Genomic DNA, 56628 nt, shown 5'->3' on the forward strand with positions numbered 1-56628 from the left:
GCCAATACGGTGCACGTAGTCATCCGGTACTTCAGGCAGGGTGAAGTTGATCACGTGGCTGATGCCATCGATGTGAATCCCGCGCCCTGCCACGTCAGTGGCCACCAGCACGCGAATCTTGCCTTCGCGAAAGCCTTCCAGGGTCTTGATACGCTTGTGCTGCGGCACGTCACCCGACAGTTGCGCAGCGTTGATGCCGTCACGTACCAGGCGTTCTTCGATGCGGCGCACTTCGTCCTTGCGGTTGGCGAACACGATTACACGTTCCCAGCCGTTGTCATTGACCAGGTTGAACAACAACTTGTACTTGTCGGCCCCGGCGACGGCATACACATGCTGCTCGACCATATCGCTGGCGACGTTTAGCGCTTCGATTTCGACGATGGCAGGGTCGGTGGTCCATTGCTTGGCCAGGTTCATCACGTCCTCGGTAAAGGTCGCAGAGAACAGCAGGGTCTGACGCTCGGCTTTCGGCGGCGTCTGGCGAATGATCTGGCGTACTTGTGGGATAAAGCCCATGTCCAGCATACGGTCGGCTTCGTCGAGCACCATCACTTCGACCATGTCCAGATGCACTTCGCCGCGCTGGTTGAAGTCCAGCAGACGGCCCGGTGTGGCCACCAGAATGTCGCAATGACGGGCTTCCAGCTGCTTGAGCTGCTTGTCGAAGTCCATGCCGCCGACGAACGTCATGACGTTGAGGTCGGTGTACTTGGTCAGGTCGGCCGCATCCTTGGCGATTTGCACCACCAGTTCGCGGGTCGGCGCGATGATCAGTGCGCGCGGTTCGCCCATGTAACGCTCTTTGGGCGGCGGGGTCTGGGTCAGTTGGCTGATGATGGAAATCAGGAAGGCAGCGGTTTTACCGGTACCGGTCTGGGCGCGGCCAATGGCGTCGCGACCGCTCAGGGTATAGCCCAGCACGCCAGCCTGGATCGGCGTGCAGTACGGGAAGCCCAGGTCTTGAATGGCGTGCATCAGCTCAGGGGCGAGCTTGAAGTCATGAAAGCGGACTTTGCCTTCTTGTGGCTCAACGGCAAAGTCTTCGAGTTTCCAGGGAATGACCGGTGGCTTGGGCGCCACTTCACGCCGTGGTTTGGCAACTTTTGGTTTTTCGACGCGTGGTTGTTCAGCAGCAGGCTGTGCGTCAGGAGTGCTCACCGGCGCAGGGGCTGAAGCAGGAGCAGAACGGCCAGGCTGATGCGCGTCGGTTCGCGGGCTTGGGCTGCTCACAGGTGCGATGGATGCTGGCGCGAGCGGCTCAGCCTCGCTTTTACCGAATATTTTTTTGAGTGCTTTGAGCACGGTCATCTCATCAGTTGGTTAAGGAGTGTACGCCGGGCAGTGTAATGCAAGTCGGGTGCTCGGCGTAGTGAACGGCAGGATGTTTCGGTTTTATGTCAGACGTTTGGCCAGCCAGACGCCGATGTCACCAATCTCTTCAGGTAACACTTCGTGGCTCATTGGGTATTCCTGCCATGTAACCGCCACACCTGCAGCTTTCAGACGCTCATAAGCCGTACGTCCCATAGCGTTTTGGACTACATCGTCGTACTGCCCGTGCAGGCATAAGGCCGGGATTCTTTGCTGGCTGGCCGACAAGGGCAGCGTTTCGCTGAATGTTGGGGCATAAGTAGAGAGGGCAAGTACGCCACCCAATGGTCCCTGCCATTTCAGATAGGCGGTGTGCAACACCACGGCACCGCCCTGAGAGAAGCCGGCGAGGAAAATCCGGTTGGCGTCGATACCGCTCTGGCGCTGGGCTTCGATCAATTGAACGACCATGTCGGCCGACTCTTCCAGCTCTTCTTCGCTGATCGAGCGGGCAGGGCTCATGGCTTTGATGTCGTACCAGCTGGGCATGGCATAACCGCCATTGATGGTCACGGCGCGGGTCGGTGCCTGGGGTAATACAAAACGTGTGGTCAGCAGTGACTGTTGCAGTATCTCGGCCACCGGCATGAAATCATAACGGTCGGCACCCAGGCCATGAAGCCAGATAACACAGGCGTCTGCGGTCTTTTGGGGTTGGATGATCAGAGGTTGGGTCATGGCTGCTCCATCGTTGTGCGTGTGCGCAAATCGGGTGCGCTACAAATGTGCTTGAACGGTAAAAAGTTACAGAAAATGTCGCATGCTTGAACGTTTTTTCCTGCATTACCTACTGAACTTACTTAGGCAACAGGAGTGGTACGCGCTTTGCTATGTGGACAGAGACGTGAATGCGTCCACCTCAGGCGGTAACACTAACAGGCTACTGCCGATGGGGGGGCAGCAAAAATCCCGAGGTTGAAGTTAGACAAGGAATTCAACAGCTCAAGTGAGCGCTTCAGTTTGACGGTTCGTGCGATGTACCCATCGCTCAAGACTTATGCCGCTTGACCCAATAACAAGCCAACACGGGTCAACAGCGCCTCACAAGGGGGCGGCGGGTCTTGTTCAAACACAAAAAGCAGCACTGGAGGTTTGAATGAAGCAGTTGAAATCCACCCTGGCTTTGGCCACCGCAGCCATCGTGCTTAGTGTCAGTGGCTTTGCCCATGCAGGCGCCACCCTGGACAGCGTTAAAAAGAAAGGTTTTGTGCAGTGTGGCGTCAGTGATGGTTTGCCGGGTTTTTCGGTGCCTGACAAAGACGGCAAGATTATGGGTATCGATGCTGATATTTGCCGTGCAGTGGCCGCCGCCGTATTTGGCGATGCCACCAAGGTCAAGTTCAGCCAGTTGAACGCCAAGGAGCGTTTCACCGCGCTGCAATCGGGGGAAGTGGATGTGTTGTCGCGCAACACTACCTGGACCAGCTCCCGTGATGCGGGCATGGGCATGGTGTTTGCGGGCGTCACCTACTACGACGGCATTGGCTTTCTGGTCAACAACAAGCTGGGCGTGAAAAGTGCCAAGGAACTGGATGGTGCAACCATTTGTATCCAGGCCGGTACGACTACCGAGTTGAACGTGTCGGATTATTTCCGCGGCAACAACCTCAAGTACACCCCGATTACCTTCGATACTTCCGATGAAAGTGCCAAGTCGCTGGAAAGTGGCCGTTGCGACGTGTTGACCTCCGACAAATCGCAGCTGTACGCACAGCGCAGCAAGCTGGCCAACCCGAGCGAATATGTTGTGCTGCCTGAAACCATCTCCAAGGAGCCGCTGGGCCCTGTGGTGCGCAAAGGTGACGAAGACTGGTTCAGCATCGTGAAGTGGACCCTGTTCGCCATGCTCAATGCTGAAGAGGCGGGCATCACCTCGAAAAACGTTCTGGCTGAAGCCAAATCGACCAAAAACCCGGATGTCGCCCGTCTGTTGGGGGCTGATGGTGAATACGGTAAAGACCTGAAACTGCCCAAAGACTGGGTCGTGAAGATTGTCAGCCAGGTCGGGAACTACGGCGAAGTCTTCGAGAAGAACCTGGGCAAAAACACTCCTCTGGCCATCGACCGCGGACTCAACGCTCTGTGGAATAACGGCGGCATTCAATACGCACCCCCTGTGCGCTGATAGCCCTTTTCACCCGGTAGGCCAACTGCCGGGTGATGTTGTCTGATCCATTTTTAGGGGCACTTCATGCAAACTAAAGTCGGCGCACCCAAGCCCAGGCTCAGCCTCGGCGATCCACGTGTGCGTGCGTGGTTATTTCAGATCATCACCGTCGCACTGGTGGTGTTCATGGGCTGGTATCTGTTCAACAACACCCAGACCAACCTTCAACATCGCGGCATTACTTCGGGTTTTGACTTTCTGGAACGCAGTGCCGGGTTTGGCATCGCGCAGCATTTGATCGATTACACCGAATCCGACAGTTACGCCCGGGTCTTTCTGATCGGTTTGCTCAATACCCTGCTGGTGTCCGTGATCGGTATCGTCCTGGCCACGGTCCTGGGCTTTATCATCGGTATTGCGCGTCTGTCGTCAAACTGGATGATCAGCAAGCTGGCCACGGTGTATGTCGAGATCTTTCGCAATATCCCCCCCTTGCTGCAAATCCTGTTCTGGTATTTCGCGGTCTTTCTGACCATGCCGGGGCCACGCAACAGCCACAACTTTGCCGACACGTTCTTTATGAGCAGCCGTGGCCTGAACATGCCGGCTGCGGTGGGTACTGATGCCTTCTGGCCGTTTGTGGCCAGTGTGGTTCTGGCAATTGTGGCCGTGGTGCTGATGGTTCGCCGGGCCAACAAGCGCTTTGAAGAAACTGGCGAGCCGTTTCACAAGTTCTGGGTCGGGCTGTTCCTGATGCTGGCGATTCCGGGCTTGTGTGTGTTGCTGTTCGGTACTCCGGTGCACTGGGAAATGCCTCAGCTCAAGGGCTTCAACTTTGTCGGTGGCTGGGTGCTGATCCCTGAACTGCTGGCGCTGACCATCGCGTTGACGGTGTACACCGCGGCGTTTATTGCCGAAATCGTGCGATCGGGGATCAAGTCAGTCAGCCACGGCCAGACCGAAGCAGCCCGCTCGCTGGGCATGCGCCCGGGGCCGACGTTGCGCAAGGTGATCATCCCGCAAGCACTGCGCGTGATCATTCCGCCGCTGACCAGCCAATACCTGAACCTGGTGAAGAACTCGTCCCTGGCGGCGGGTATCGGCTATCCGGAAATGGTTTCACTGTTTGCCGGTACGGTACTCAACCAGACCGGGCAAGCGATTGAAGTCATTGCCATCACCATGAGCGTGTACCTGGCTATCAGTATCAGCATTTCGCTGCTGATGAATTGGTACAACACGCGTATTGCGCTGATCGAGCGATGAGGACGGGACTATGACAACTCATGTTTTCAAACCCGACATGCCGCCGCCGGGCAACCGCATCGGTATCGTCGCCTGGGCGCGGGCCAATCTGTTCTCCAATTGGCTCAACACCCTGCTGACCCTGTTTGCCTTTTACCTGGTCTGGTTGATCGTGCCGCCGCTGCTGAGCTGGACGATCTTCGATGCCAACTGGGTCGGTACCACGCAGGCCGATTGCACCAAGGAGGGCGCCTGCTGGGTGTTTATACAGCAGCGTTTTGGCCAGTTCATGTATGGCTATTACCCTACCGGGCTGCGCTGGCGGGTCGACCTGACCGTGTGGCTGGCCGTGATTGGCGCGGCACCGCTGTTTATCTCGCGCTTCAAGCACAAAGCCATCTACGGTCTGGGCTTTTTGGTGGTGTACCCGATCCTGGCGTTCACTTTGCTGCACGGCGGCTATCTGGGCCTGGCCAACGTGGCTACCAGCCAGTGGGGCGGTCTGATGCTGACCCTGGTCATTGCCACGGTGGGCATTGCCGGTGCCTTGCCATTGGGGATCATGCTGGCGTTGGGACGACGCTCGGACATGCCTGCCATTCGCGTGGTGTGCGTGACCTTTATCGAGTTCTGGCGCGGCGTGCCGCTGATTACCGTGTTGTTTATGTCCTCGGTAATGCTGCCGCTGTTCCTGCCTGAGGGCATGAACTTCGACAAGCTGTTGCGGGCCTTGATCGGGGTGATCCTGTTCCAGTCGGCCTATGTGGCCGAGGTGGTGCGTGGCGGTCTGCAAGCCATCCCCAAGGGGCAGTACGAAGCGGCTGCGGCCATGGGCCTGGGCTACTGGCGCAGCATGGGCCTGGTGATTTTGCCGCAAGCCCTGAAGCTGGTGATCCCCGGCATCGTCAACACCTTTATTGCCCTGTTCAAGGACACCAGCCTGGTGATCATCATCGGCCTGTTCGACCTGCTCAACAGCGTCAAGCAAGCCGCCGCCGACCCAAAATGGTTGGGCATGGCCACAGAAGGCTATGTGTTTGCTGCGTTGGTGTTCTGGATTTTCTGTTTTGGCATGTCCCGCTACTCCATGCATCTGGAGCACAAGCTGGACACTGGCCACAAGCGTTAGGTAGGAGTGCGACATGAGTGAAGCAATCAAAAAACCTGAGAGTTCTGAAGGCATTATTCAGATGCAGGGCGTCAACAAGTGGTACGGCCAGTTCCATGTACTCAAGGACATCAACCTTAACGTACAGCCGGGCGAACGTATTGTGCTGTGCGGGCCTTCAGGCTCGGGCAAATCGACGACCATCCGCTGCCTCAATCGCCTCGAAGAGCACCAGGCAGGACGTATCGTGGTCGATGGTGTCGAGCTGACCAATGACATCAAGCAGATCGAGTCGGTGCGCCGCGAAGTGGGCATGGTGTTTCAGCACTTCAACCTGTTCCCGCATTTGACCATCCTGCAGAACTGCACGCTGGCGCCGATGTGGGTGCGCAAGATGCCCAAGCGCAAGGCTGAAGAAATCGCCATGCATTATCTGGAGCGGGTACGCATTCCGGAGCAGGCGCACAAGTTTCCTGGGCAGTTGTCGGGTGGCCAGCAGCAGCGTGTGGCGATCGCCCGGGCGCTGTGCATGAAGCCAAAGATCATGCTGTTCGATGAACCGACTTCAGCGCTCGACCCGGAAATGGTCAAGGAGGTACTGGACACCATGATCGGCCTGGCTGACGACGGCATGACCATGCTCTGTGTGACTCATGAAATGGGTTTTGCCCGCACTGTGGCCAACCGGGTGATCTTTATGGACAAGGGCGAAATCGTTGAAGAGGCCGCCCCGAATGACTTTTTCGACAACCCGCAAAATGACCGGACCAAATTGTTTCTGAATCAGATTTTGCATTGATCTAAAAGTAATTGTGGGGGCGCGAAGATTTCTAGCTCTCGCGCTGCAGCTGTTTTTGCACCAGCAGCGTATTGATGTCTGAGCATTCGTTGATCGCTTGCAGTTCCCGAACCAGTTCAGGGTGGCGGTCCAGCAGGCGCATCAGCACAAACAAGGGTTTTGGTGGTTCCACCTCGGCCCGCTCATAACGGCTGAACGCATTGTGGCCACCCCCCGACAGCAACTGCACGGCACTTTTTTGAGTGAAGTGCAGTTTGCGTCGAATGCGTTTCATCTCATCTGCCATGACCCGTTTGGCATCTTCGATCAGTTCGTCACCGGCCTGCGCGTAACGCTCGGCGCTGGGAGCATCGAATTCGATTTCTGCGCATTCCTTACATTCGTGGCCGGCCAGGCTGTGCACCATCCGGTTCATTTGCTTAAAGTTCACATTGAAGCTGCGCCCTTTGAACGCTTGCATCGTATTGGGGGCACCGCAGGTGTAGCAGTCATGTTTGCTCATAGCTCTTTGTCCTTGAAAGCGATGACCGGGGGCCCGCCACTGGGGCGATAAGTCACCTTGATGTAAATGGCCGAACCGTAGGCCTGTGCGTGGTAGACGTCCTGCCAGACCTTATGGTCGGCGTGGGTCGACATCGACTTGTACAGCGCCCGGCGTTCTAAAGTGGCAATGACCCGCTGCATTTGTGCGAGGGTCAGGCCCATTGTTCGTCCGCCATCCAGGGCGCTTTTGGTAAAAGCCATTGCGCCCAGCCGTTGTACATCGGCCTGGATGCACTGGAGGTTGTAGTGAGGTGTTTTCTTTTCCATAAGAGGCTGCCTCGATCTGTTTAAAACTACCCTTAAAGGGTTTTAAGTTCAATGATTGATAATGGTTTTTTATGTGCTTTTAATCTGTAGCTGATTGCCCGCCTGGAAGGCTCTGGATACCATGTAAGAAAATTCATCCTATGATTGGATGAAAAGGCGAGCTCAATGACAGACGCTTCTCCACTGGTAAAACGTTCGCTGGTTGATCAAGCCCTTGAGCAACTCCGAGCGCGCATAAACAACGGCTCCTGGGAGGTCGGGCAGCGTTTGCCTACCGAGCCCGAGCTGGCGATGCAACTGAACATAAGTCGTAACACTGTGCGGGAAGCCATGCGCGTACTGGCATTTTCCGGGCTGATCGAAATCCGTCAGGGTGATGGCAGTTACCTGCGTGGCCGTGTCGATCCGATGGAAACGCTGCGAGCCTTGTCATCGTGCTCCCTGGAGCAGGGCCGGGAGATGCGCCACATTATCGAGGTCGAGGCAGTGGGCCTGGCGGCCTTGCGCCGCACCGATGCAGACTTGCAACTGTTGCATCAGGCGCTTGATGCAAGCAGCCAGCATTACCACGGCGAACTCGATACCTATATCTGCTGCGACCTGGTGTTTCACCAGCGGCTGATCGATGCCGCACACAACCCGGCCTTGAGCGAGTTGTATCGCTACACCTCAAGCGTTGTGAGCAACCATCTGCGCAAGACAATGGATGTTTATCCGCGTCGTCAACGAGTGTTCGACCTGCACGTCGAGCTGCTGCAAGCCGTAGAACAACAAAACCCGCAACGGGCCATGGCGCTGTGCCGGACGTTGATCAATGAACCTTGAGCCGGAGCAAGCCATGAGCCACCCCGCGTCAGTCGCCAACGCCAGTATCGAGCCAGTTCGTCATTTGGATGAGCTGGAAGAGTTGCTGATCGATGCCGAGATTGACGACCAACAAGTGCCGCACACGCCACCCGTGGTGTTGCGCCCCTGGTTACTGCTATTGGGCCTGGTGCTGGTAGCGCTGAACCTGCGTCCGGCGTTGTCGAGCATGGCGCCGCTGCTGGGTGAGGTATCGGACAGCCTGGGGCTGTCGGCCGCTCAGGCCGGTTTGTTGACCACATTACCGGTGCTTTGCCTGGGGCTGTTTGCGCCGTTGGCGCCGATCCTGGCCCGGCGCTTCGGGACTGAACGGGTGGTCCTGGGGATTCTGCTGACACTGGGTGGTGGCATTGTTTTGCGCAGTTATCTGGGTGAGGTCGGTCTGTTTGCCGGGAGCATTCTGGCGGGCGCCAGTATCGGCGTGATTGGCGTGCTGTTGCCGGGCATTATCAAGCGTGATTTTGCCGGGCATGCCGGGACCATGACCGGGGTCTACACCATGGCCTTGTGCCTGGGTGCGGCGCTGGCGGCGGGTGCCACGGTGCCGCTTAGCGAGTCGCTGGGCCAGAGCTGGGCAATGGGTTTGGGGTTCTGGGCCTTGCCAGCGGTGCTGGCAGCCATTTTCTGGTTGCCGCAAGTGGGCAAGCGTCAGGGCACGCACAACGTTGCTTACCGCGTGCGCGGCCTGCTGCGTGATCCGCTGGCCTGGCAAGTTACGCTGTATATGGGCTTGCAGTCTTCGTTGTCCTACATCGTTTTTGGCTGGTTGCCTTCAATCCTCATCGGTCGCGGCCTGACCCCGACCCAGGCGGGACTGGTGATGTCCGGTTCGGTCATCGTGCAACTGATCACGGCATTGAGCGCCCCCTGGCTGGCCACGCGGGGCAAGGACCAGCGGCTGGCCATCGTGGTGGTCATGGGCATGACCCTGGCTGGCCTGTTTGGCTGCCTGTACGCACCCATCGAAGGGCTGTGGGGGTGGGCCATTGTGCTGGGTCTGGGGCAGGGCGGCACGTTCAGCCTGGCGCTGACCATGATTGTGCTGCGCTCGCGGGACGCCCATGTGGCGGCCAACCTCTCAGGCATGGCCCAGGGCATCGGTTATACCGTGGCCTCAATGGGGCCGCTGGCGGTCGGCGTGGTGCATGAAATGACCGGCGGCTGGAGCGCTCTGGGCTGGATTTTTGCGGTGATTGGCCTGGGCGCCATTATTGCCGGGTTGGGTGCGGGCCGTTCACTGTATGTGAATGTGCAGAGCGAGAAAATCTGAGGACCATAGTGTTTCTGTTCATGGCAGATTATCGTGCTCGCATTACTGACCTGCACGGAGCCTGCCATGAGCCAGGACCATCAAGCCTTGATTACCCGTTTCTACCAGGCCTTCCAGCAACTCGATGCGCAAGGCATGGCCGCCTGCTACACCGATGACGTGGTGTTCAGCGACCCGGTGTTTGGCCAATTGCGCGGTAAAGACGCCGCAGATATGTGGCGCATGCTGACCTCGCGGGCCAAGGACTTCAGTCTGACTTTCGATCAGGTCCAGGCTGACGGGCAGCGCGGCAGTGCGCACTGGGTGGCGACCTATGTGTTCAGCCAGACCGGGGCCACGGTGGTCAATGATATACAGGCGCGGTTTGTGTTTCGTGACGGCAAGATCTGCGAGCACCACGACCACTTCGACTTGTGGCGCTGGTCGCGTCAGGCGCTAGGCACCAAGGGGCTGTTACTGGGGTGGACACCACTGGTGAAAAACGCCATTCGGGCGCAGGCCAAAAAAGGCCTCAAGGCCTTTCAGGGCAGTCACTGAAAGTGAGCGAAAAACCCTGGTTTGTGTACCTGGTGCGGGCCGCCAATGGCTCTTTGTATTGCGGTATCAGCGATGACCCGGTGCGCCGCTTTGCCAGGCATCAAACCGGCAAGGGCGCGCGTTTTTTTGCTTCAAGCCCGGCAGTGGCTCTGGTGTATGTCGAGTCCTGGCCGGACAAGGGCGAAGCCCTGCGCCAGGAACGGCTGATCAAAAAGCTCAGGAAGAGCGCCAAGGAGTGTTTGGTGCAAAGCCAGAAGCTGGAGTGATTTTTCTGTGGGAGTGGGCCTGCCCGCGATTCAGGCAACACGGTCACACAGAAAAATCGCAGTGATCCAATTGCGAGCAAGCCCGCTCCCACATGCACCTTCGATTATTTCAACGCTGCCAATATCGCATCCGGCTTGAAGTCCCGAAGCAACGTACCGTTCACATCCAAAATCGGAATCCCGCGACCGCCCAGGGCCTCATAGGCTTTGCGGGCAACAGGGTCTTTCTCGATATCGAATTCCTTGAACGGAATGCCTTTCTCATCCAGAAACCGTCGCGTGGCCTTGCAATAGCCACACCACTCGGTGGAATACAGCACCACCCGGGCGCTGGCCCGGGTTTGCTCGGCCACAACCCCTGAAGGGTTGAGTACGCGCTCGATCTTGCCCCAGTTCTGGAAAATGACCACCACCACCAGAACAAACAGGACTTTCTTCAGGATCCCGTTGAGCATTACTTGCTGCGCTTGAGCTGATCGAGCAGTTGCGTTGGCAAGCCCTTGATCACCAGTGTGCCGGCTTCTTCGTCGAATTCGATCTTGGAGCCCAGCAGGTGGGCCTCAAAGCTGATAGACAGGCCCTCAGCGCGTCCGGTGAAGCGGCGGAACTGGTTAAGGGTGCGCTTGTCGGCCGGAATCTCTGGTGACAGGCCGTAGTCCTTGTTGCGGATATGGTCGTAGAAGGCCTTGGGGCGCTCTTCGTCGATCAGCTCGGACAACTCTTCCAGGCCCATCGGTTCGCCGATTTTGGCCTGGCTGCTGGCATAGTCGACCAGGGTCTTGGTTTTCTCCCGGGCGGACTCTTCCGGCAGGTCTTCGCTTTCAACGAAGTCGCTGAAGGCTTTGAGCAGGGTGCGGGTTTCGCCCGGCCCGTCGACGCCTTCCTGGCAGCCGATAAAGTCGCGGAAGTATTCCGAAACCTTCTTGCCGTTTTTACCTTTGATAAACGAGATGTATTGCTTGGATTGCTTGTTGTTCTGCCACTCGGAAATATTGATCCGCGCAGCCAGGTGCAGTTGACCAAGGTCGAGATGGCGCGAGGGGGTCACGTCCAGCTCCGAGGTCACCGCCACGCCTTCGCTGTGGTGTAACAGGGCGATGGCCAGGTAGTCGGTCATGCCTTGCTGGTAATGGGCGAACAGCACGTGGCCGCCGACCGAGAGGTTGGACTCCTCCATCAGCTTTTGCAGATGCTCGACGGCCACGCGACTGAACGCGGTGAAGTCCTTGCCGCCATCGAGGTATTCCTTGAGCCAGCCGCTGAACGGATGCGCACCGGACTCGGCATGGAAAAAGCCCCAGGCTTTGCCTTGCTTGGCGTTATAGCTTTCGTTGAGGTCAGCGAGCATGTTCTCGATGGCTTGAGACTCGGCCAGTTCAGAGTCACGGGCGTGGAGAACTGCGGGCGTACCGTCGGGTTTTTTGTCAATCAAATGGACGATGCAATGACGGATCGGCATGGGCTTCTCGGTGTGTAATGAGAGGGCAGGGTGCACACCCCGCAAAGGCGCCAAGTGTACCGCACCTGAGCGTCAGGTCGGGGTTTGGGGGGCTTGAGACTGCTTCAGACGGTTTTTTTACGGTTTTAAGGCGATAAAGCTGACCAAAAGCCCAGGTAGAGGCGGATATTTGGCCGTCTCTGTGCTAGTTTTGCCCGGTCTTGCGCTCGGAAACGGCGTAAAGCGTGCATTCAGCATGTGTCAGGTCGAACCAAACCCCGTTTTAGCTATCTACATCCGCGATTCGTCGTGAAAGCTGGCGGGTGTGCCAGACCCTTGAGATCTGGCTCGATGGCTGACATTGCACTCTGCAAACCAAATGAATTTGATAGGGAAGGAACATCTCAATGGCTATTACTAAAGACCAACTGATTGCCGATATCGCTGAAGCTATCGACGCGCCAAAAACTACCGCGCGTAACGCTCTGGACCAACTGGCCCAGATCGTTGCTGATCAATTGGAAAATGGCGGCGAAATCACTCTGCCAGGTATTGGCAAACTGAAAGTGACCGAGCGTCCTGCCCGTACTGGCCGTAACCCTTCGACTGGCGCCGCCATCGAAATCGCAGCCAAAAAAGTTATCAAGCTCGTTGTGGCCAAAGGCCTGACTGACGCTGTTAACAAGTAAGACTGCTGTAAAAAAGCCGCGCTTCGGATCACTCCGAAGCGCGGCTTTTTTATGGGCATTCAATGCCCGCGAACTGCGCTGAACCTGTGGGAGCTGGCTTGCCTGCGATGCGGGCGGTCAGGTGCCCCTGAAACACCGCGCTGATGCCATCGCGGGCAAGTCGAATCGTCGCACCGCCGCTCCCATAGGTTTGGCCGAATTACTTCCAGTTCTTCTCGCGCCACATCTGCTGCTGCTCTTTGTCATGGAAGGTCCAGGCCACAAAGCGGCTTTGCTTGTTGCCCTGGGACATGTCCACGACCTGGCTTTCGCGGGCACCGGCTTTTTTCAGTGCGGTCTGGATGGCCGGCAAGTTGGACGCCTTGGACACCAAAACGCTGAACCACAGGATTTGGCGACCCACCTGAATGCTTTCGCGGATCAGTTGCGTGACAAAGCGCTGTTCGCCACCTTCGCACCACAATTCGGCCGCCTGGCCACCAAAGTTCAGCACCGGCAGTTTGCGCTTGGGGTCTGCCTTGCCCAGTGCACGCCATTTACGCTCGCTACCGCGTGTGGCTTCGTCCAGCGAGGCGTGGAACGGCGGGTTGCACATTGTCAGGTCGAAACGTTCAGTGCTTTCCAGCAGGTCCAGCAGGATCTTCTGCGGGTTTGGCTGCAAGCGCAGGCTGATGGCCTTGTTCAGGCCGTTGGACTGCACAATGGCTTTGGCCGCCTTTACTGCTGTCGGGTCGACTTCAGTGCCCAGGAACTGCCAGCGGTATTCGCTATGGCCGATCAGCGGGTAGACGCAGTTGGCGCCCATGCCGATGTCCAGCACGCGAACGTTTTGCCCGCGCGGGATTTCACCATCGTTGATGCTGGCCAGCAGGTCAGCCAGGAAGTGTACGTAGTCGGCGCGTCCCGGGACTGGCGGGCACAGGTAGTCAGCCGGGATATCCCAGTGCGCAATGCCGTAGAACGCCTTGAGCAGGGCACGGTTGAATACGCGCACAGCCGTTGGGTTGGCGAAGTCGATGCTCTCTTTGCCGTACGGGTTGGTGATCACGAACTCGGCCAGTTCCGGGCATACCGAAATCAGCTGAGGGAAGTCATAGCGGCCCTGGTGGCGGTTGCGCGGGTGCAGGCTGGGTTTGACCCGTGGCTCGACCGGTTTGGCATCGCTGGCAGCCTTGGGTTTGTGGCGTGTGGCTTTGGAAGTACGTGGGGTAGTCATGTTCAATTCATTCCACAAAAGCAATCGCGGGCAAGCCCGCTCCCACAGGGTTTAGTTCTGTGGGAGCGGCCTTGCCCGCGATCAGGTGCGCAGCGTGTTTACAGGCTGGAAATCCGCGCGTGCTGGTCTGCCAGTTTGCTCAAGGCCTGTTCGGCCTCGGCCAACTTGGCACGTTCTTTCTCGATGACTTCGGCCGGGGCCTTGTCAACGAACGCGGCATTCGACAGTTTGCCGCCTACTCGCGCCACTTCGCCGTTCAGGCGCTGGATTTCCTTGTCCAGACGCGCCAGCTCTGCATCCTTGTCGATCAGGCCGGCCATTGGCACCAGCACTTCCATCTCGCCTACCAAAGCAGTCGCGGACAGAGGAGCTTCGGCGCCGTCTTGCAGCACGGTGATCGATTCGAGTTTAGCCAGCTTTTTGAGCAAGGCATCGTTCTCGGTCAAACGGCGCTGATCTTCGCTGCTGACGTTTTTCAGGTACAGCTGCAACGGTTTGCCCGGGCCGATGTTCATTTCGCCACGGATGTTGCGCGTGCCGAGCATCAGGCCCTTGAGCCATTCGATATCGTCTTCGGCAGCCTGGTCGATGCGTGCTTCGTTCGGCACCGGCCAGGGTTGCAGCATGATGGTCTTGCCTTCGACACCGGCCAGCGGCGCGATACGCTGCCAGATTTCTTCGGTGATAAACGGCATGAACGGATGCGCCAGGCGCAAGGCCACTTCCAGTACCCGAACCAGGGTTCGGCGGGTGCCGCGCTGGCGCTCTACCGGAGCGTTCTCGTCCCACAGTACAGGCTTGGACAGTTCCAGGTACCAGTCGCAGTACTGGTTCCAGATGAACTCGTACAGTGCTTGTGCCGCGAGGTCGAAACGGAACTGGTCGAGGTGACGGGTCACTTCGGCTTCGGTGCGTTGCAACTGCGAGATGATCCAGCGGTCGGCCAGCGACAGTTCGTAGGCTTCGCCGTTCTGGCCGCAGTCTTCGCCCTTGTCCAGCACGTAGCGTGCGGCGTTCCAGATCTTGTTGCAGAAGTTGCGATAGCCTTCAACGCGGCCCATGTCGAACTTGATGTCACGACCGGTGGATGCCAGCGAGCAGAAGGTGAAACGCAGGGCGTCAGTGCCGTAGCTGGCGATGCCGTCGGCGAATTCTTCGCGGGTCTGCTTCTCGATCTTCTTCAGCAGTTTTGGCTGCATCAGGCCGGTGGTGCGTTTGGCCACCAGGTCTTCGAGCTCGATACCGTCGATGATATCCAGCGGGTCGAGGACGTTGCCCTTGGACTTGGACATCTTCTGGCCCTGACCGTCACGTACCAGGCCGTGTACATACACGGTCTTGAACGGAACTTGCGGGGTGCCGTCTTCGTTCTTCACCAAATGCATGGTGAGCATGATCATCCGGGCAACCCAGAAGAAAATGATGTCGAAGCCGGTGACCAGCACGTCAGTGGAGTGGAAGGTTTTCAGCGCGTCGGTTTTTTCCGGCCAGCCCAGGGTGGAGAACGTCCACAGACCCGAACTGAACCAGGTGTCGAGCACGTCGTTGTCCTGTTGCAGCGCAACGTCCGGGCCCAGGTTGTTCTTGGCGCGTACTTCGGCTTCGTCGCGGCCTACATAGACCTTGCCCGACTCGTCGTACCAGGCCGGGATGCGATGGCCCCACCACAGCTGACGGCTGATGCACCAGTCCTGGATGTCGCGCATCCACGAGAAGTACATGTTTTCGTACTGTTTTGGCACGAACGCGATGCGGCCGTCTTCAACGGCGGCAATGGCAGGCTCGGCCAAAGGCTTGGTCGATACGTACCACTGGTCGGTCAACCACGGCTCGATGATAGTGCCGGAGCGGTCGCCTTTCGGTACTTTCAAGGCGTGATCGTCGACGCTGACCAGCAGGCCGGCCTCGTCAAAGTCGGCCACGATTTGCTTGCGTGCTTCGAAACGGTCGAGACCTGCGTATTTGGCTGGCAGGGTGCCATCGACGCTTTCGTTCAGCTTGCCATCGAGGTTGAACACCTGAGCGGCAGGCAGCACCTTGGCGTTCTTGTCGAAAATGTTGAGCAGCGGCAGGTTGTGACGCTTGCCGACTTCATAGTCGTTGAAATCGTGGGCCGGGGTGATTTTCACACAGCCGGTGCCGAATTCAGGGTCGCAATAGTCGTCAGCAATGATCGGGATGCGGCGGCCAACCAGTGGCAGCTCAACAAACTTGCCGATCAGGGCCTTGTAGCGTTCGTCTTCCGGGTTAACGGCAACAGCGGCGTCACCGAGCATGGTTTCCGGACGGGTGGTAGCAACCACCAGGTAGCCCAGACCTTCAGCGGTCTTGGCGCCGTCAGCCAGCGGGTAGCGCAGGTTCCACAGGAAACCCTTCTCGTCGTGGTTTTCCACTTCAAGGTCGGAAATCGCGGTGTGCAGCTTGGTGTCCCAGTTGACCAGGCGCTTGCCACGGTAGATCAGGCCATCTTCGTGCAGGCGCACGAAGGCTTCCTTCACGGCTTCGGACAGGCCGTCGTCCATGGTGAAGCGCTCGCGGCTCCAGTCTACGGACGAGCCAAGGCGACGGATCTGACGGCTGATATTGCCGCCGGACTGCTCTTTCCATTCCCAGATCTTGTCGAGGAATTTCTCGCGGCCCAGATCGTGGCGGTTCAGACCCTGTGCTTCGATCTGACGCTCAACCAGCATCTGGGTGGCGATACCGGCGTGGTCGGTACCTGGCTGCCACAGGGTGTTGCGACCCTGCATGCGACGGAAACGGATCAGGGCGTCCATGATCGCGTTGTTGAAACCGTGGCCCATATGCAGGCTGCCGGTGACGTTCGGCGGCGGAATCATGATGGTGTACGGGTCGCCCGCGCCTTGCGGGGCAAAATAATTCTCTTCTTCCCAGGTTTTGTACCAGGAAGATTCAATGGCGTGCGGCTGGTAGGTCTTATCCATGCGCGGCGGGACCCTATTGGCATTAATTCAGGAAAGCCGACAAGTATAGCGGGGTGGGAGGCGCAGGGCGAGGTGTACGGGGATAAGCTTTTACTGTTGTGGGAGCGGGCTTGCTCGCGATTCAGGCGACGCGGTCTGTCAGGCCAGTCGAGGTGATGCCATCGCGAGCAAGCCCGCTGCCACAGGGTGAGCGATCAGCTCTGGTGTTGGGCGAGCAACCGCTCCATATGCGCATCGAGGCGGCGTTTGATCTCGGTTTCGATATGCGGGGCGAAGTCGTTGATCACGTCCTGCATGATGGTCTGGGCCGCAGTGCGCAGTTCTTTGTCCAGATGCACCAGCAGGGCGTCGGGGGCTTTTTCTGCCGCAGGTGCCGGCGCAATCCCGACCAGCGGTATTTGCTCGGGCTCGGGTTCTTCATTGATGACGTCAGACAGCAGCGGGATTTGCGCCTCCTCGCCGCCTACCATGTCAGTCAGCAGCGGCGGTTGCAGGCCCTCATCGCCGAGCAGCTTGCGAATGGACTCAAGGTCATCGAGCAGATGTGCAGCTTTTTGCGGCGAATTGGTAGTGTCCATCGTGTGCTCAGAGTCGTTGCAGCTTGTGGTCTTGCAGAGGATAGCCCTGTTCACGGTAGAAACGGAAACTCTCCCGTGCGGCCAGTCGGACGGCGGGGTCTTCGACCACTACTTCGGCCACGCGGGCGAAGCGTTTGAAGAATTCGGGGACATTCAGGTCCAGATTGATCAACAGATCCTGGTGGCTGGCAGGCGCGTCTGCACAACCCATGACCACGACACCGTCGGGCTGGTCTTCGCTGTTGCTGTGGGGCACAAAGCTTTCGCCCTTGAAGCGCCACAGGCGTTCATCCAGGTCCTGGCGTTGTGCAGCATCCGTGCAATGCAGGTACACACGATGGCCAAGGCGCCAGGCCTTTTCGGTCAGTTTGCAGGCAAAATCCAGCCGCGCGGAAGGTTCGGCGCTGGGCAGGATGTAAAAGTCGATTTTGGTCGGCTCTTTGTTCAATTCTGGGGTCATTGCGGTTCCTGAATCGGGGCTGCGCCGCCCTCAGGCGACGCAGCCATCGATTGTCAGTGTCAAGCGTTGGCGCGATCCAGCAGGTACTGGGTCAGCAGGGGAACCGGACGGCCACTGGCGCCCTTGTCCTTGCCGCCACTGACCCATGCCGTACCGGCGATGTCCAGGTGCGCCCAGTTGTAAGCCTTGGCGAAGCGCGACAGGAAGCAGCCAGCAGTGATCGCGCCGGCTTTAGGGCCGCCGATGTTGGCCATGTCGGCAAACGGGCTATCCAGTTGCTCCTGGTACTCGTCGAACAACGGCAGTTGCCAGGCGCGGTCGTCGGCTTGCTTGCCGGCTTCCAGCAGTTGACCGATCAATTCGTCGTTGTTGCCCATCAGGCCCGAGGTGTGGGCGCCCAGGGCAACCATGCAGGCGCCGGTCAGGGTGGCGATATCGATCACGGCCTGGGGTTTGAAGCGCTCGGCGTAGGTCAGGGCATCACACAGCACCAGACGGCCTTCGGCGTCGGTGTTGAGGATTTCCACGGTCTGGCCACTCATGGTGGTCACGATATCGCCGGGGCGCGCAGCGCCACCGCTTGGCATGTTTTCGGCGCAGGCCAGAATGCATACCAGGTTGATCGGCAGTTTCAGCTCGAGTACGGCGCGCAGGGTGCCAAATACGCTGGCAGCACCGCCCATGTCGTACTTCATTTCATCCATGCCGGCGCCCGGCTTGAGGCTGATACCGCCGGTGTCGAAAGTGATGCCCTTGCCGACCAGTACGTACGGTTTTTCGGATTTCTTGCCGCCTGCGTAGTTCATCACGATCAGGCGTGGAGGCTGGTCGCTGCCCTGGCCCACGGCGTAGAACGCGCCCATGCCCAGATCCTTGATCTTTTTCTCGTCAAGAATCTCGACCTTCAGGCCTTTGTATTCCTTGCCCAGATCCTTGGCCTGTTCGGCCAGGAAGCTCGGGTGGCAGATATTTGGCGGCAGGTTGCCCAGGTCGCGGGTAAACGACATGCCCGCAGCAATCGCCTGGGCGTGGGTCACGGCACGCTGAACTTCAGCCTGCGCAGCCTTGATGGTCAGCAGGGTGATTTTTTTCAGGGCGCGGGGTTCGGCCTTCTGGCTCTTGAAACGATCGAAAGTGTATTCGCCGTCCACCAGGGTTTCAGCCAGCAGGCGGGTCTTGCTGTAGCTGTCGCGACCTTTGACTACCAGTTCGTCCAGTGCGAACACCGCATCGCTGCCGCCCAGGCCCTTGAGGACACCCAGAGCGCCGCTGATGATTTTACGGAACGGGCGGTCGCCCAGTTCTTCATCCTTGCCAGTGCCCAGCAACAGCACACGCTCGGCCTTGAGGTTGGGCAGGCTGTGCAGCAGCAAGCTTTGACCGGTTTTACCGGCCAGGTCGCCACGCTTGAGGACTGCGCTGATGGCGCCGCCGGTGAGTTCGTCGATGGCTTTGGCGGTTGGGCCGAGCTTGCGGCCTTCGCCGATGGCGACCACCAGAGTGGCCGTTTTCAACGTTTCTGGGCTAACGCTTTTTACAACCAGTTCCATGTCCGGGTCCCTGAGTCAAATGGTCGATATGCGCACAAACGGTACTGTTTGTTTGCTTATATAAAGGCGGGCAGTTTGAACCCCGGCGGAGGAGCCTGACAACCCCGGTTTAGGGCCAAGTTGCCACTTTCAAGACTGCGCAGTGACAGGGAAGGGCATTCACAGGATAATGCGCCATCTTTTTAGACGGCCCGTCTCATCTATGATGGGGTATGGGCCGACTCGTTATGCTGCTTGTTTGGCCGCCTTAGCCTGACGACCCTGGAGTGTCTGGTTTGATCGTCTTCCGTTATCTATCCCGCGAAGTCCTGCTTACATTGAGCGCTGTCAGCGCTGTGCTGCTGGTCATCATCATGAGCGGTCGTTTCATCAAATATCTGGCCCAGGCTGCCTCTGGCGCCCTGGATCCGGGCTCATTGTTCCTGATCATGGGCTTTCGCCTGCCGGGCTTCATGCAACTGATCCTGCCGTTGGGGCTGTTTCTGGGCATTCTTCTGTCTTACGGTCGTTTGTACCTTGAGAGCGAGATGACTGTGCTGTCGGCCACCGGCATGAGCCGTCAGCGTTTGTTGGCCATGACCATGGCGCCTGCTGCGCTGGTGGCCCTGATCGTCGCCTGGCTCAGCCTGAGCCTGGCACCGCAAGGCGCCAACGAGTTTCAGCTGCTGCTTAATAAACAGGACGCCCTGACCGAGTTCGACACTCTGGAAGCAGGTCGCTTCCAGTCGTTGAGTGATGGCACCCGGGTGACTTATACCGAAGAGCTGAGCAACGATCGCTCCCTCCTGTCTGGTGTCTTCATTACTCAGAAAAAGTTGGGTGAAGAGGCCAAGGACCGTAGTGTTTCAGTGTTGCTGGCTGAAAAAGGCCGCCAGGAAATACGCCCTGATGGCAGCCGCTGGCTGGTGCTGGACAACGGCTATCGCTATGACGGCAACCCGGGTCAGGCTGACTATCGCGCCATCAAATACGACACCTATGGCGTTTTACTGCCCAAGCCGGAAATCAGTAACGATGTGACGGACCGCGATGCGATCCCTACCCGCGACCTTGTTGGTAACCCGGAGCCCCGTGCGGTTGCCGAGTTGCAATGGCGTATTGCCTTTCCAATACTGGTGTTTATCGTGACCCTGATTGCGGTACCGCTGTCGCGAGTCAACCCGCGGCAGGGACGTTTCCTCAAGCTGTTGCCAGCCATTCTTCTTTATATGGGCTACCTGAGCATGCTGACCTGGGGTCGAGGCCTGCTTGAGGGCGGCAAGATCCCGCTGGCGCTGGGCTTGTGGTGGGTGCACGGGCTGTTTTTGGTCATTGGCCTGGGGCTGATGTACTGGGAGCCGCTGCGCTTGAAGCTGGCAAGTCGTCGTAGTGCCGAGGAGATGGCCCGTGGTTAAGCTCGATCGCTACATTGGTAGCAGTGTGTTGTTGGCGATTCTGGCTGTATTGGGGATTATTCTGGGTCTGGCTTTGCTGTTCGCGTTGATTGACGAGATGCGCAGCATCAGCAGCAGCTACACCATTTTTGATGTCTTCAGTTTTGTCATGCTGACTGCTCCGCGTCGCTTGTACGAAATGCTGCCGATGGCCGCGCTGATTGGCTGCCTGATTGGTTTGGGTGGTCTGGCCAGTAACAGTGAATTGACCATCATGCGTGCTGCGGGTGTGTCCTTGGGGCGCATTGTCTGGGCCGTGATGAAACCGATGCTGGTGCTGATGCTGGCCGGTGTGCTGATTGGCGAGTATGTGGTGCCTGCCACTGAAAACATCGCTCAGGCCAACCGGGCGCTGGCACAGGGCGGTGGCGACTCGCAAAGCTCCAAGCATGGCCTGTGGCATCGCCAGGGGGATGAATTCATCCATATCAACGCAGTTCAGCCCAATGGCCTGCTCTATGGTGTGACCCGCTATCGCTTTGACAAAGACCACCAGATGCAGTCGGCGAGCTTTGCCAAAAAGGCCCAGTTCGATCAGGGCAACTGGCAGTTGAGCGATGTAAGTACCACCCTTTTCCATGGCGATCGCACCGAAGTGGTCAAGGCTCCGGAAGAGAAGTGGGACGTGGCGTTGAGCCCGCAACTGCTCAGTACTGTGGTTATGGCCCCTGAGTCGCTGTCGATCGCCGGCTTGTGGAACTATATCCACTACCTCAAGGATCAGGGCCTGAACAATGGCCGCTACTGGCTGGCTTTCTGGGTCAAGGTGTTGCAGCCGCTGGTTACTGCTGCGCTGGTGTTGATGGCGATATCTTTCATCTTCGGCCCGTTGCGCTCTGTTACTCTCGGTCAGCGCGTGTTTACCGGGGTCTTGGTGGGTTTCACCTTCAAGATCGCTCAGGACCTGCTTGGGCCATTAAGTCTGGTGTTCGGCTTCTCGCCGCTGTTTGCGGTGCTGCTGCCGGCCTCCATCTGTGCAGTTGCCGGTCTCTGGCTCTTGCGCCGGGCGGGTTGATAAGCGGTCATTGAGTCACTCAAGAGCCTCTATCTCGCGATAGGGGCTTTTTTGTAGGTGCCCATTGGCCTGTGAACGTGACGCTTGGCGCGATGTTCAGGTACAATTCCCGGCTATTTTTCGGCGGGCAGTCTGCCTGCGACTTTTTTGAGTGTTGACCCGTGAGTGATCTGAGTCATATCCGCAATTTCTCCATCATCGCCCACATTGACCATGGCAAGTCGACGCTGGCCGATCGTTTTATCCAGATGTGCGGTGGCCTGACTGCCCGCGAAATGGAAGCCCAGGTACTGGACTCCATGGACCTCGAGCGTGAGCGCGGGATCACTATCAAGGCCCACAGCGTAACTCTGTATTACACGGCCAAAGACGGCAAGACCTACCAACTGAACTTCATTGACACCCCGGGCCACGTCGACTTCACCTATGAAGTCAGCCGTTCCCTGGCGGCCTGTGAAGGTGCCTTGCTGGTGGTCGATGCGGGGCAGGGCGTGGAAGCCCAGTCCGTAGCCAACTGCTACACCGCGATCGAGCAGGGCCTTGAGGTCATGCCGGTATTGAACAAGATCGACCTGCCCCAGGCTGATCCTGACCGGGTGAAGGAAGAGATCGAAAAGATCATTGGTATCGATGCCACCGACGCCGTGACCTGCAGCGCCAAGACCGGTCTGGGCGTGGACGAGGTGCTTGAGCGCCTGGTGCATACCATTCCGGCGCCGACCGGCAATATCGAAGATCCGCTGCAAGCGTTGATCATCGACTCCTGGTTCGACAACTATCTGGGCGTTGTGTCCCTGGTTCGCGTGCGCCACGGCCGCGTGAAAAAGGGCGACAAGATTCTGGTCAAATCCACCGGCAAGATGCATCTGGTAGACAGCGTGGGTGTGTTCAACCCCAAGCACACGGCTACCACTGATCTGAAAGCCGGTGAAGTAGGCTTTATCATCGCCGGTATCAAGGACATTCACGGTGCGCCAGTGGGTGATACCCTGACCTTGAGCAGCACCCCGGACGTTGACGTGTTGCCTGGTTTCAAACGCATTCAGCCACAGGTTTACGCGGGCCTGTTCCCGGTCAGCTCCGATGACTTCGAAGACTTCCGCGATGCGCTGCAAAAGCTCACGCTCAACGACTCGTCGCTGCAATACACCCCGGAAAGCTCCGACGCACTGGGCTTCGGCTTCCGTTGCGGGTTCCTGGGCATGCTGCACATGGAGATCATTCAGGAGCGCCTGGAGCGCGAGTACGACCTGGACCTGATCACCACGGCGCCAACCGTAATCTTTGAACTGGTGCTCAAGACCGGCGAAACGATTTACGTCGATAACCCGTCCAAGCTGCCAGACCTGTCCATGATTGAAGACATGCGCGAGCCAATCGTGCGTGCCAACATTCTTGTGCCTCAGGAGCACCTGGGTAACGTCATTACCCTGTGCATTGAAAAGCGTGGCGTACAGCACGACATGCTATTCCTGGGCAGCCAGGTGCAAGTGACCTACGATTTGCCGATGAACGAAGTGGTTCTGGACTTCTTCGATCGTCTCAAATCCACCAGTCGCGGCTATGCTTCGCTCGATTACCACTTCGATCGCTACCAGTCGGCTAATCTGGTCAAACTCGATGTGCTGATCAACGGTGACAAGGTTGATGCCCTGGCCTTGATCGTGCACAAGGAAAACGCGCACTACAAAGGTCGCCAGTTGACCGAGAAGATGAAAGAACTGATTCCGCGCCAGATGTTCGACGTCGCGATCCAGGCCGCCATTGGCGGGCAGATCATTGCACGGACCTCCGTCAAGGCACTCAGAAAGAACGTACTGGCCAAATGCTACGGTGGTGACGTTAGCCGTAAGCGCAAGCTGTTGGAAAAGCAAAAGGCCGGTAAAAAACGCATGAAGCAAGTGGGCAACGTGGAAATTCCACAAGAAGCCTTCCTTGCAGTGCTCCGTTTGGATAGCTAGGTCCTATGTCACTAAATTTCCCGCTGTTGCTGGTCATTGCTGTTGCCGTGTGCGGTTTGCTGGCGCTGCTCGATTTGGTCTTCCTGGCTCCGCGCCGGCGCAAGGCCATTGCCCACTATCAAGCCAGCGTTACGCCGGTTGATATGCAGGTGGTCGAAAAGCTCAACAAAGAACCGCTGCTGGTTGAATACGGCAAGTCGTTTTTCCCGGTGTTGTTTATCGTGCTGGTGCTGCGTTCGTTTCTGGTTGAGCCGTTCCAGATTCCGTCCGGCTCGATGAAGCCGACCCTGGATGTAGGCGACTTCATTTTGGTGAACAAGTTTTCGTACGGGATCCGCTTGCCGGTTCTCGACACGAAAGTCATTGAAGTGGGTGATCCGAAGCGGGGCGATGTGATGGTGTTTCGCTACCCAAGCGATCCGGCAGTCAACTACATCAAGCGTGTAGTCGGCCTGCCGGGCGACAAGATTCGCTACACCAGCGACAAGAAACTGTACGTCAACGATCAACTGGTTGCCGAGCAGCTGGTGGGTGTCGAGCCTGGTACTTTGGGCAGCGCCGAGCTGTACAAAGAGAAGCTGGGTGAAACCGAGCACATGATCCGCAAGGAAATGAGCCGCTATCGTGCACCACCCGGCAAAGAGTGGACGGTTCCGGCCGGGCACTACTTCATGATGGGTGACAACCGCGACAATTCGAACGACAGCCGTTACTGGGATGATCCGAACATTCCCAAAGACGAGCTGGGCATGGTTCCCGACAAGAACATCGTCGGCAAGGCCTTTGCTGTTTGGATGAGCTGGCCGGAACCCAAAGCGAGCAACCTGCCGAACTTCTCGCGGGTTGGTCTGATCAAGTAGCCAAAAACGGCGCTGTTAATAACAGCGCCGAATGCTTTTCAGGTGTGCGAAATAAATCGTGCGTCTGAGTATTCAGGATGTGGATTTGAACAAAGCGTTAAGTGTGACGGCGGCGAACAGCCCGTTCCCTGATTTGCTATGCGATAAACGAGCATCACTGATCCCTTATACCGGTCCGGTGGTGACATTCGGCCACGAACTCAGCGTGGGTAAATCGTGAGTTTTTCTTTAGAACGTTTAGAGCGTCAGCTCGGCTACACCTTCAAAGACCAGGAACTGATGATTCTGGCCCTGACACACCGCAGTTTCGCGGGGCGCAATAACGAGCGCCTTGAGTTCCTGGGGGATGCCATCCTCAATTTTGTTGCCGGTGAAGCATTGTTTGACCGCTTCCCGTTAGCCCGTGAAGGCCAGCTGTCGCGTCTGCGCGCCCGCCTGGTAAAAGGCGAAACCCTGGCCGTACTGGCCCGGGGTTTCGAACTGGGCGAGTACCTGCGCCTGGGCTCGGGTGAGCTGAAAAGCGGTGGTTTTCGCCGTGAATCGATCCTGGCAGATGCTCTTGAAGCGCTGATCGGCGCCATTTACCTGGATGCGGGCATGGAAGTGGCTCGTGACCGAGTATTGGCCTGGCTGGCCAGCGAGTTCGAGACCCTGACCCTGGTCGACACCAATAAAGATCCAAAGACCCGTCTGCAAGAGTTCCTGCAGTCGCGTGCCTGCGATCTGCCACGTTACGAAGTGGTAGATATCCAGGGCGAACCGCATTGCCGCACTTTCTTTGTTGAGTGCGAGATTGCCTTATTGAATGAAAAAAGCCGGGGACAGGGCGTGAGCCGTCGCATTGCCGAACAGGTAGCGGCCGCCGCAGCACTGATAGCCCTTGGCGTGGAGAATGGCCATGACTGATACAACCGCAACTCGCTGTGGCTACGTTGCCATTGTTGGTCGACCAAACGTGGGTAAATCCACGCTGCTGAATCACATTTTGGGTCAAAAGCTGGCGATCACCTCGCGCAAGCCCCAGACCACCCGCCACAACATGCTGGGCATCAAGACCGAAGGCAACGTGCAAGCGGTCTACGTGGATACCCCGGGCATGCACAAGGGCGGCGAAAAGGCCCTGAACCGTTACATGAATAAAACCGCTTCGGCGGCGTTGAAAGACGTCGACGTGGTGATCTTCGTTGTCGACCGCACCAAGTGGACCGACGAAGACCAGATGGTGCTGGAGCGCGTGCAGTACGTGACCGGCCCGTTGATCGTGGCGCTGAACAAGACCGACCGCATCGAAGACAAGGCCGAGTTGATGCCGCACCTGAGCTGGCTTCAGGAGCAACTGCCGAACGCCCAGATCATTCCGATCTCCGCTCAGCATGGTCACAACCTGGAAGCGTTGGAGCGGGTAATTGCCGATCACCTGCCGGAGAACGATCACTTCTTCCCGGAAGACCAGATCACCGACCGCAGCAGCCGTTTCCTGGCCGCTGAACTGGTACGCGAAAAGATCATGCGCCAGATGGGTGCCGAGCTGCCGTACCAGATCACCGTTGAGATCGAAGAATTCAAGCAGCAGGGCAAAACCCTGCATATCCATGCCCTGATTCTGGTTGAGCGTGACGGTCAGAAAAAAATCATCATTGGCGACAAGGGCGAGCGCATCAAGCGCATCGGCACCGAAGCGCGCAAGGATATGGAGCTGTTGTTCGACTCCAAAGTCATGCTTAACCTGTGGGTGAAAGTGAAAGGCGGCTGGTCCGACGACGAGCGCGCCCTGCGTTCCCTGGGCTACGGCGACCTGTAAAAGAAGCCCTCACCCCAACCCTCTCCCGGAGGGAGAGGGGGCTGATCCGGGTTGGCTGGGAATGCTGTTTTTAAATCCAGAGTCGACTCGGTATTTCAGGTCGATGCATCTCTAAAAGCAACTCGATCAGTTCCCTCTCCCTCGGGAGAGGGCCAGGGTGAGGGTGCTTTTAGTTTCCAGAGATACCTGACACCCATGTCCAGCAAAGCCCCAGCCCCCCAACTCGCCTACGTCCTGCACAGTCGCCCGTATCGTGAAACCAGCGCCCTGGTGGACTTCATCACGCCTCAGGGGCGGCTGCGGGCGGTGCTGCGCAGTGCGCGGGGCAAGGCGGGTACGCTGGCGCGGCCTTTCGTGCCGCTGGAAATCGAGTTTCGTGGTCGTGGCGAACTGAAAAACGTCGGGCGAATGGAAAGTGCCGGAATTGCCAGCTGGCTCAGTGGCGAAGCGTTGTTCAGCGGCCTCTACCTCAACGAACTGCTGATCCGCTTGCTGCCCGCCGAAGATCCCCATCCGGCGGTTTTCGACCACTATGCCGCGACCCTGGTTGCGTTAGCTGAAGGTCGGCCTCTGGAGCCTCTGCTGCGGGCGTTCGAATGGCGCCTGCTGGATGATCTGGGTTATAGCTTCTCCCTGACCCATGATATCCACGGAGAACCGGTAGCTGGCGATGGTATGTACCGTTTGCAGGTGGATGCCGGGCTTGAGCGGATTTACCTGGTGCAACCCGGCCTGTTCCACGGCGCCGAGCTACACGGCATGGCTGAGGCCGACTGGACCGTCCCAGGTGCACTGTCCGCCGCCAAGCGCCTGATGCGTCAGGCATTGGCGGTGCATTTGGCCGGCAAGCCGCTGGCCAGTCGTGAGTTGTTTCGCAAGCCCTGAATAGACCGGTATGCTGTGCGCCGAATCTTCAACTCTTCAGGAGAGCCCTCGTGACCCAAAGCAATCGCATTCTTCTCGGCGTGAATATCGACCACGTAGCCACGCTGCGTCAGGCTCGCGGCACCCGTTACCCTGATCCGGTCAAGGCAGCCCTGGACGCAGAAGAGGCGGGCGCCGACGGTATTACCGTGCATCTGCGCGAAGACCGTCGACACATTCAGGAGCGCGACGTATTGCTGCTCAAGGACGTGCTGCAAACGCGCATGAACTTCGAAATGGGTGTGACCGAAGAGATGATGGTGTTTGCCGAACGCATTCGCCCGGCGCATATCTGCCTGGTGCCTGAAACCCGTCAGGAACTGACCACCGAAGGCGGCCTGGATGTGGCTGGGCAGGAAGCGCGGATCAAGGCGGCGGTTGATCGTCTGGCGAAAATCGGCTGCGAAGTGTCGTTGTTTATCGATGCCGATGAGCGTCAGATCGAAGCGTCCAGGCGTGTCGGCGCGCCTGCTATCGAACTGCACACCGGGCGTTATGCCGATGCGCAAACCCCGACTGAAGTGGCTGAGGAACTGCAGCGCGTGGCCGATGGCGTGGCGTTTGGTCTGGGGCAGGGGCTGATCGTCAACGCCGGTCACGGCTTGCATTACCACAACGTGGAGGCAGTGGCTGCGATCAAGGGCATCAATGAATTGAATATTGGCCATGCGCTGGTGGCACATGCCTTGTTCGTGGGCTTCAAATCGGCTGTGGCCGAGATGAAGGCGCTGATTCTGGCTGCGGCGAAGGTTTAAGTAGGTTTGACACGGAGTATGAGCCGCTCTACAGCTGCGGCTCTTCCTTGGGCTTGGTCTTGTCGATGCCCGGGATATGCAGCTTGCTGTCGGCAGCCTGGTCACCTTCGAGCTGCGGCTGCGTGGCCCATGTCAGGATGTCGTAGTAACGGCGGATGTTGGCCACAAAGTGCACCGGTTCGCCACCACGGGCGTAGCCATAGCGGGTTTTGCTGTACCACTGCTTCTGCGCAAGGCGAGGCAGCATTTTCTTCACGTCCAGCCACTTGTTCGGGTTCAGGCCTTCTTTTTTGGCCAGCTTGCGCGCGTCCTCAAGATGACCACCGCCAACGTTGTAGGCCGCCAGGGCAAACCAGGTGCGATCAGGTTCCTGGATATCGTCGTCCAGTTCGCTCTTGATCAGTGCAAGGTACTTGGCGCCGCCCATGATGCTTTGCTTGGCATCCAGGCGGTTGGACACACCCATGGCCCGTGCTGTGTTTTGGGTCAGCATCATCAGGCCGCGAACGCCAGTTTTGGAGGTCACGGCGGGTTGCCACAGGGATTCCTGATAGCCCATGGCCGCCAGCAGGCGCCAGTCGATCTGTTCTTTCTTGGCTGCTTCCTTAAAGAACTTTTCGTACTTGGGCAGGCGCTGTTGCAGGTGCTGGGCGAAGGTGTAGGCACCCACGTAGCCCAGTACATCCACATGGCCGTAGTAGCGGTCTTTAAGGCGCTGCAGGGTGCCGTTCTTTTCGACCTTGTCCAGGTAGGCGTTGATCTCGTTGAGCAGGCTGTTGTCTTCACCGGCCATGACTGCCCAGCGCTGGCTGCGGGCATCGCCCAGGTCAAAGGCCACGCGCACATTGGGGAAGTACACCTGGTTCATCGCCACTTCGTTAGAGTCGACCAGAGTCAGGTCGGTCTGGCCCTCATCGACCATGCGCAGCAAGTCGACCACTTCAACGGCGTCAGATTCGTCGTATTCGATCCCCGGGTACTGTTTTTTCAGTTCGGCCAGCTGTTCGGCGTGGGAACTGCCTTTCATGACGGTGATGCGCTTGCCCACCAGATCAGCGGCAGAGGTGGGGCGTGACTGGCCGTTGCGATAGATGATCTGCGGTGTGACTTCGAGGTACGGGTGAGAGAACTTGGCTTGTTGCAGGCGTTTCTCGCTGCTGACCAGGCCGGCAGCAGCTAGAACAGGGCCGTCAGGCTGGCCCAGTTGATTGAACATTTCGTCCAGGTTGTCAGCTGTTTCGATCTTCAGCTCAACCCCCAGATCGTCGGCAAAGCGCTTCACCAGCTCGTATTCAAAGCCGGTTTCGCCATTGCGATCCTCGAAATAGGTCGCGGGGCTGTTACGGGTAATCACCCGCAGTACCCCATCCTCCTTTACGCGCTCAAGCGTGCTGGGTTTTTCAACGCAGGCACCGAGCATCAGGAAGAGTCCGGTTGCGAGCAGCCATTTGGCGCAGCGCGGGCGGATATCAGTTATGGAAAACATCCGCGCAGTATACGCAAAGCAGCGCAGGTGCCATATCTCGACAATTTTCAGTCATTCTGATATTGGATGTGAAAAAGGCTGAAACCCTTGTGGATTGGGGGGTAGATAGGTGTTTAAAGATCATAAACGACCATCCATCAGGCGGCTGATAGCCATAAAGAATAAGGCTTTGGTCGATTAGCGACGTTTGGTGTGCGTCAGGTGTGCCGTTTCGGGTGCCGTGGCGAACGGTTTAGGCTAGAATGCCGGGCCTCAAAGCATACCCCTCCCGAGGCTGTCCCGAAGATGTTGATCCTGCGCGGCGCTCCTGCCCTTTCTGCCTTTCGCCACAGCAAACTCCTTGCACAACTGAGCCTCAAGGTTCCGGCTGTCACTGGTTTGTATGCTGAATTCGCCCACTTTGCCGATACCACCGGTGAGCTGACCAGCGATGAACAGCAGGTACTGGCTCGTCTCCTGAAGTACGGCCCAAGTGTGCCGGTCCAAGAGCCGAGTGGCCGACTGTTCCTGGTGTTGCCGCGGTTTGGCACCATTTCCCCCTGGTCGAGCAAGGCCAGCGACATTGCCCGTAACTGTGGCCTGGCGAAAATCCAGCGCCTGGAACGCGGCATTGCATTCTATGTAGCTGGCCAGTTCAGCGACGCGGATGCCGAGCTGATCGCTGCTGCTTTGCATGACCGCATGACGCAAATCGTGCTGGACACCCTTGAGCAGGCCGCTGGCCTGTTCAGTCACGCCCAGCCCAAGCCGCTGACGGCGATTGACGTGCTGGGTGGCGGTCGCGCCGCGCTGGAAAAAGCCAACGTCGAGTTGGGCCTGGCACTGGCCGAGGACGAAATCGACTATCTGGTCAATGCCTTCAACGGTCTGGGGCGCAACCCGCACGACATCGAACTGATGATGTTTGCCCAGGCCAACTCCGAGCATTGCCGGCACAAGATTTTCAACGCCAGTTGGGACATTGACGGCCAGAGCCAGGACAAGAGCCTGTTCGGCATGATCAAGAACACCTACGTGATGCACAGCGAAGGCGTTCTGTCTGCTTATAAGGACAACGCTTCCGTGATCGTCGGCAGCGTGGCGGGGCGTTTCTTCCCGGACCCTGAAACCCGCCAGTACGGCGCGGTGCAGGAGCCGGTGCACATCCTGATGAAGGTCGAGACGCACAACCACCCGACTGCCATCGCCCCGTTCCCGGGTGCAGCGACCGGTTCCGGTGGCGAGATCCGTGACGAAGGCGCAACCGGCCGTGGTGCCAAGCCAAAGGCTGGCCTGACCGGTTTCACCGTCTCCAACCTGCAGATCCCGGGTTTTGAACAACCGTGGGAAGTGCCATACGGCAAGCCTGAGCGCATCGTCACCGCGCTGGACATCATGATCGAAGGCCCGCTGGGCGGCGCTGCGTTCAACAACGAATTTGGTCGTCCGGCCCTGACCGGTTACTTCCGTACTTTCGAGCAGTCCATCACCACACCGCGTGGCGAAGAAGTGCGTGGTTACCACAAGCCGATCATGTTGGCTGGTGGCATGGGCAACATCCGCGCCGAACACGTACAGAAAGCCGAAATCACCGTTGGCTCCAAGCTGATCGTGCTGGGTGGCCCGGCGATGCTGATCGGCCTGGGCGGCGGTGCTGCGTCCTCGATGGCGACCGGCGCAAGCTCGGCAGACCTGGACTTCGCTTCGGTACAGCGCGAAAACCCGGAAATGGAACGCCGTTGCCAGGAAGTTATCGACCGTTGCTGGCAGTTGGGTGACAAGAACCCGATCAGCTTTATCCACGACGTGGGTGCCGGTGGTCTGTCCAACGCCTTCCCTGAGCTGGTGAACGACGGCGACCGTGGTGGCCGCTTCGAGCTGCGTAATATTCCAAACGACGAGCCGGGCATGGCCCCGCACGAGATCTGGAGCAACGAATCCCAGGAACGTTACGTTCTGGCCGTAGGCGTCGAAGACTTCGACCGCTTCCAGGCGATCTGCGAGCGTGAGCGTTGCCCGTTTGCCGTGGTCGGTGAAGCGACTGCCGAACCGCAGCTGACCGTCACCGACAGCCACTTCGGCAACAACCCGGTGGATATGCCACTGGAAGTGTTGCTGGGCAAGGCGCCGCGCATGCACCGTTCGGCAGTGCGTGAAGCCGAGCTGGGCGATGATTTCGACCCGGCTGCACTGAGCATTGGCGAGTGTGTCGAGCGCGTTCTGCATCACCCGGCGGTTGCCAGCAAAAGCTTCCTGATCACCATTGGCGACCGCACCATCACCGGTCTGGTTGCCCGTGACCAGATGGTTGGCCCGTGGCAAGTGCCGGTGGCTGATGTTGCCGTTACTGCGACCAGCTTCGATGTGTACACCGGTGAAGCCATGGCCATGGGCGAGCGTACTCCGCTGGCACTGCTGGATGCTCCGGCATCGGGCCGCATGGCTATCGGTGAAACCCTGACCAACATCGCCGCTTCGCGCATTGGCAAGATCAGCGACATCAAGCTGTCGGCCAACTGGATGTCCGCAGCCGGTCACCCGGGTGAAGATGCCCGTCTGTACGACACCGTAAAAGCGGTGGGCATGGAGCTGTGTCCTGAGCTGGGCATCACCATTCCCGTGGGCAAAGACTCTATGTCGATGCAAACCCGCTGGAACGAAGACGGTACCGACAAGACGGTGACCTCGCCGCTGTCGCTGGTTGTCACCGGTTTTGCCCCGGTGCTCGACGTTCGCCAGACCATGACCCCGGTATTGCGCATGGACAAGGGCCTGACCGATCTGATCCTGATCGACCTGGGCCGTGGCCAGAACCGCATGGGTGCCTCGATCCTGGCACAAACCTACGGCAAACTGGGCAAGCAGGCGCCGGACGTGGATGACGCGGAAGACCTCAAGGCCTTCTTCGCCGTGATCCAGGGCTTGAACGCCGATGGTCACCTGCTGGCTTACCATGACCGTTCCGACGGCGGTTTGCTCACCAGCGTGATGGAAATGGCCTTTGCCGGTCACTGCGGCCTGAACCTGGTGCTTGATTGCCTGACCCAGAACGCCAGCGAAATCCCGGCCATTCTGTTCAACGAAGAACTGGGTGCCGTGATCCAGGTCCGTCAGGACTCCACCGCCGAAGTACTGGCGCAGTTCAGCGTTGCCGGTCTGGGCGAGTGTGTGGCGGTGGTTGGTCAGCCACTGAACAATGGCGAAGTCAGCATCAGCTTCAACGGCGAGACCGTGTTTACCGGCGAGCGTCGCCTGTTGCAGCGCCAGTGGGCTGAAACCAGCTTCCAGATCCAGCGTATGCGTGACAACGTTGAATGCGCCGAGCAAGAGTTCGACGTGCTGCTGGAAGAAGACAACCCGGGCCTTAGCGTCAAGCTGAGCTTCGACGTCAACAACAACATCAGCGCGCCGTACATCAAGAAAGGCATTCGCCCGCAAGTGGCGGTACTGCGTGAGCAGGGCGTCAACGGTCAGGTGGAGATGGCGGCGGCGTTTGACCGTGCTGGTTTCAACGCGATCGACGTGCATATGAGCGACATTCTGGCCGGCCGTGTCGACCTGAACGAGTTCAAGGGCCTGGTTGCCTGCGGTGGTTTCTCTTACGGCGACGTACTGGGTGCCGGTGAAGGCTGGGCCAAGTCGGCCTTGTTCAACGCCCGTGCCCGAGACGCGTTCCAGAGCTTCTTCGAGCGCTCCGACAGCTTCTCCCTGGGTGTGTGCAACGGTTGCCAGATGATGTCCAACCTGAGCGAACTGATCCCGGGCAGCGAGCTGTGGCCGCACTTTGTGCGTAACCGCTCCGAGCAGTTCGAAGCCCGTGTGGCAATGGTTCAGGTTCAGGAGTCGAACTCGATCTTCCTGCAGGGCATGGCCGGTTCGCGCATGCCGATCGCTATTGCCCACGGTGAAGGCCATGCCGAGTTCGCCAGCGAAGAAGCCATGCTGCAAGCGGATCTGTCCGGTGCTGTAGCCCTGCGTTTCGTCGACAACCACGGCAAGGTCACGGAAAACTACCCGGCCAACCCTAACGGTTCGCCGCGCGGGATTACCGGCCTGACCAGCCGTGACGGCCGGGTGACCATCATGATGCCGCACCCGGAACGTGTATTCCGCGCTGTGCAAAACTCGTGGCGCCCTGAAGAGTGGAATGAAGATGCACCGTGGTTGCGCATGTTCCGTAACGCTCGTGCTTGGGTAGATTAAACGCGATGTACAAGCTCAGCTTCTTCGTTCCCCCAAGCCATGTTGAAGTGGTCAAGGATGCCGTATTCGCTGCCGGTGGCGGTCGAATCGGCACCTACGACCATTGCGCCTGGCAGACCCTGGGCCAGGGCCAGTTTCGTGCGCTGGACGGCAGTCAGCCGTTTATCGGGCAAACCGGTCAGGTCGAGTATGTCGGGGAATGGAAGGTTGAGCTGGTTGTTGCCGATGATCTGATTCACGCCGTGGTGGCTGCGCTCAAACTCAGCCACCCGTATGAAACGCCTGCTTATGAAGTATGGCGTTTGGCGGATTTGTGAGTGCTGGCATGCTCTAATGTGGGAGCGGGCTTGCTCGCGATGGTATCAACCAGGTCTGCCTGCATGACCGCGTAGATACCATCGCGAGCAAGCCCGCTCCCACAGGATCTCCCACAAGATCTATGCTGGCTTGATCAAACGTCCCAACACCTCGCTCAACCCGCCTGCCTGTTCCCCTACCAACACATGCCAAATGCCATCGGCGTGCTGGCTCATGCCCTGGCTACCCAAAGCCTTGAGCTGACTTTCTGATAGCAAATGCTCTTCCCCCAGCTTGACCCGCAAGCGGGTAATAGCCACGCATTCAACGTGCAATACATTGCTGCTGCCGCCCAGTGCGTTCAGCCATTTTTGTGCGTGCCCGGATTCGACTTCTTGCACGGGCTCAAGCGCAGCGGTCGGCGTTGTACTGATGGCATGCGACCGGTTGTCTTGCGATAGCGCCAGGCGAATATCATCGGCAATGCTGTCAGCCATTGGCCCGACCACGACTTGCAGGCTGCCCGCACGACCGGGGCGCATCACGCCCATGGCGCCCAGGGCCTTGAGTTCGCTGTCCACGGCCTTGTTGCGATCGGCCAGCTCCAGGCGCAGGCGGGTGGTGCAGGCGCCGACGCTGATCAGATTGTCCGGGCCGCCCAGTGCCTGAATATAGGTATTGGCGCGCTGGTTCTCGGTGAGATCGACGGTTTCGGTTACAGGGTTGTCTTCACGCCCCGGGGTTTTCAGATTGAAGCGGCGAATGCAGTAATCGAACACCAGATAATAAAGGGCGAAATACGCCAGTCCGATGGGGAAAATCATCCAGCCATTGGTCGACTTGCCCCAGCCCAGCAGCATATCGATGGCACCACCGGAAAAGGTGAAGCCCAAGTGGATATTCAGCAGATTGGTGATGGCCATCGACAGACCGGTCAGCAGCGCGTGCAGCAAGTAGAGCAAAGGCGCGAGAAACATGAAGGCGAATTCGATGGGTTCGGTGACGCCGGTTAAAAATGCCGTCAGTGCCAGCGACAGGAAAATCCCGCCCATCAATTTGCGCCGTTCTGGCAGTGCATTGCGGTACATCGCCAGGCAGGCAGCGGGCAGGCCGAACATCATCATCGGGAACATGCCCGTCATGAATTGCCCGCCCTTGGGGTCGCCTGCAAAGTAGCGGGTCAGATCGCCGGTCACCACTTGCCCGGCTTCGTTGGTAAAACTGCCGAACACAAACCACGCCATATTGTTGAGGATATGGTGCAACCCGGTCACGATCAGCAGTCGATTCAGCACACCAAATATAAACGCGCCCAGGCTGCCGCTTTCGAGCAGCAACACGCCGAGGCTGTTGATGCCTTCCTGGATAGGTGGCCAGATCACACCGAACAAGGCCCCCAGGGCTACGGCCGCAAATCCGGTGACGATCGGTACAAAGCGACGACCGCCAAAAAACGCCAGGTACTCCGGTAGCTTGATATCTTTGAAGCGGTTATACAGCGCCCCGGCCATCAGGCCGCTGACAATCCCGGCGAGCATGCCCATATTGATATTGGGGTCCAGCGCCTTGAGGGTTGAAACCAGCACAAGGTAGCCGATTGCACCCGCCAATCCGGCAGTACCGTTATTGTCGCGAGCAAAGCCCACGGCAATGCCGATGGCAAAGATCAACGCCAGATTGGCAAAAATGGTTCCGCCCGCGTCGTGGATGATCGCAATGTCGAGCAGGTCGGTGTCGCCCAGGCGCAGTAACAGTCCGGCAATGGGCAGGATCGCAATCGGCAGCATCAGCGCCCGGCCAAGCCGTTGCAATCCTTCGATAAAGTATTGGTACATGAGAGATTCTCCGTCGTTGTTATTGTTGTCAGTCGCACAGTGGCCAGTACTGACGACAGGCCTCGCGTACAGATGCGGCATTGCTCATGTTCAGCAGGGTCTGGCTTAACGTCTGGCACATCCCGGCATCCAGTTGACGGACCCGGGCCTTGATTTCACCGATTTGCAGCGGGCTGACCGACAGCTCGCGAACCCCCAGGCCGATCAACACCGGCGTGGCCAACGGGTCACTGGCCAGTGCACCGCACACACCGACCCAGCGCTGATGCCTGGCAGCCCCGCTGCAGGTGTGGGCGATCAGGCGCAGCAACGCCGGGTGCAGGGCATCGACGCGGGCGGCCAGCCCGGCATGGTCGCGGTCCATCGCCAGGGTGTACTGGGACAGGTCGTTGGTGCCGATGGAGAGAAAATCCGCATGTTCGGCCAATTGCTCAGCCATTAGGGCGGCGGCCGGGACTTCAATCATGACGCCCAGTTGCGGGCGTTGGCTCAGGCCCATTTCGACGCGCAAGGCATCCAGGCGCCGACGGATATGCAGCAGCTCATCGACCTCGGTAATCATCGGCAACAGGATGCGGCAACGCTGCGTCGGGCTGACTTGCAGCAAGGCGCGCAATTGCCGGTCGAGCACGTCGGGATGCAGTTGCGCCAGGCGGATACCGCGCAGGCCCAGTACCGGGTTGGCTTCGGCGGGTAGTGGCAGGTAGTCGAGTTGCTTGTCGCCGCCCACATCAATGGTGCGGATGATTACCGGCTTGTCACCCATGGCATTGAGCACGCTCTGGTAGGCCGCAATCTGTTCTTGCTCGTTGGGAGCCGTGCTGCGGTCGACAAACAGGAATTCAGTGCGCAGCAAACCCACGCCGTCTGCACCGTTGGCGTTGGCGCTGGCAGCTTCATGGCTGGAGGCAACGTTGGCGGCAATTTCAATGTGCTGGCCGTCGCAGGTGATGGCGGGTTCATGGGCGTGCAGTTGTTGCCGGGCAAAACGTTGCTGGCGGGCCAGAGTGGTTTGACGCACCTGTTCGATGCGCTCATCGCTCGGCGTCAGTTCAAGACGAGCGTTGTCGGCGTCGAGTATCACTGGCTGGCCGACAGGTAAGTCGAGGGCATCGGGGCCCAGGGCAACCAGGCAAGGCAGGCCTTTGCCGCGTGCCAGAATCGCCACATGGGAAGTAGCACCGCCTGCCGCCATGCACAGCCCGGCGACGTTCTGCGCGCTGAGCATCAGCAAGTCGGAAGGGGTCAGTTCATGGGCTGCGACGATGGCCCCCGGCGGCAGCTGGCAATGCCCGCTCTCGCCCAGCAGGGCACGCAGAACCCGTTGTTGCAGGTCGTGCAAATCGTTGCTGCGCTCAGCCAGCAGGGTGTTGCCCAGACTCTTCAAAATCGTGCATTGCTGCTCGATGGCCGCGCTCCAGGCATGGGCCGCGCCCTGGCCTTGGGCGATGGCCAAATGGCTGTCCTGGAGCAGTGCGCTGTCATCAAGCAGGTCCAGGTGAGTGGCAAAAATCGCTTCCTCATCGCCATTGTTTTGCTCGCGCGCGGCGATCAGGGTTAGCCGGATTTCGCCGCGTACCTGCTCCAGCGCGGTATTGAGTGCCCGCAATTGTTGCTCGGGCACATGGTTGCCAGGGTCGGCGGGCAGTTGCACGCCGGTCAAATAAAACAGCGGGCCGCTCGCCAGTCCCGGCGCTGCGCATACTCCGTTGAGTTGCCCTGGTGGATTGATGGCGCGGAGCGGTGTCGGTGTCGGTGTCGGTGTTGGCCTGGCAGGTGCCGGTGCGGATTGTGCCTTGCCCAGCGCGGCCAAAATAGCCTGGAGCGCAGCTTCGGCATCTTCGCCCTCGCAGCTGACCTTTACCTCATCCTGCTCGCAGATGCCCAGCGCCAACAACCGCACAATGCTGTCGCAGGGGGCTGAATTGGCGCCCATATGCAGGCGCGACACGCTCTTGAATCCGAGGGCGGTCTGGCGCACCAGCGCAGCCGGTCGCGCGTGCAGGCCACCGTGATGGGTAATGCGCACACTGCCTTGGGCCTGCTGGCTGGTGTTGTCAGCGACGGCCGAGGGCGCACCACTCTGGCGTGCAACGATATGCAGCAACGCCTCGCCCGCCAGAACCGTGCCCTGTTGCGCCGGGTGCAGTTCGAAATGCTCACCATTGGTCAGCACCAGCAAGCTGATCAGGCTTTTGCAGCGTTGCGCGATGTGATCGGGGTTGAAGCGCAGCAGCGGTTGCCCATTGCTGACCTGTGCGCCGTTCTCCACCAGTAACTGGAAACCCTCACCCTGCAGATCAAAGGTGTCCAGCCCCACATGCAACAGCAGCTCGGCGCCGTTTTCGGCGCGGATGGTCAGGGCGTGGGCTGTTTTGGCGACATGCACGACAACACCGTCACAGGGCGCATACAAACAATCGTTCAGAGGGTCGATACCAATACCGTCGCCCATCATGCCGCTGGAAAATACGTCATCCGGGACCAGGGCCAGCTTGATGATCGGACCGCTAAGCGGCGCGCTGAGGGTGAGACCTTTATTATTGTGCATGGCGCGATACTCATTAAACCTGCAGGGGAGGGCAACTCAGTGGGTACGGGTCACTTTGCTTAAAAAACGCGGCTGGTCGGGGTTCAACCCTCTGGCCTCGGCCAGGCCTGCGGCCATTACGTAGAAACTTTGAATCGCCAGAATCGGGTCCAGGTCAGGGTGCGCTGCCTGGCTCAAGGTCAGGTCGCGTTCGGCCACGTCATCAGGTGCCGCCAGCAACACTCGGGCGCCGCGTTGGCGCATGTCACTGGCCAGGGTCAGCAAGCCCGCCTGCTCCACGCCGCGCGGGGCGAAAATCAGCAGCGGGTAGTTTTCGTCGATCAAGGCCATGGGGCCGTGGCGCACTTCTGCACTGCTGAAGGCTTCGGCCTGCAGCGTTGAGGTCTCCTTGAACTTGAGTGCGGCCTCCTGGGCGATGGCAAAGCCTGCGCCCCGGCCAATGACCAGCAGTCGCTGGGCGTCGCGCAAGGTGTCGATGGCTTTGCTCCAGTCCTGTGTGCAGGCATCGCGCAGGCCTGCGGGCAGAAGGTGCCCGGCTTCGAGCAAGGCTTTGTCGTTGGCCCAGTGGGCAACCAGTCGGGCGCTGGCGCTCAGGGTGGCGATAAAGCTCTTGGTTGCGGCAACACTGTGTTCGGCACCTGCACACAGGGGCAGGGTGTAAGCGCTGGCAGCTTGCAGCGGCGTGTGTTCGGCATTCACCAGTGCTACCGTCACGGCGCCGCGCTCACGCAGCAAACTCAGGCTGTCGATGATGTCGGGGCTTTGCCCGGACTGGGAAAAGGCAAACACCGCCTGGCCTTTTACCCGCAGCGGAGACTGGCGCAAGGTCACGACTGACATCGGCAACGATGCCACGGGTACGCCCACATACTGCATGGCCAGGTAGGAAAAAAAACTGGCGGCATGGTCCGAGCTGCCGCGGGCCAGGGTCATGGCCACGTCGGGCGGGCTAGCCCGCAGGTCGCTGGCGAGGTCAATCAGGCTCGGTTCGAGATTGAGCAGTTGGCGTTCAACGGCATCACATGAGGCCTGGGCCTCTTCAAGCATTTTGGACGGCTTTTTATAAGACAAGAGCTTCCCCTTCGACCATGACAGCGGTGAGATTCAGTGAACGGTCCAGGCGCACGCAGTCAGCCCAGCTACCGGGCTGCAAGCGCCCGCGATCCTCAATGCCGAGGTAGTCGGCCGGGAACTGCGACAGGCGCTGCGAGGCTTCGGCCAGTGGCAGGCCGATTTTCACCAGATTGCGCAGCGCCTGATCCATTGTTAGGGTGCTGCCTGCCAGCGTGCCATCCGCCAGACGCACGCCGCCCAGGCATTTGGTCACGGTGTGGCTGCCCAGTTGGTATTCGCCATCGGGCATACCGGTGGCGGCCGTCGAGTCGGTGACGCAGTACAGGCAAGGGATCGCTCGCAAGGCCGCGCGAATGGCGCCGGGATGCACATGCAACAGGTCGGGAATCAACTCGGCAAAGTGTGCATGAGCCAGGGCAGCGCCAAGAATTCCGGGTTCGCGGTGATGCAGCGGGCTCATGGCGTTATACAGATGGGTAAAGCTGCTGGCGCCCGCATCCAGTGCGGCCACGCCCTCTTCATAACTGCCCAGGGTGTGGCCCAGTTGCATGCGAATGCCGCGGGCGCTGAGTGCGCCAATCAGTTCAATATGGCCGGCAATTTCAGGTGCGATGGTGATGACCTTTATCGGCGCCAGGTTCAGGTAATCCTCTACTTCGGCCATCAGTGCGGTGTGTGCGAAGTTGGGCTGAGCGCCAAGTTTGCCGGGGTTGATATACGGGCCTTCGAGATGCACGCCGAGTACGCGGGCGCAGCCGCTCGGGCGTGTCTGGCAAAAGTCACCGAGGGCCCCCAGCACGCGGCTGATATCGTGATTCGGCGCGGTCATGGTGGTGGCCAGTAATGCCGTAGTGCCAAAGCGCAGATGGGTGCGGGTGATGGTGTCGAAGGCCTGCGCCCCTTGCATGATGTCTTTGCCGCCGCCGCCGTGTACGTGCAAGTCGATAAAGCCCGGCAGCAGGTAGGGCAAGTCGTTATCGGCCGGGTTGCAAGGGCTGCCTTCGATGCCGGTCACTTTGCCGTTTTCATGGCGCAGGTGGCCGCGAACCCAACCTTGGGCCGTGAGGATGTTGTCTTCGAGCATGAGCGGCCCTCTGGGCGTTGAATCGAATAAGGGTTAGCGGCGCAGTTCCGCCACGAAGTCGTAGTAATCGTTGCGGCAATAGGTGTCAGTGACTTCGATGGGGGTGTTGTCTTCGAGGTAGCCAACCCGGGTCATCAGCAGCATGGCGGTGCCAGGCTCAATCCCGACCAGGGCTGCGAACTCGACCGGGGCGTTGATTGCCTGAATATGTTGCAGGGCACGGACCACCGGTTTGCCGATGTTGTCCAGGTACTCATAGAGTGAGTCGCCAATGCTCTGTGGCTGCGGGATCAGCGAGGCGGGCAGGGCGCTCATTTCGATTGCCATCACGGTCTCATCGGCTTTGCGCAGGCGCTTGAGTCGCGCGACTTTATCGGTAGGCGACAGCGCCAGGCGGATCAGCTCTTCGTGGGTTGGCGCGGTGATTTGCCGCTCCAGCCAATGTGAGCTGGGAACGAAGCCTTTGAGCCTGAGCATTTCGCTGAAACTTGAAAGCCGTGACAGCGGCTGTTCCAGGCGTGGCGTGATAAAGGTCCCCGAGCCCTGGCTGCGGCGGATCAGGCCTTGCTCGAACAGCACTTCCAGCGCTTTGCGGGCGGTCACGCGGGACAGGCCCAGTTGTTCACTCAGGCTGCGCTCTGAAGGCAAAGCCTGCTCGGCTTTCCAGACGCCGGCGTGAATCGCGGCTTCCAGATTTCGCGCCAGTTGCAGGTACAGCGGCGTGGCCAGGGTGTCGTCCGGGCGTAGTGCCAGAAGAGTGTTCATGGGCGGTGTTTCCGACGCGGTTGTTGGGTTTTTGTCGCTCGGTAATGGGGCGAAAGTAATACCACTTTAATACCAAGTCAACGCGAATATGGGCGAGTAATCCCGCATTAACAGGGTTGTTAGCGTATGTTTTGTTGTTTGGTTTTGAAGTGGTATTAGCGTTGTGCAGAGGGCGTCAAGAAGTTGCGGGCCCGATCGGGCCCTGCAAGGTGTAAAGGTATTAGGGGGCAGCGGGGAGAGTGACAGGCGGGGGGCTGGAAATTATTTTTGCTTAAGGACGGATTTCAACCATGGTGCCGTCTTGCACCAGGTTCCAGACTTCGCGCATTTCGTGGTTTTTCATCGCGATGCAGCCATCGGTCCAGTCCAGGGTATGGAACAGTTCCTCGGGATTCTCTTCGCTGTCCGGGGTGCCATGGATCATGATCATTGAACCAGGGTTTACGCCTTCACGCCGGGCTGTGGCCGCGTCGCTGATATTGGGGTAGTTGATATGCATCGACAGGTTGAACTTGTCGCTTTTTTTGCGCCAGTCGACCCAGTACAGCCCCTCGGGCGTGCGTTTGTCGCCCTCGCGCATTTTTGGCCCCTTGGGCTGTTTGCCCAATGAAATGCGGTAGGTCTTGATTGGCTTGCCGTCACTGATCAGTTCCAGCTTGCGAGCAGATTTGAGTACCAGAACCTTGTCGATCTTTTGTCCGGGGCGCACTGGCTGGGCTGACGGGACAGATTTGAGAACCTGGCTTTTATCGACGGGTTTGCCGTTAACGGTGATGACAACAGAGGCCTGGGACGCAAGGGTAAACGACAGGCAGAGGGCAGCTAGCAACCAACGCATTAGAGGAGAATTCCTGAGGTACAAGGCAAACAACATTATTCTTGGGGTTTGTTCAGGCTGGCCAAAGGCGCTACAGCCTCGCTGCGCACCGGGTAGGTATCGCCCTGACGGTCAGCAAAAAAGCATTCTAAGGTACGGCTGACCGTGCGAAAAGCCAGCTCTGACCAAGGGATGTCGGCTTCTTCAAAGAGCCGCACTTCAAGGCTCTCTTCGCCTGCGGCAAAGTCGGGGCTGTGCAGTTCGGCGCGATAGAAAATATGCACCTGATTAATGTGCGGCACATCGATCAGAGTATAGATGGCCAGGTTTTCAACGATCGCGCAGGCCTCTTCGAGGGTTTCGCGGCGGGCCGCGTTTTCTACCGTCTCGCCGTTTTCCATAAAGCCTGCGGGCAGTGTCCAGTAGCCTTTGCGCGGCTCAATGGCGCGACGGCACAGCAGTACCTGAGTGCCCCATACGGGCACGCAGCCGGCAACAATATTGGGGTTCTGATAATGAACGGTCTGGCAATGGTCGCAGACATAGCGCAGGCGCGAATCGCCTTGCGGAATATGCTGGCTGACGGAATGGCCGCACTGGCTACAAAATTTCATGCTGTGGTCTCTGGCTCTGGCGCCTATCTTGGGGCTGCGGCGGGCTGGCGGCAAGTGCGGCATGGCAGGCTGCGACACTGTAGGGCTTGGGTGCCCGGTGCGATTTGGTGCATGATGCCCGATAAGTGACGGATCGAGATGACCTATGCTGGACGAGCTGCTTGGCCGTGTAAGCCGCTATACCCCACGCACGCTGGAAACAGAGCGCAATTATCCTGAGGCTGCCGTGTTGTTGCCGGTGACGCGCAGTGATGAACCTGAACTGATTCTGACCCTGCGTGCCAGCGGGTTGTCGACCCACGGCGGTGAAGTGGCTTTTCCGGGCGGGCGCCGCGACCCTGAAGACCCGGACCTGGTTTTCACCGCCCTGCGTGAAGCCGAAGAAGAAATCGGCCTGCCGCCGGGGCTGGTCGAGGTTATCGGGCCGCTCAGCCCCCTGATCTCATTGCACGGTATCCGTGTAACACCTTATGTAGGCCTGGTACCGGATTATGTTGAGTACCTGGCCAACGATGCGGAGATCGCCGCCGTGTTCAGTGTGCCGCTGGAGTTCTTCCGCCAGGACCCGCGCGAGCACACCCATCGCATCGATTACCAGGGGCGCAGCTGGTATGTGCCGAGCTACCGGTTTGGCGTGTACAAAATCTGGGGGCTTACGGCAATCATGATCGTTGAGCTGATGAACCTGCTCTACGACGACGTCAATATCAACCTGCATATCCCGCCTGAACGTTCGATCCCAATTTAGAGCCGTCTGCAGACGGCCACGCCTGCCTTGAGGACCTTTTCATGAAATACAGCCTGGGCGACTCGCTCGTCGAAACCCATCCCGAGAGCTGGACTGCACCCAATGCCACCCTGATCGGCAAGGTGCGGCTGGAGGAGGGCGCCAGTGTCTGGTTTAACGCCGTATTGCGTGGCGATAACGAGCTGATCCTGATTGGCAAGCACAGCAATGTCCAAGATGGTGCCGTGATGCACACCGATATGGGCTACCCGCTGACCTTGGGCACGGGCGTCACCATTGGCCATAACGCCATGCTGCATGGTTGTACTGTGGGCGATTACAGCCTGATCGGGATCAATGCGGTGATCCTCAATGGCGCAAAAATCGGCAAGCACTGCATCATTGGCGCCAATGCGCTGATTGGCGAAGGCAAGGAAATCCCTGACGGTTCGCTGGTCATGGGTTCGCCGGGCAAGGTGGTGCGCGACCTTACGGATGAGCAGAAAAAACTGCTGGAGGCCAGCGCCGCCCACTATGTAAAGAACGGCCAGCGTTATGCCCGTGACCTTAAGGTGCAAGAACAATGAGTAACACCGAACGCCCGGTCGCCTCGCCCTGCGTGAATATTTGCGCGCTGGACGACGATGACGTGTGCAGCGGCTGTCAGCGCACGGTGGCAGAAATCACCCGCTGGAGTCGCATGACCAATCCCGAGCGGCGGGAGGTGCTGCTGTTGTGCCATGAGCGGGCGAAGGCCAGTGGGATGTGGATGCCGAACTCTCGGTAGGTTTTTTGTGCGAGCGGGCTTGCTCGCGATGCAGGCAACTCGGTGCATCTGAAAATACCGAGGTGATGCTATCGCGAGCAAGCCCGCTCCCACAGGGGTATGTGGCGGGTACAAAATTGGGCACGACTCAAGTACCCTGTGCGCCTTCTTCAGAGGTGTCGCCCGCTGCCATGCTGTTTCTTGTCGCTTATATCGCCAGCGTCGTGCTGATCAACTACGCCTTCTCTACCGCGCCGCACCTGGACATCATCTGGTCAGCCTGGGGCGGTCTGGTATTTGTGCTGCGCGATATGGTGCAGACCCGCTTCGGTCACGGTGCGCTGCTGGCCATGCTGGCGGCACTGGTGCTGTCGTATGTCACCTCCGACCCTTCGATTGCCCTGGCCAGTGCCACTGCCTTCGCCGTGTCCGAGTGCATCGACTGGCTGGTGTTCAGTATCACCAAGCGCCCTTTGCACGACCGTTTGTGGATCAGTTCGGCACTGAGCATCCCCATCGATACCTTTATCTTCTTCGGCATGATCGATGCGTTTACCCCCGGCGTGATCATTACCGCCATGGCCTCGAAATTCGCCGGCGTCACCTGTGTATGGCTGGCAATGGCCTGGCGCTTGCGCAAAGCCGCCGCCTAGTCATGTAAAATGCCAGCCTTTGTATCCCCCTGCAGGCGCTGGCTTGGTCAGTGCCTTCGATGATTTTGTTTCCTTGAGGACCTGAAATGACCCGTATCGGAACTCCACTGTCGCCAACTGCGACCCGCGTCATGTTGTGTGGCTGCGGTGAGCTGGGCAAAGAAGTTGTCATCGAATTGCAGCGTCTGGGGGTCGAAGTGATCGCCGTTGACCGCTACGCCAATGCACCGGCCATGCAGGTTGCCCACCGCAGCCACGTGATCAACATGCTCGATGGCGCCGCCCTGCGTGCCGTGATCGAAGCAGAAAAGCCGCACTTTATCGTTCCTGAAATCGAAGCCATCGCCACTGCCACCCTGGTCGAGCTGGAAGCTGAAGGTTTCAACGTAATCCCGACTGCCCGCGCTACTTCTCTGACCATGAACCGCGAAGGCATTCGTCGCCTGGCAGCCGAAGAGCTGGACCTGCCAACCTCGCCGTACCACTTTGCCGACACCTTCGAAGACTACAGCGCCGCCGTGCTGGACCTGGGCTTTCCGTGTGTGGTCAAGCCGGTGATGAGTTCGTCGGGCAAGGGCCAGAGCCTGCTGCGCAGCGCCGACGATGTAAAGGCTGCGTGGGACTACGCGCAGGAAGGCGGTCGTGCGGGCAAGGGCCGGGTTATCGTTGAAGGCTTTATCGACTTTGACTACGAAATCACCCTTCTGACCGTACGCCATATTGGCGGCACTACCTTCTGTGCACCGGTCGGTCACCGTCAGGAGAAGGGCGATTATCAGGAGTCCTGGCAGCCGCAGGCCATGAGCCCGATTGCTCTGGCCGAGTCCGAGCGTGTGGCCAAGGCTGTTACCGAAGCGTTGGGTGGTCGTGGTCTGTTTGGTGTTGAGCTGTTTATCAAGGGCGATCAGGTGTGGTTCAGCGAGGTTTCGCCGCGCCCGCATGATACCGGTCTGGTGACTTTGATTTCTCAGGACCTGTCGCAGTTCGCACTGCATGCTCGCGCCATCCTCGGTCTGCCGATTCCATTGATTCGTCAGTTCGGGCCATCGGCTTCGGCGGTGATTCTGGTTGAAGGGCAGTCGACTCAGACCGCATTCGCCAACCTGGGTGCTGCCCTGAGCGAACCGGACACGGCCTTGCGCCTGTTCGGCAAGCCAGAGGTTAACGGTCAGCGGCGCATGGGCGTGGCACTGGCGCGGGATGAATCGATTGAAGCCGCGCGGGCCAAAGCGACCCGTGCTGCCAAGGCGGTTGTTGTGGAACTGTAAAGTTCACCGTCAATCAATTGTGGGAGCGGGCTTGCTCGCGATTGCAGCGCCTCGGTAAGTCAAATGTTCCGAGTCGCCTGTATTGCGAGCAAGCCCGCTCCCACAAAGCGAGTACTCCTTCAAGCGACCTTGTTCAGGTCAGCCTCTCTGGTTTCTTTCAGGCACAGCACAGCGATCAGGCTGAGCACGGCTGCGCCGGAAACATACCCGCCCACCCAGCTCAAACCGCCCATGCTCACCAGTTTCTGAGCGAAGAACGGTGCCGCCGAGGCGCCGACAATTCCCCCCAGGTTGTACGCGGCCGACGCGCCGGTATAGCGCACGCGGGTCGGGAATAGCTCTGGCAGCAGGGCGCCCATCGGCGCAAAGGTCACGCCCATCAAAAACAGCTCGATGCACAGAAACAGTGCCACACCCCAAGTGGTGCCGTGGGTGAGCAGGGGTTCCATCAGAAAACCTGACAAGATCGCCAGCACACCGCCAACAATCAGCACCGGTTTGCGTCCATAACGGTCGCTGGCCCAGGCCGACAAAGGCGTCGCCGCCGCCATAAACAGCACGGCAAAACACAGCAGGCCAAGGAAGGTTTCGCGGGTATAACCCAGGGTGGAGACGCCATAGCTCAGGGAAAACACCGTCGATATATAGAACAGCGCATAACACACCACCATCGAGGCGGCGCCCAGCAGCATCGGGGCCCAATATTGGCTGAACAGCTCGACGATGGGCATTTTCACCCGCTCGTGCTGCGCCACGGCCTTGGCGAATACCGGTGTCTCTTCCAGCTTCAGGCGCACATACATGCCCACCATCACCAGTGCTGCGCTAAGCAGGAAGGGGATGCGCCAGCCCCACGAGCGGAACTGCTCGTCGGAAAGGCTCATGGCCAGAATCAGGAACAGGCCGTTGGCCGCCAGAAAGCCGATCGAAGGCCCCAGTTGCGGGAACATGCCATACCAGGCGCGCTTGCCCTTGGGCGCGTTCTCGGTGGCCAGCAGCGCGGCCCCACCCCATTCGCCGCCCAGCCCCAGTCCTTGGCCGAAGCGCAGTACGCACAGCAGGATAGGTGCCCAGGCGCCAATCGTGGCATAGCCCGGTAGTACGCCGATCAGCGTGGTACACACGCCCATCAGCAGCAATGAGGCGACCAGGGTGGATTTGCGCCCGATCCGGTCACCGAAATGGCCAAACAGGAATGAACCCAGCGGGCGGGCAAGAAAGGCGATGCCGAAGGTCAGGAACGCCGACAGCATTTGCGCTGTGCCGGAAGTCTGCGGGAAAAAGACCGGGCCGATGACCAGTGCAGCGGCGGTGGCATACACATAAAAGTCATAGAACTCGATGGCCGTGCCAATAAAGCTGGCCGTGGCAACCCGGGTTGCGGAGTTGACCGGCTTGTCGGGCGAAGCTTCGCTGTAGGTGGTGCTGGAGGTCATACGTATATCCCTGACAGTTATGAGCTCTGTGGCCGATGTCTGCCTTTGCGGCATGATATGGCGAGCAATTTTTATGGTCGTTTGCCCTGAGGGATAACAGGGTGCAAGCGCAGTTCAGGATGGGAACGTGCGCAGGTACTGCGTATGGCAACGCGCCGACAGCGCAGGGTGCGGGTAACACGCGGGTCGGCGAGGCTTGGGTAAGCGGGGATGATTATAGGAAGGCCTGGCAAAATGTAACAAGGCCTTACGGGGCGATTAAACCCCGGGCTTGACGCTGTTGTGCCAGATAAGCACGCGGCTGACGCGGTTTTCTTCGGTCTGCAGGATCTCCAGGCGATAGCCGCCGATCTTCAGGCAAACCGTGGTTTCCGGAATGGTTTCCAGCGCTTCGGTAACCAGGCCGTTGAGGGTCTTGGGACCATCACTGGGCAGATGCCAGCCCAGCGCCTTGTTCAGTTCGCGGATGGAGGCTGCGCCATCGACCACATAACGGCCGTCGGGCAGGGGATCAATATGCGGATTGTTGACGTTCTGCTCGTCCTCGAACTCGCCGACGATCTCTTCGAGAATGTCTTCAAGGGTCACGATACCTAGCACTTCACCGTATTCATCCACGACCACGCCCAGCCGGCGCTGCTGCTTGTGGAAATTGAGCAGTTGCAGTTGCAGTGGGGTGCTTTCAGGAATGAAGTACGGTTCATGACAGACGGCCAGTATTGCCTCTTTGGTCAGGCTGGCGTCGGGCAGCATATGCTGGATATGGCGGGTGTTGAGGATGGCTTCGACCTGATTGATGTCGTTGTGAAACACCGGCAGGCGCGTGCGCTCGGTGTTGCGCAGTTGCTCGATCAGTTCCTCGATCGGGTCGTCGAGGTTCAGGCCTTCAACTTCGCTGCGCGGGATCAGGATGTCATTGACCGTGATGTTGTCCAGTGCATGGATACTGGAAATCAGGTGCGGGCGGCTGCTGGTCTGCTCGCCTTGTTGCTGTGGATCTTCACTGCGAGGCTGCAGGGCTTCTGCGCGTCTGGCCGCTGCGCCACGTTTGCCGAGAAAATAGCCGACAAGTATCCCGGCTCCTGCGATCAACAGCGCCGAAACCGCCAGAATCGACCCGGGGGGCAAGCTATCCATAATTATCGCCCGTCAGATATGCAGAATGTATTCACGAACCAGCTTGCTGCCAAAATAGGCCAGCATCAGCAGGCAAAACCCGGCAAAGGTCCAGCGGATGGCTTTGTGGCCGCGCCAGCCAAGGTGATGGCGGCCCCACAGCAATACACTGAACACCAACCACGCCACGCAGGCCAGAAGCGTCTTGTGCACCAGATGCTGGGCGAAAAGATTGCCCAGAAACAGCCAGCCGGAAATCAGCGACAGCGAAAGCAGCGACCAGCCGGCCCACAGGAAGCCGAACAGCAGGCTTTCCATGGTTTGCAGCGGCGGGAAGTTCTTGATCAGGCCCTTGGGGTGCTTGTGCTTGAGCTGATAGTTCTGCAGCGACAGCAACAACGCCTGGAACACCGCAATGGTGAACATGCCGTAGGCCAGGATCGACAGCAGGATATGCGCGAGGATGCCGGGCTCTTCATTAATCACCTGCACCGTGCCCGGAGGCGCGAACTCGGACAGCAGCACCGTGAGCATGCCCAGCGGGTATAGAAGCAGCAGCAGGTTCTCCACCGGGATCCGTGCGCAGGCCACCAGGGTTACCGTGATCACGGCCACGGCAATCAGGCTGGCCGCACTGAAGAAGTCCAGTTCCAGGCCCGCCGGGGTCATCAGGTGGGTAAACAGGCTGGCGGAGTGGGCGAGCACGGCAAGAATGCCGAGCGTCACCAACAGGCGTTTGTTTGCCTTGGCGCCCTGGCGCAGGCAAGAGCCTTGATAGAAGGTCGCAGCGGCGTATAGACAGGCGGCGGCGAGGCTGGGTAGCAAGCTGGGTGACAAGGGGAGCATAAATCCTGTTAGGCAAGCCCGAAAGGACTGAGTTTGGCATACAACCGCCTGAACACGAAAGACCACATAAGCCGACGGCATGGTGTCGGACACGGCCAGTCTTCGCTATAATCCGCGACCTGCCCACGCCGCAGGCTCGCCGAGCATCAGTTTTACACGGGCTGGGCCGCAATAACCCCGGTCTACTTTGGGCCTGAAAGGATCGCGCATGTTTGAAAATTTAACCGATCGTCTCTCGCAGACGCTGCGCCATGTCACCGGCAAGGCCAAGCTGACCGAGGACAATATCAAAGACACCCTGCGTGAAGTACGCATGGCGTTGCTGGAAGCCGACGTGGCGTTGCCGGTCGTCAAAGACTTCGTCAACGCGGTCAAAGAGCGCGCTGTAGGCACAGAAGTGTCCCGCAGCCTGACGCCGGGCCAGGCGTTTGTGAAGATTGTCCAGGCCGAGCTGGAAAGCCTGATGGGCGCTGCCAACGAGGACCTGGTCCTCAATGTCACGCCGCCTGCCGTGGTATTGATGGCCGGTTTGCAGGGTGCGGGTAAAACCACCACCGCCGGCAAGCTGGCGCGCTTCCTTAAAGAGCGCAAAAAGAAAACCGTGATGGTGGTTTCGGCTGACGTATATCGTCCGGCCGCGATCAAGCAGCTGGAAACCCTGGCCAATGAAGTCGGAGTTACCTTCTTCCCGTCCGATCTTAGCCAGAAGCCGGTGGACATCGCTCGCGCAGCCATTGCTGAAGCGAAGCTGAAGTTTATCGATGTGGTCATCCTCGATACCGCGGGTCGCCTGCATATCGATGCCGAGATGATGGCTGAGATCCAGGAGCTGCACGCGGCGGTCAAGCCTGCTGAAACCCTGTTTGTGGTTGATGCCATGACCGGCCAGGATGCCGCCAACACGGCCAAGGCTTTTGGCGATGCATTGCCGCTGACCGGTGTGATCCTGACCAAGGTCGACGGTGATGCCCGGGGTGGTGCGGCACTGTCCGTGCGTGCCATCACCGGCAAGCCGATCAAGTTTATCGGTATGGGCGAGAAGAGCGATGCGCTCGAGCCGTTCCACCCGGACCGTATTGCTTCACGCATCCTCGGCATGGGCGACGTGCTCAGCCTGATCGAGCAGGCCGAACAGACCCTCGATAAAGACAAAGCCGACAAACTGGCGAAAAAGCTTAAAAAGGGCAAAGGCTTCGACCTCGAAGACTTCCGCGACCAGCTGCAACAGATGAAGAACATGGGCGGCCTTGGCGGTCTTATGGACAAGCTGCCGAACATGGGTGGCGTCAATCTGGCGCAAATGGGCAATGCCCAGGGCGCAGCAGAGAAACAGTTCAAACAGATGGAAGCCATCATCAACTCCATGACCCCGGCCGAGCGCCGCGACCCTGAGCTGATCAGCGGTTCGCGCAAACGCCGCATCGCCATGGGTTCCGGCACTCAGGTGCAGGACATCGGTCGCTTGATCAAGCAACACAAGCAGATGCAGAAGATGATGAAAAAATTCTCCACCAAAGGTGGGATGGCGAAAATGATGCGCGGCATGGGCTCGATGATGCCCGGCGGCGGCATGCCAAAAATGTAATTTACCCGCCCGGACGCTTGCGTCCGGGCAACTCGCAGCAATGCGAGACACCCGGCAAACCCGCACTGTGCGGGAGCTGACCTGTCGCCATTCGTGGCGACCTTGTTGCAAGTCTGTAGGGTATGCCGGTAGGCGCCTGAAAAAGACATTTGCAAAAGTCCGGATATTCCTTAGAATATGCGGCCTTTCGGGCACCTATGCCCGCTGTGCCTTTAGATTTGCAGCACCGACTACAGGAACGATGTTCACATGCTAACAATCCGTCTTGCCCTTGGCGGCTCCAAAAAGCGCCCGTTTTACCACTTGACCGTTACCGATAGCCGTAACCCACGTGACGGTTCCCACAAGGAACAAATTGGTTTCTTCAACCCGGTTGCCCGTGGTCAGGAAATCCGTTTCTCCGTTAAAGAAGACCGCCTCGCCTACTGGCAGAGCGTTGGTGCAACCATGTCTGAGCGTGTTGCTCAACTGGTTAAAGAAAACGCTAAGGCTGCGGCCTGAGCAATATGAGCGTGACGCCTGAAACTGCTGATGATTTGATCGTTATCGGCAAAATCTACTCGATTCACGGCGTGCGCGGCGAAGTGAAGGTTTATTCCTTTACGGATCCAATTGATAACCTGTTGGACTACAAAAAGCTGACGCTTCGGCGCGGCAATGATGTACGACAGGCAGAGCTGGTCAGTGGCCGTTCTCATAACGGCAAGTTTCTGGTTGTAAAGCTCAAGGGTCTCGATGACCGTGACGAAGCTGGTCTTCTTCGCGAATTCGAAATCTGCGTGCCGCGTAACCTGTTTCCTGAGCTGACCGACGGCGAGTACTACTGGTACCAGCTGCAGGGACTGAAAGTGACCAACCTTGAAGGGCAATTGCTCGGCAAGATTGTTGATCTGATGGAAACTGGCTCGAACGATGTCATGGAAGTCAAACCTTGCCCAGGTAGCCTGGATGATCGCGATCGCTTGTTGCCCTATACAGAGCAATGCGTGCTGAGCGTCGACCTTGCAGCTGGCGAGATGAAGGTGGATTGGGATGCGGACTTCTAAGCGTGGCTAAATTGCGCGTAGAAGTGATCAGTTTGTTTCCCGAAATGTTTTCCGCCATCAGCGACTACGGCATCACTAGTCGTGCGGTGAAACAAGGGCTCTTGCAGCTGACTTGTTGGAACCCGCGAGACTACACAACGGATCGACATCACACTGTGGATGATCGCCCATTTGGCGGTGGTCCTGGCATGGTGATGAAGATCAAGCCTCTGGAAGATGCACTGGTTCAGGCCAGAGAAGCAGCCGGAGAGGCGGCGAAGGTGATTTACCTGTCGCCCCAAGGCCGTCAACTGAATCAGTCGGCGGTACGCGAACTGGCGAATGAGGAAGCATTAATCCTTATTGCAGGTCGTTATGAAGGCATTGACGAGCGTTTTATAGATGCTTATGTCGATGAAGAGTGGTCGATTGGTGACTATGTACTCTCTGGTGGCGAGCTGCCGGCGATGGTTCTGATTGATGCGGTTACACGACTGCTGCCTGGAGCTTTAGGGCATGCGGACTCCGCGGAGGAAGATTCCTTCACGGATGGTTTGCTGGATTGCCCGCACTACACCCGACCGGAGGTGTATGCGGATCAGCGTGTTCCCGACGTATTGCTTAGTGGCAATCATGCACACATCCGGCGTTGGCGTTTACAGCAGTCCCTTGGGCGGACCTTTGAACGACGCGCCGATCTTCTGGAAAGCCGCTCGCTTTCTGGAGAAGAGAAGAAGCTGCTCGAGGAATATATCCGCGAGCGGGACGATAGTTAACAACGTATCGATGGTAGGTCAGTTGGCCTACCTTAGGAGCACAGCATGACTAACAAAATCATCCTTGCACTCGAAGCAGAGCAGATGACCAAAGAGATCCCTCCTTTTGCCCCGGGCGATACCATCATCGTCCAGGTGAAAGTGAAGGAAGGCGATCGTTCGCGTCTGCAAGCTTTCGAAGGTGTAGTGATTGCCAAGCGTAACCGTGGCGTGAACAGTGCTTTCACTGTTCGTAAAATCTCCAACGGTGTTGGCGTAGAGCGTACTTTCCAGACCTACAGCCCGCAAATCGACAGCATGGCTGTTAAGCGTCGCGGTGACGTGCGTAAAGCCAAGCTGTACTACCTGCGCGACCTGTCGGGTAAAGCAGCTCGCATCAAGGAAAAACTGGCTTAAGTCCAGCTTCCCGATGCAGAAAAAAGCAGCCTTCGGGCTGCTTTTTTGTTGCCTGAGATTTGTCATACCTTTGTCCAGTTGTAGGTAGTAAAAGCATGACTTTGCGTGAGCAAGAGATCCAACGTCGTACCGAATTGTCCGTTACCCGTATTACCAAAGCGGTATTCCCCTCGACTACCAATCACCACAACACCTTGTTTGGTGGCACTGCGCTGGCCTGGATGGACGAAGTGTCGTTTATCGCCGCGACCCGTTTCTGCCGTTTGCCACTGGTGACAGTGTCTACCGACCGTATTGACTTCAACCACCCGATTGCTGCGGGTTGCATCGTTGAGTTGGTGGGGCGGGTGGTGAAGGTCGGCAATACCAGCCTCAAGGTTGAGGTCGAGGTGTATGTCGAAAGCATGAGCTGCGACAGTCGTGAGCTGGCGATCCAGGGCGTGTTCAGCTTTGTCGCCATTGATGACAGCAAGCGCCCGGTGCCGGTGTTGCCGGGGTTTGCCCCGTAAACTTGCGGTGGATTGTCCTGTGGGAGCGGGCTTGCTCGCGATGGCAGCACTACGGTCTTTCTGGAAAACCGCATAGCCTGCATCGCGAGCAAGCACGCTCCCACAGGAGCTGATGCAGCAAAAAACTAACTCTCCCGCCTGATCAACGCCAGCAGCGTCCACCCGGTTCCCGGTTTCAGTTCGCTATCCGCTGTTACCACATGCACCCAGCCAGTGTTGTCACGGGCAAATAGCAGGGTCACGCGCTTGCCGTGCAGGGCCAGGTAATCGTCCCAGGTAAAGTTGTCGGTCAGGTTGGTGCTGTACAGTTCGGCACCCTGGTTCAGTTCGCTGGCAAGCTGCCCGTACGTCAGTGCCGGGTTGCCCAGCGCTTGCCCGCGGTACTCATGGCTGGCGCGATGCTTGTCACTACGGCGGCTTTCCTGGCCATTGGTCAGGGCAAACAGGCGCTGTGGCCCGAACTCATGCTGAAAGCGCGCCGCTGCCAGGGTGTTCAGCTCGCCAGAGGGCGACAGTGCAAGCAAATGCCCAAGCCCCACCAGATCCAGATGGCTTTCTGCGTGCTCCGAAGCCGGATTGCCGAAGTAGGTGGGTAAATTATCCATGCGTGCTGCGCGAATATTGTCCCAATTGGAGTCGGTCAGCAGGACACGGCTGCCCAATTGTTGCAGGGCCTTGCCAATGACCCGGGCCGGGCCATTGGCACCGACAATCAAAAAGCCGCTGGGTGGCGGCTCTGCCACCTTGAGCAGGCGGGCCAGAGGTCGCGCCGTGGCGCTTTGCAGCACCACGGTGCCAATGATCACGGCAAAGGTCAGGGGCACCAGCAGCAATGCGCCCTCATGGCCTGCTTCGTCCAGGCGGATCGCGAAAATCGCTGAAACCGCAGCTGCCACTATGCCGCGCGGGGCAATCCAGGCCAGCAATGCGCGTTCACGCCAGTTCAGTTTTGAACCAAAGGTTGAGAGTGCAACGTTCAGCGGCCGGGCGATAAACTGAATGATCAGCAGCAACAGCAGCACCGCTGGCCCGAGGCCGATCATTGCGTTCAGGTCCAGGCGCGCCGCCAGCAGAATAAACAGCCCCGAGATCAGAAAGACGCTCAAGTTCTCCTTGAAGTGCAGGATGTTGCGCACATCCACACCTTTCATATTGGCCATCCACATGCCCATCAGCGTGACCGCCAGCAGGCCGGATTCATGCATCACCTGATTGGCGCCAATAAACACGCCAAGAACTGCGGCCAGGGTGGCCAGACTTTGCAAATACTCCGGCAGCCATTGGCGACGTATGATCTGCCCCATGACCCAGCCACCCACAATGCCAAACAGGCTGCCGCACACAATCACCCCAGCAAAGGTCAGCAGGCTGTGGCTCAGGCCCTCGCCCGTGGCGCTGGCGATGATAAAGCTGTACACCACCACCGCGAGCAGTGCGCCAATCGGGTCGATAACGATACCTTCCCAGCGCAGGATATTGGCAATCGACGCTTTGGGTCGGACCACGCGCAGCATCGGTACAATCACCGTTGGCCCGGTGACCAGGGTCAGGGTGCCGAACAGCAAGGCCAGCAGCCAGTCGAAACCCAGCAACCAGTGAGTGGCCAAGGTGATCACCGCCCAGGTCGAGAGTGCACCGACGGTCACCAGGCGATGCACGACAGTACCGATTTCGCGCCATTCGGACAGGTGCAGGGTCAGGCTGCCTTCAAACAGGATCAACGCCACTGCCAGGGAAACCAGCGGCATCAGCAGGGGGCCGAACAGTTCTTGCGGGTCCAGCCAGCCCAGCACCGGGCCGACCAGAATTCCGGTCAGCAGCAAAAACAGGATGGCTGGCAGCTTCAGGCGCCAGGCCAGCCATTGCGAGGCCAGGGCTGCGATGCCGATGCCGCCGAAAGACAGCAAAATCTGTTGTTCGGTCATAAGGTCATCCTGAGAAAACTTGGGGTTTATGGCATCCGCCAGCCATGAAAGACTAGCGGCCACTTTTGCAGTTCACTTTTTATTTGTGCGCAACCTTTACCCTGCGCGTTTCGAGAACCGATGCCAGCTATAGACGACCCACTTATCGACCGCTTTCTGGATGCCTTGTGGCTGGAAAAAGGCCTGTCGGACAACACCCGCAACGCCTATCGCAGTGATCTGGCCCTGTTCAATGGCTGGTTGCAGGAACGCGGCATTACGCTGGTCAATGCCGGGCGTGAGTTGATTCTCGATCACCTGGCCTGGCGTCTGGAGCAGAGCTACAAGCCGCGCTCTACTGCTCGGTTTCTGTCAGGTGCGCGTGGTTTCTATCGCTACTTGTTGCGCGAAAAGCTGATTGGCGTTGATCCGACGCTGCAGGTCGATATGCCGCAGCTGGGCAGGCCGCTGCCTAAATCCCTGTCGGAAGCGGATGTAGAGGAGCTGCTCTGCGCCCCTGATCTGAGTGAAGCCATTGGCCAGCGTGACCGGGCGATGCTTGAGGTGTTGTATGCCTGCGGTCTGCGGGTTACCGAGCTGATCAGCCTGACCCTGGAGCAGGTCAATCTGCGCCAGGGAGTGTTGCGGGTAATGGGCAAGGGCAGCAAGGAACGCCTGGTGCCGATGGGGGAGGAGGCCATTGTGTGGGTTGAGCGTTACATGCGCGATGCCCGTCATGAACTGCTCGGCGGTCGCCCCAGTGATGTGCTGTTCCCCAGCCAGCGTGGCGAACAGATGACCCGCCAGACCTTCTGGCACCGCATCAAGCATCAGGCCAAAGTGGCCGGTATCGACAAGTCGCTGTCGCCGCATACATTGCGCCATGCCTTCGCCACCCATTTGCTCAACCA

Annotated in this window: 54 protein-coding genes and 1 pseudogene (2 of these 55 cut by a window edge); 32 read left to right on the forward strand and 23 right to left on the reverse strand. The window is 58.7% G+C overall.

Going from position 1 to position 56628, the window contains the following annotated elements:
- Positions 1-1311: the 5' portion of an ATP-dependent RNA helicase RhlB gene (rhlB, locus tag ACZRMH_RS06210; protein ID WP_464012655.1), read on the reverse strand. Its footprint begins 186 nt before the window's first position; 1311 of the gene's 1497 nt are visible here — the first part of the coding sequence; its start codon is at positions 1309-1311; its stop codon lies off the left edge, out of view.
- Positions 1312-1395: 84 nt separating this feature from the next.
- Entirely contained in the window at positions 1396-2052 is a 657-nt protein-coding gene (locus ACZRMH_RS06215; protein WP_464012656.1) for an alpha/beta hydrolase, read from the reverse strand.
- 418 nt (positions 2053-2470) lie between these two features.
- Here ACZRMH_RS06215 and ACZRMH_RS06220 point away from each other — a divergent pair, with 418 nt between their 5' ends.
- From ACZRMH_RS06220 to ACZRMH_RS06235, 4 genes are all read left to right on the forward strand, one after another.
- The gene (locus ACZRMH_RS06220) at positions 2471-3499 is read left to right on the forward strand and encodes an amino acid ABC transporter substrate-binding protein (protein ID WP_464012657.1); all 1029 of its coding nucleotides are present in this window, start codon (positions 2471-2473) and stop codon (positions 3497-3499) included.
- A gap of 66 nt (positions 3500-3565) precedes the next feature.
- Positions 3566-4747 (forward strand): amino acid ABC transporter permease, encoded by a 1182-nt coding sequence (locus ACZRMH_RS06225; protein WP_464012658.1) that lies wholly within the window; start codon positions 3566-3568, stop codon positions 4745-4747.
- A 10-nt stretch (positions 4748-4757) separates the two neighbouring features.
- Positions 4758-5855 carry an amino acid ABC transporter permease gene (locus tag ACZRMH_RS06230; RefSeq protein WP_464012659.1) on the forward strand — a complete coding sequence of 366 codons (1098 nt, stop codon included), beginning with the start codon at positions 4758-4760 and terminating at the stop codon, positions 5853-5855.
- Positions 5856-5868: 13 nt separating this feature from the next.
- Positions 5869-6633, forward strand: coding sequence for an amino acid ABC transporter ATP-binding protein (locus ACZRMH_RS06235; protein ID WP_464012660.1), 765 nt, complete (start codon positions 5869-5871; stop codon positions 6631-6633).
- A gap of 31 nt (positions 6634-6664) precedes the next feature.
- Here ACZRMH_RS06235 and ACZRMH_RS06240 read toward each other — a convergent pair whose 3' ends face one another.
- Together ACZRMH_RS06240 and ACZRMH_RS06245 are read right to left on the reverse strand one after the other, a co-directional pair.
- Positions 6665-7135 carry a type II toxin-antitoxin system MqsA family antitoxin gene (locus ACZRMH_RS06240; RefSeq protein WP_464012661.1) on the reverse strand — a complete coding sequence of 157 codons (471 nt, stop codon included), beginning with the start codon at positions 7133-7135 and terminating at the stop codon, positions 6665-6667.
- On the reverse strand, positions 7132-7443 hold the full coding sequence (locus tag ACZRMH_RS06245) for a type II toxin-antitoxin system MqsR family toxin (protein WP_464012662.1): 312 nt from the start codon (positions 7441-7443) through the stop codon (positions 7132-7134). Before ACZRMH_RS06245 ends, ACZRMH_RS06240 begins: the two co-directional genes overlap by 4 nt.
- Before the next feature lie 165 nt (positions 7444-7608).
- On the opposite strand from ACZRMH_RS06245, the gene ACZRMH_RS06250 reads away from it, so the two are divergent.
- The 4 genes from ACZRMH_RS06250 to ACZRMH_RS06265 all read left to right on the forward strand — a co-directional run bounded on the left by ACZRMH_RS06250 (position 7609) and on the right by ACZRMH_RS06265 (position 10380).
- Positions 7609-8268: a FadR/GntR family transcriptional regulator gene (locus ACZRMH_RS06250; protein WP_464012663.1), complete on the forward strand. Its 660-nt coding sequence runs from the start codon at positions 7609-7611 to the stop codon at positions 8266-8268.
- Positions 8258-9577: a CynX/NimT family MFS transporter gene (locus ACZRMH_RS06255; protein ID WP_464012664.1), complete on the forward strand. Its 1320-nt coding sequence runs from the start codon at positions 8258-8260 to the stop codon at positions 9575-9577. The genes ACZRMH_RS06250 and ACZRMH_RS06255 overlap by 11 nt, the downstream gene beginning before the upstream one ends.
- Before the next feature lie 66 nt (positions 9578-9643).
- Positions 9644-10114: a nuclear transport factor 2 family protein gene (locus ACZRMH_RS06260; RefSeq protein WP_464012665.1), complete on the forward strand. Its 471-nt coding sequence runs from the start codon at positions 9644-9646 to the stop codon at positions 10112-10114.
- A 2-nt stretch (positions 10115-10116) separates the two neighbouring features.
- The gene (locus ACZRMH_RS06265) at positions 10117-10380 is read left to right on the forward strand and encodes a GIY-YIG nuclease family protein (RefSeq protein ID WP_464012666.1); all 264 of its coding nucleotides are present in this window, start codon (positions 10117-10119) and stop codon (positions 10378-10380) included.
- 104 nt (positions 10381-10484) lie between these two features.
- On the opposite strand, the gene ACZRMH_RS06270 is transcribed toward ACZRMH_RS06265, so the two are convergent.
- Both ACZRMH_RS06270 and yejK read right to left on the reverse strand, forming a co-directional pair.
- Positions 10485-10835, reverse strand: a complete 351-nt coding sequence (locus ACZRMH_RS06270) for a glutaredoxin family protein (RefSeq protein ID WP_464012667.1) — start codon at positions 10833-10835, stop codon at positions 10485-10487.
- The gene (gene yejK / locus ACZRMH_RS06275; protein WP_464012668.1) at positions 10835-11839 is read right to left on the reverse strand and encodes a nucleoid-associated protein YejK; all 1005 of its coding nucleotides are present in this window, start codon (positions 11837-11839) and stop codon (positions 10835-10837) included. Before yejK ends, ACZRMH_RS06270 begins: the two co-directional genes overlap by 1 nt.
- Before the next feature lie 386 nt (positions 11840-12225).
- On the opposite strand from yejK, the gene ACZRMH_RS06280 reads away from it, so the two are divergent.
- Positions 12226-12507 (forward strand): HU family DNA-binding protein, encoded by a 282-nt coding sequence (locus tag ACZRMH_RS06280; protein WP_003440137.1) that lies wholly within the window; start codon positions 12226-12228, stop codon positions 12505-12507.
- A gap of 199 nt (positions 12508-12706) precedes the next feature.
- Here ACZRMH_RS06280 and rlmF read toward each other — a convergent pair whose 3' ends face one another.
- The 5 genes from rlmF to ACZRMH_RS06305 form a co-directional block, all read right to left on the reverse strand.
- Complete coding sequence (gene rlmF / locus ACZRMH_RS06285; RefSeq protein ID WP_464012669.1) at positions 12707-13723, reverse strand: 23S rRNA (adenine(1618)-N(6))-methyltransferase RlmF; 1017 nt, start codon at positions 13721-13723, stop codon at positions 12707-12709.
- A gap of 98 nt (positions 13724-13821) precedes the next feature.
- Positions 13822-16668, reverse strand: a complete 2847-nt coding sequence (locus tag ACZRMH_RS06290; RefSeq protein WP_464012670.1) for a valine--tRNA ligase — start codon at positions 16666-16668, stop codon at positions 13822-13824.
- A 194-nt stretch (positions 16669-16862) separates the two neighbouring features.
- Complete coding sequence (locus ACZRMH_RS06295; protein ID WP_464012671.1) at positions 16863-17246, reverse strand: DNA polymerase III subunit chi; 384 nt, start codon at positions 17244-17246, stop codon at positions 16863-16865.
- A 7-nt stretch (positions 17247-17253) separates the two neighbouring features.
- On the reverse strand, positions 17254-17706 hold the full coding sequence (locus ACZRMH_RS06300) for a DNA polymerase III subunit chi (RefSeq protein ID WP_464012672.1): 453 nt from the start codon (positions 17704-17706) through the stop codon (positions 17254-17256).
- A 59-nt stretch (positions 17707-17765) separates the two neighbouring features.
- Positions 17766-19256 (reverse strand): leucyl aminopeptidase, encoded by a 1491-nt coding sequence (locus ACZRMH_RS06305; protein ID WP_464012673.1) that lies wholly within the window; start codon positions 19254-19256, stop codon positions 17766-17768.
- A gap of 275 nt (positions 19257-19531) precedes the next feature.
- Between ACZRMH_RS06305 and lptF the strand changes: the two genes are divergently transcribed.
- From lptF to pdxJ, 9 genes are all read left to right on the forward strand, one after another.
- Complete coding sequence (gene lptF / locus ACZRMH_RS06310) at positions 19532-20650, forward strand: LPS export ABC transporter permease LptF (protein ID WP_464012796.1); 1119 nt, start codon at positions 19532-19534, stop codon at positions 20648-20650.
- Positions 20643-21704, forward strand: a complete 1062-nt coding sequence (lptG, locus tag ACZRMH_RS06315; protein WP_464012674.1) for an LPS export ABC transporter permease LptG — start codon at positions 20643-20645, stop codon at positions 21702-21704. The genes lptF and lptG overlap by 8 nt, the downstream gene beginning before the upstream one ends.
- 161 nt (positions 21705-21865) lie before the next feature.
- A complete protein-coding gene (gene lepA, locus ACZRMH_RS06320; RefSeq protein WP_464012675.1) occupies positions 21866-23665 on the forward strand; it encodes a translation elongation factor 4 in 1800 nt (599 codons plus the stop codon).
- 5 nt (positions 23666-23670) lie between these two features.
- The gene (lepB, locus tag ACZRMH_RS06325; protein WP_464012676.1) at positions 23671-24525 is read left to right on the forward strand and encodes a signal peptidase I; all 855 of its coding nucleotides are present in this window, start codon (positions 23671-23673) and stop codon (positions 24523-24525) included.
- Positions 24526-24610: 85 nt separating this feature from the next.
- Positions 24611-24745, forward strand: a complete 135-nt coding sequence (locus ACZRMH_RS06330) for a hypothetical protein (protein ID WP_464012677.1) — start codon at positions 24611-24613, stop codon at positions 24743-24745.
- A complete protein-coding gene (rnc, locus tag ACZRMH_RS06335; protein ID WP_464012678.1) occupies positions 24742-25431 on the forward strand; it encodes a ribonuclease III in 690 nt (229 codons plus the stop codon). Before ACZRMH_RS06330 ends, rnc begins: the two co-directional genes overlap by 4 nt.
- Positions 25424-26326 carry a GTPase Era gene (gene era, locus ACZRMH_RS06340; RefSeq protein WP_019822047.1) on the forward strand — a complete coding sequence of 301 codons (903 nt, stop codon included), beginning with the start codon at positions 25424-25426 and terminating at the stop codon, positions 26324-26326. Before rnc ends, era begins: the two co-directional genes overlap by 8 nt.
- A gap of 195 nt (positions 26327-26521) precedes the next feature.
- Entirely contained in the window at positions 26522-27211 is a 690-nt protein-coding gene (recO, locus tag ACZRMH_RS06345) for a DNA repair protein RecO (RefSeq protein WP_464012679.1), read from the forward strand.
- Between the two features lie 50 nt (positions 27212-27261).
- Positions 27262-28005 carry a pyridoxine 5'-phosphate synthase gene (gene pdxJ / locus ACZRMH_RS06350; protein WP_464012680.1) on the forward strand — a complete coding sequence of 248 codons (744 nt, stop codon included), beginning with the start codon at positions 27262-27264 and terminating at the stop codon, positions 28003-28005.
- Positions 28006-28033: 28 nt separating this feature from the next.
- On the opposite strand, the gene mltF is transcribed toward pdxJ, so the two are convergent.
- Positions 28034-29491: a membrane-bound lytic murein transglycosylase MltF gene (gene mltF / locus ACZRMH_RS06355; protein WP_464012681.1), complete on the reverse strand. Its 1458-nt coding sequence runs from the start codon at positions 29489-29491 to the stop codon at positions 28034-28036.
- 285 nt (positions 29492-29776) lie between these two features.
- Between mltF and purL the strand changes: the two genes are divergently transcribed.
- Both purL and ACZRMH_RS06365 read left to right on the forward strand, forming a co-directional pair.
- Positions 29777-33673, forward strand: coding sequence for a phosphoribosylformylglycinamidine synthase (purL, locus tag ACZRMH_RS06360; protein ID WP_464012682.1), 3897 nt, complete (start codon positions 29777-29779; stop codon positions 33671-33673).
- 5 nt (positions 33674-33678) lie between these two features.
- A complete protein-coding gene (locus ACZRMH_RS06365; protein WP_464012683.1) occupies positions 33679-33990 on the forward strand; it encodes an NGG1p interacting factor NIF3 in 312 nt (103 codons plus the stop codon).
- 120 nt (positions 33991-34110) lie between these two features.
- Here the strand turns inward: ACZRMH_RS06365 and nagE are convergent, their stop codons facing one another.
- The 7 genes from nagE to ACZRMH_RS06400 form a co-directional block, all read right to left on the reverse strand.
- Positions 34111-35805, reverse strand: a complete 1695-nt coding sequence (gene nagE / locus ACZRMH_RS06370; RefSeq protein WP_464012684.1) for an N-acetylglucosamine-specific PTS transporter subunit IIBC — start codon at positions 35803-35805, stop codon at positions 34111-34113.
- A gap of 28 nt (positions 35806-35833) precedes the next feature.
- On the reverse strand, positions 35834-38356 hold the full coding sequence (ptsP, locus tag ACZRMH_RS06375; protein WP_464012685.1) for a phosphoenolpyruvate--protein phosphotransferase: 2523 nt from the start codon (positions 38354-38356) through the stop codon (positions 35834-35836).
- 36 nt (positions 38357-38392) lie between these two features.
- Complete coding sequence (locus tag ACZRMH_RS06380; RefSeq protein WP_464012797.1) at positions 38393-39403, reverse strand: SIS domain-containing protein; 1011 nt, start codon at positions 39401-39403, stop codon at positions 38393-38395.
- A gap of 13 nt (positions 39404-39416) precedes the next feature.
- Positions 39417-40514, reverse strand: a complete 1098-nt coding sequence (nagA, locus tag ACZRMH_RS06385; RefSeq protein WP_464012686.1) for an N-acetylglucosamine-6-phosphate deacetylase — start codon at positions 40512-40514, stop codon at positions 39417-39419.
- Positions 40515-40547: 33 nt separating this feature from the next.
- Complete coding sequence (locus ACZRMH_RS06390; protein WP_464012687.1) at positions 40548-41279, reverse strand: GntR family transcriptional regulator; 732 nt, start codon at positions 41277-41279, stop codon at positions 40548-40550.
- Positions 41280-41550: 271 nt separating this feature from the next.
- The gene (locus tag ACZRMH_RS06395; RefSeq protein WP_464012688.1) at positions 41551-42117 is read right to left on the reverse strand and encodes a L,D-transpeptidase family protein; all 567 of its coding nucleotides are present in this window, start codon (positions 42115-42117) and stop codon (positions 41551-41553) included.
- Positions 42118-42152: 35 nt separating this feature from the next.
- On the reverse strand, positions 42153-42710 hold the full coding sequence (locus tag ACZRMH_RS06400) for an NUDIX hydrolase (RefSeq protein ID WP_464012689.1): 558 nt from the start codon (positions 42708-42710) through the stop codon (positions 42153-42155).
- Between the two features lie 145 nt (positions 42711-42855).
- Here ACZRMH_RS06400 and ACZRMH_RS06405 point away from each other — a divergent pair, with 145 nt between their 5' ends.
- From ACZRMH_RS06405 to purT, 5 genes are all read left to right on the forward strand, one after another.
- A complete protein-coding gene (locus ACZRMH_RS06405; RefSeq protein WP_464012690.1) occupies positions 42856-43458 on the forward strand; it encodes a CoA pyrophosphatase in 603 nt (200 codons plus the stop codon).
- Between the two features lie 41 nt (positions 43459-43499).
- On the forward strand, positions 43500-44024 hold the full coding sequence (locus ACZRMH_RS06410; protein WP_464012691.1) for a gamma carbonic anhydrase family protein: 525 nt from the start codon (positions 43500-43502) through the stop codon (positions 44022-44024).
- Positions 44021-44224 (forward strand): DUF1289 domain-containing protein, encoded by a 204-nt coding sequence (locus ACZRMH_RS06415; protein WP_464012692.1) that lies wholly within the window; start codon positions 44021-44023, stop codon positions 44222-44224. The genes ACZRMH_RS06410 and ACZRMH_RS06415 overlap by 4 nt, the downstream gene beginning before the upstream one ends.
- 170 nt (positions 44225-44394) lie before the next feature.
- A complete protein-coding gene (locus ACZRMH_RS06420) occupies positions 44395-44856 on the forward strand; it encodes a VUT family protein (protein ID WP_464012693.1) in 462 nt (153 codons plus the stop codon).
- 86 nt (positions 44857-44942) lie between these two features.
- Complete coding sequence (gene purT / locus ACZRMH_RS06425) at positions 44943-46124, forward strand: formate-dependent phosphoribosylglycinamide formyltransferase (RefSeq protein ID WP_464012694.1); 1182 nt, start codon at positions 44943-44945, stop codon at positions 46122-46124.
- 119 nt (positions 46125-46243) lie between these two features.
- On the opposite strand, the gene ACZRMH_RS06430 is transcribed toward purT, so the two are convergent.
- The 3 genes and pseudogenes from ACZRMH_RS06430 to ACZRMH_RS06440 all read right to left on the reverse strand — a co-directional run bounded on the left by ACZRMH_RS06430 (position 46244) and on the right by ACZRMH_RS06440 (position 49522).
- On the reverse strand, positions 46244-47560 hold the full coding sequence (locus tag ACZRMH_RS06430; RefSeq protein ID WP_464012695.1) for an MFS transporter: 1317 nt from the start codon (positions 47558-47560) through the stop codon (positions 46244-46246).
- Between the two features lie 258 nt (positions 47561-47818).
- Positions 47819-48538: pseudogene (locus ACZRMH_RS06435) on the reverse strand (transporter associated domain-containing protein); the annotation flags it as partial.
- Between the two features lie 171 nt (positions 48539-48709).
- Positions 48710-49522, reverse strand: a complete 813-nt coding sequence (locus ACZRMH_RS06440; RefSeq protein WP_464012696.1) for a cytochrome C assembly family protein — start codon at positions 49520-49522, stop codon at positions 48710-48712.
- Between the two features lie 208 nt (positions 49523-49730).
- Here ACZRMH_RS06440 and ffh point away from each other — a divergent pair, with 208 nt between their 5' ends.
- The 6 genes from ffh (at position 49731) to ACZRMH_RS06470 (ending at position 53813) form a co-directional block, all read left to right on the forward strand.
- Complete coding sequence (gene ffh, locus ACZRMH_RS06445; RefSeq protein WP_016781914.1) at positions 49731-51107, forward strand: signal recognition particle protein; 1377 nt, start codon at positions 49731-49733, stop codon at positions 51105-51107.
- A 249-nt stretch (positions 51108-51356) separates the two neighbouring features.
- Positions 51357-51608: a 30S ribosomal protein S16 gene (rpsP, locus tag ACZRMH_RS06450; protein WP_464012697.1), complete on the forward strand. Its 252-nt coding sequence runs from the start codon at positions 51357-51359 to the stop codon at positions 51606-51608.
- Between the two features lie 5 nt (positions 51609-51613).
- Positions 51614-52153, forward strand: a complete 540-nt coding sequence (gene rimM / locus ACZRMH_RS06455) for a ribosome maturation factor RimM (protein WP_048363294.1) — start codon at positions 51614-51616, stop codon at positions 52151-52153.
- Between the two features lie 2 nt (positions 52154-52155).
- Positions 52156-52908, forward strand: coding sequence for a tRNA (guanosine(37)-N1)-methyltransferase TrmD (gene trmD, locus ACZRMH_RS06460; RefSeq protein WP_003440270.1), 753 nt, complete (start codon positions 52156-52158; stop codon positions 52906-52908).
- A 45-nt stretch (positions 52909-52953) separates the two neighbouring features.
- Positions 52954-53304, forward strand: a complete 351-nt coding sequence (rplS, locus tag ACZRMH_RS06465) for a 50S ribosomal protein L19 (RefSeq protein ID WP_095036761.1) — start codon at positions 52954-52956, stop codon at positions 53302-53304.
- Between the two features lie 95 nt (positions 53305-53399).
- Positions 53400-53813: an acyl-CoA thioesterase gene (locus tag ACZRMH_RS06470; protein WP_464012698.1), complete on the forward strand. Its 414-nt coding sequence runs from the start codon at positions 53400-53402 to the stop codon at positions 53811-53813.
- A gap of 125 nt (positions 53814-53938) precedes the next feature.
- Here the strand turns inward: ACZRMH_RS06470 and ACZRMH_RS06475 are convergent, their stop codons facing one another.
- Complete coding sequence (locus tag ACZRMH_RS06475) at positions 53939-55738, reverse strand: cation:proton antiporter (RefSeq protein WP_464012699.1); 1800 nt, start codon at positions 55736-55738, stop codon at positions 53939-53941.
- A 120-nt stretch (positions 55739-55858) separates the two neighbouring features.
- Between ACZRMH_RS06475 and xerD the strand changes: the two genes are divergently transcribed.
- A protein-coding gene (gene xerD, locus ACZRMH_RS06480) for a site-specific tyrosine recombinase XerD (RefSeq protein ID WP_464012700.1) crosses the window boundary here: on the forward strand, positions 55859-56628 show its 5' portion. Its footprint extends 127 nt past the window's final position; 770 of the gene's 897 nt are visible here — the first part of the coding sequence; the start codon lies at positions 55859-55861; its stop codon lies beyond the right edge, outside the window.

This window comes from Pseudomonas sp. B414 (genome assembly GCF_055408445.1).

What these genes read in the sequence shown, in the direction of transcription:
- purT (WP_464012694.1), top strand. Translation starts at nt 44,943, where the DNA reads ATGACCCGTATCGGAACTCCACTGTCGCCAACTGCGACCCGCGTCATG.
- ACZRMH_RS06395 (WP_464012688.1), bottom strand. Translation starts at nt 42,117, where the DNA reads ATGCGTTGGTTGCTAGCTGCCCTCTGCCTGTCGTTTACCCTTGCGTCC.
- ACZRMH_RS06430 (WP_464012695.1), bottom strand. Translation starts at nt 47,560, where the DNA reads ATGACCTCCAGCACCACCTACAGCGAAGCTTCGCCCGACAAGCCGGTC.
- ACZRMH_RS06215 (WP_464012656.1), bottom strand. Translation starts at nt 2,052, where the DNA reads ATGACCCAACCTCTGATCATCCAACCCCAAAAGACCGCAGACGCCTGT.
- rplS (WP_095036761.1), top strand. Translation starts at nt 52,954, where the DNA reads ATGACTAACAAAATCATCCTTGCACTCGAAGCAGAGCAGATGACCAAA.
- rimM (WP_048363294.1), top strand. Translation starts at nt 51,614, where the DNA reads ATGAGCGTGACGCCTGAAACTGCTGATGATTTGATCGTTATCGGCAAA.
- ACZRMH_RS06250 (WP_464012663.1), top strand. Translation starts at nt 7,609, where the DNA reads ATGACAGACGCTTCTCCACTGGTAAAACGTTCGCTGGTTGATCAAGCC.
- ACZRMH_RS06400 (WP_464012689.1), bottom strand. Translation starts at nt 42,710, where the DNA reads ATGAAATTTTGTAGCCAGTGCGGCCATTCCGTCAGCCAGCATATTCCG.
- nagE (WP_464012684.1), bottom strand. Translation starts at nt 35,805, where the DNA reads ATGTACCAATACTTTATCGAAGGATTGCAACGGCTTGGCCGGGCGCTG.
- ACZRMH_RS06405 (WP_464012690.1), top strand. Translation starts at nt 42,856, where the DNA reads ATGCTGGACGAGCTGCTTGGCCGTGTAAGCCGCTATACCCCACGCACG.
- ACZRMH_RS06380 (WP_464012797.1), bottom strand. Translation starts at nt 39,403, where the DNA reads ATGCTTGAAGAGGCCCAGGCCTCATGTGATGCCGTTGAACGCCAACTG.
- ACZRMH_RS06420 (WP_464012693.1), top strand. Translation starts at nt 44,395, where the DNA reads ATGCTGTTTCTTGTCGCTTATATCGCCAGCGTCGTGCTGATCAACTAC.
- ACZRMH_RS06260 (WP_464012665.1), top strand. Translation starts at nt 9,644, where the DNA reads ATGAGCCAGGACCATCAAGCCTTGATTACCCGTTTCTACCAGGCCTTC.
- ACZRMH_RS06470 (WP_464012698.1), top strand. Translation starts at nt 53,400, where the DNA reads ATGACTTTGCGTGAGCAAGAGATCCAACGTCGTACCGAATTGTCCGTT.
- ACZRMH_RS06475 (WP_464012699.1), bottom strand. Translation starts at nt 55,738, where the DNA reads ATGACCGAACAACAGATTTTGCTGTCTTTCGGCGGCATCGGCATCGCA.
- ptsP (WP_464012685.1), bottom strand. Translation starts at nt 38,356, where the DNA reads ATGCACAATAATAAAGGTCTCACCCTCAGCGCGCCGCTTAGCGGTCCG.
- era (WP_019822047.1), top strand. Translation starts at nt 25,424, where the DNA reads ATGACTGATACAACCGCAACTCGCTGTGGCTACGTTGCCATTGTTGGT.
- nagA (WP_464012686.1), bottom strand. Translation starts at nt 40,514, where the DNA reads ATGCTCGAAGACAACATCCTCACGGCCCAAGGTTGGGTTCGCGGCCAC.
- ACZRMH_RS06415 (WP_464012692.1), top strand. Translation starts at nt 44,021, where the DNA reads ATGAGTAACACCGAACGCCCGGTCGCCTCGCCCTGCGTGAATATTTGC.
- purL (WP_464012682.1), top strand. Translation starts at nt 29,777, where the DNA reads ATGTTGATCCTGCGCGGCGCTCCTGCCCTTTCTGCCTTTCGCCACAGC.
- ACZRMH_RS06230 (WP_464012659.1), top strand. Translation starts at nt 4,758, where the DNA reads ATGACAACTCATGTTTTCAAACCCGACATGCCGCCGCCGGGCAACCGC.
- ACZRMH_RS06390 (WP_464012687.1), bottom strand. Translation starts at nt 41,279, where the DNA reads ATGAACACTCTTCTGGCACTACGCCCGGACGACACCCTGGCCACGCCG.
- ACZRMH_RS06255 (WP_464012664.1), top strand. Translation starts at nt 8,258, where the DNA reads ATGAACCTTGAGCCGGAGCAAGCCATGAGCCACCCCGCGTCAGTCGCC.
- ACZRMH_RS06290 (WP_464012670.1), bottom strand. Translation starts at nt 16,668, where the DNA reads ATGGATAAGACCTACCAGCCGCACGCCATTGAATCTTCCTGGTACAAA.
- ACZRMH_RS06300 (WP_464012672.1), bottom strand. Translation starts at nt 17,706, where the DNA reads ATGACCCCAGAATTGAACAAAGAGCCGACCAAAATCGACTTTTACATC.
- ACZRMH_RS06220 (WP_464012657.1), top strand. Translation starts at nt 2,471, where the DNA reads ATGAAGCAGTTGAAATCCACCCTGGCTTTGGCCACCGCAGCCATCGTG.
- recO (WP_464012679.1), top strand. Translation starts at nt 26,522, where the DNA reads ATGTCCAGCAAAGCCCCAGCCCCCCAACTCGCCTACGTCCTGCACAGT.
- ACZRMH_RS06270 (WP_464012667.1), bottom strand. Translation starts at nt 10,835, where the DNA reads ATGCTCAACGGGATCCTGAAGAAAGTCCTGTTTGTTCTGGTGGTGGTG.
- ACZRMH_RS06280 (WP_003440137.1), top strand. Translation starts at nt 12,226, where the DNA reads ATGGCTATTACTAAAGACCAACTGATTGCCGATATCGCTGAAGCTATC.
- rlmF (WP_464012669.1), bottom strand. Translation starts at nt 13,723, where the DNA reads ATGACTACCCCACGTACTTCCAAAGCCACACGCCACAAACCCAAGGCT.
- ACZRMH_RS06240 (WP_464012661.1), bottom strand. Translation starts at nt 7,135, where the DNA reads ATGAGCAAACATGACTGCTACACCTGCGGTGCCCCCAATACGATGCAA.
- ACZRMH_RS06235 (WP_464012660.1), top strand. Translation starts at nt 5,869, where the DNA reads ATGAGTGAAGCAATCAAAAAACCTGAGAGTTCTGAAGGCATTATTCAG.
- ACZRMH_RS06440 (WP_464012696.1), bottom strand. Translation starts at nt 49,522, where the DNA reads ATGCTCCCCTTGTCACCCAGCTTGCTACCCAGCCTCGCCGCCGCCTGT.
- ACZRMH_RS06410 (WP_464012691.1), top strand. Translation starts at nt 43,500, where the DNA reads ATGAAATACAGCCTGGGCGACTCGCTCGTCGAAACCCATCCCGAGAGC.
- yejK (WP_464012668.1), bottom strand. Translation starts at nt 11,839, where the DNA reads ATGCCGATCCGTCATTGCATCGTCCATTTGATTGACAAAAAACCCGAC.
- ACZRMH_RS06225 (WP_464012658.1), top strand. Translation starts at nt 3,566, where the DNA reads ATGCAAACTAAAGTCGGCGCACCCAAGCCCAGGCTCAGCCTCGGCGAT.
- lepB (WP_464012676.1), top strand. Translation starts at nt 23,671, where the DNA reads ATGTCACTAAATTTCCCGCTGTTGCTGGTCATTGCTGTTGCCGTGTGC.
- ffh (WP_016781914.1), top strand. Translation starts at nt 49,731, where the DNA reads ATGTTTGAAAATTTAACCGATCGTCTCTCGCAGACGCTGCGCCATGTC.
- ACZRMH_RS06365 (WP_464012683.1), top strand. Translation starts at nt 33,679, where the DNA reads ATGTACAAGCTCAGCTTCTTCGTTCCCCCAAGCCATGTTGAAGTGGTC.
- mltF (WP_464012681.1), bottom strand. Translation starts at nt 29,491, where the DNA reads ATGTTTTCCATAACTGATATCCGCCCGCGCTGCGCCAAATGGCTGCTC.
- ACZRMH_RS06245 (WP_464012662.1), bottom strand. Translation starts at nt 7,443, where the DNA reads ATGGAAAAGAAAACACCTCACTACAACCTCCAGTGCATCCAGGCCGAT.
- ACZRMH_RS06305 (WP_464012673.1), bottom strand. Translation starts at nt 19,256, where the DNA reads ATGGAACTGGTTGTAAAAAGCGTTAGCCCAGAAACGTTGAAAACGGCC.
- ACZRMH_RS06295 (WP_464012671.1), bottom strand. Translation starts at nt 17,246, where the DNA reads ATGGACACTACCAATTCGCCGCAAAAAGCTGCACATCTGCTCGATGAC.
- rpsP (WP_464012697.1), top strand. Translation starts at nt 51,357, where the DNA reads ATGCTAACAATCCGTCTTGCCCTTGGCGGCTCCAAAAAGCGCCCGTTT.